We start from the raw sequence: 56,568 nt of genomic DNA, 5'->3' as shown, positions 1-56,568 counted from the left end.
CCTTGTTGCCTGTCATTCCGATAAACATCCCGATGGTTTGGTTACCAACCGGAAAACCTGTCGTTTGGTTGGTTATATTTAAATAAGTGTTAATAGAATTAAACTCGTGCAGGTGTAATGTTGTTCGGGGTACATAGGCTTCGCTCCAACCAAAGCCTATACCTATTTTATTTTTATGGTATAACCATCCATTGCAGTTTCCTGGAGATGAACATTGAATTTGATTTTGGGCTTGCATACAAATAGGCATCAATGCCATATAACTAATTGACAATAAGGCTATTGCCATCCACCATATAAATTCCGTAGGGCTTTACTAATGAAAAATTGGCTAATAAAAAGCATAAGTTGATAAACTAATTTGTTGCAAATATAAAGCATATTTTTTTTATTGTCAAGAAGCAGATTTTTAAACTACGTTGTTATTGTGTAGATGGTTGGTTTGAATTTACAAATGGTAGTTGTTATTGTATAGTTGGTAAAATTGGTATTCAAAAATCAATATCGTTTACAATCTCAACTCTCCGGATCCTTCGCGGATAATCTTAAACTCACCCGAAGTACAATCGACAATTGTAGAAGGCACTAAATTGCCATAGCCTCCGTCAATTACCAAATCAACTTTGTCTTTATATTTTTCGTGAATCAATTCTGGGTCGGTCATATATTCAATAATATCATCGTCTTCTATAACTGATGTTGTAAGTATAGGGTTTCCAAGCTCGTTTACTATTTGACGAGCAATATTATTGTTAGGAATACGAATTCCAATCGTTTTTTTCTTATTTAGTTTTAATATCTTAGGAACATTTGAGTTAGCTTCTAAAATAAATGTAAATGGACCAGGTAAATTGTGTTTCAACAATTTAAATGTCTCATTACTAAGTGGATTAGTATAAGTGCTAATCTGGCTCAAATCATAAAAAATAAAACTAAAATGAGATTTTTGAGGGTCAAGATTTTTTAACATGGCTATGCGTTCCAATGCTTTAGTTGAAAAAATATTACATCCAAAAGCATAAACCGAGTCGGTTGGGTAAATAATTACTCCATCGTTCTTTAATACATCTACAACCTTTTTTAAATCTTTTGGATTAGGATTCTCTTCGTATAATTTAATTAACATAGTTTTTGTGCAAATTTACAAATAAAATCTTACAACTCACCGTTTTCAATTCTGGTAACAATTTCTTCGATGTATTTATCTTCACCCTTAGCATCGTATTCATCTTTAAGATTTTCGCCAAACAACCGAGCTACTTGTTGATATAAAAATGCGCTAAAAGAACCTTTTAATTGCCTTATAAGTTCGTACGAAGTTTTACCGGTTTCTCTATCAATAAGTTTTATTAAAATTCGACCTTCCGACATGGTCATATTTTTAATTTCATCTTCAAAATCGGCTCTAAGTTTTTTTTCAGCAATTTTTAAAAACTCTTTGCGTCCTTCTTCGGTTGGAATTTTTTTTAGTTCTAGCTCTATCAACATAATTTTGAGTTTTGCTAGCTTAGCATAAGGCAGCACTTTTTTTATTTTTCGTACTAACTTAGTATAGCGAATAGCTTCACGTTTACTAGTAAAAACTCTGGGTGGAAAAATAGTAATCTCACGCAAATAAATAATAGGCAAAGTATCACCATTTATTACTTTTGTATAAACTAAAAAACCTGGAGGTCTAGGTGTTTGCACGGTATCGCCTTGAGCTTTGGTTGAAATAGAAAAACATCCCAAAAGCAACATCAATATAATATATTTAAAAAAATTTGGCATGAAGCAAATTTTAACAATTGTAATGCCAAAATTAAGCTAATACAGCCCTAACTGCATCGGCTGCTTCTTGCAAGGTAATCGCCGATAATACTTTTAACCCCGAACGATCAATCATTTCCTTTGCCAACTCAGCATTAGTACCTTGTAAACGTACAACTATGGGAACAGAAATATTACCAATATTTTTGTAAGCTTCAATAATACCCTCTGCCACTCTATCGCAACGAACAATACCTCCAAAAATATTCACTAATATAGCTTTTACCGCTTTATCTTTAAGTATAATTCTAAAACCTGCCTCAACAGTTTTAGCATTAGCGCCACCTCCTACATCCAAGAAATTAGCAGGTTCACCACCCGATAGCTTTATAATATCCATAGTTGCCATTGCTAAACCTGCTCCATTAACCATACATCCAACATTCCCCTCTAATTTTACAAAATTCAAATTATGCTCAGAAGCTTCTACTTCGGCAGGGTCTTCTTCAAAAATATCGCGTAGCTCCAAATATTTAGGGTGCCTATATAAAGCATTGTCGTCTAAAATCATTTTGGCATCGGCAGCAAAAATTTTATTGTCCGATGTTTTCACCAAAGGGTTGATCTCAATCATCGACGCATCGGTATTAACATAGGCATGATATAAAGCTTTAATAAATGGGATGAAATTTTTGTAAGCGATACCCGATAAACCTAAATTAAACGCTATGTTACGTGCGTTAAAATCGCTCAATCCAATATGGGGGTCAATGGGTTCTTTAAATATTTTTTCGGGCGACTTAGCCGATACTTCTTCGATATCCATACCACCTTCAGGCGAATATATAACAACTAATTCACCTGTGTTTCTGTTAAGCAAAATACTTAAATAAAATTCTTTAGTTTCTGATGGTCCTTTGTAATATATGCCTTGTTCTATATAAATTTTTCGAACTAGCTTTCCTTGTGGTCCTGTTTGATGTGTTACTAAATTCATTCCGAGTATTTGATTGGCATATGTAAAAACTTCCTGATCGTTTTTTGCAATCTTAACACCACCACCTTTACCACGCCCTCCAGCATGTATCTGAGCCTTCACTGCTACCACATCACAACCCGTGTCGTTTTTTATTTTTTTAGCTATTTCGATAGCATCATTTGCATTATTGCAAACAAAACCCAAAGGCACGTCAACATTAAACTCTTTTAATAATGCCTTAGCTTGATATTCGTGTAAGTTCATAATACAATTTTTAATTGCGAATTTATATTATTTTATTAACATAAAAGATATCAGACTAAAAAATAACTAATTTTGCCCAAACTTTTAAACAATGAAAAAGCTTTCGCTTGATGAACTTCAACGTATAAGTGTAGAAACATTTAAACAGTCGCCTAAACTCCCTATTAGCATAATACTTGATAATATCCGAAGCCAATTTAATATTGGCTCCATTTTTAGGACATGCGATGCTTTTCGTGTAGAACAACTTTTGCTATGTGGAATTACAGCACAACCACCAAGCCGTGAAATTGAAAAATCGGCTCTTGGCGCTACCCAATCGGTCGATTGGAAATACTATTCAAACACCATAGAAGCAGTTGAATATTGCAAAAAGAATCATTTTAAAATAGTGGCAATTGAACAAACCGACGAAAGCATTGACATACGTAAATTTAAAGTTATAAAAGATCAACCATACGCTTTTATTTTTGGTAATGAAGTTCACGGTGTAGATCAAAAAATAATCGATCTTTGCGATTTTTGTATAGAAATTCCACAATTTGGCACTAAACATTCATTTAATGTAGCAGTTACATCAGCTATTGTAATGTACGATTTCTTTATAAAACAAGAATTTTAACAATCTTTAATATTTTTTTTACAAGAAAGTTATGCATTTGTAATATTTTTTTGTATCTTTGCATTCAGATTGCGGGGTGGAGCAGTGGTAGCTCGTCGGGCTCATAACCCGAAGGTCGTAGGTTCGATCCCTACCCCCGCTACTAAAACTTGAGGCTGTCTGTAAAAGGCAGCTTTTTTTATGAAACAAGAATTCGTCGTATATATTTTATACTCTGTTAAAAACAAAAAAACATACGTCGGAATTACAAATAACCTTATTGAGCGGTTTAAATCGCACAATGAACGCGGACATGGATGGACACAAAAATACAGACCATGGATCGTTGTCTGGGTTGAGTTCTTTCAAGATAAAGAAAAAGCTAGAAAAAAAGAACGGTATTTTAAATCTGGAAGTGGGCATTATGCTAAAATTAAAATCATACATGATTTTTTACAGACGTCGGGCTCATATTCTTCTGATTCATAACGGAATCAGAAGAACGTAGGTTCGATCCCTACCCCCGCTACTAAAACTTGAGGCTGTCTGTAAAAGGCAGCTTTTTTTATGAAACAAGAATTCGTCGTATATATTTTATACTCTGTTAAAAACAAAAAAACATACGTCGGAATTACAAATAACCTTATTGAGCGGTTTAAATCGCACAATGAACGCGGACATGGATGGACACAAAAATACAGACCATGGATCGTTGTCTGGGTTGAGTTCTTTCAAGATAAAGAAAAAGCTAGAAAAAAAGAACGGTATTTTAAATCTGGAAGTGGGCATTATGCTAAAATTAAAATCATACATGATTTTTTACAGACGTCGGGCTCATATTCTTCTGATTCATAACGGAATCAGAAGAACGTGGGTTCGATCCCTACCCCCGCTACTAAAACTTGAGGCTGTCTGTAAAGGGCAGCTTTTTTTATGAAACAAGAATTCGTCGTATATTCCTTTTGCTTCGCTTTACCAAATAAATTTCAAACCAATTTTAAAATTTCTTCCAGGTGCACTAATATTCGAAGCAAAAACTCGATAATTTTGATCTAGTATATTTTCAATAGCAGCATTTACTTGTAGATTAGTATGAATCTGATATAAACCATATACATTAAACGTTATCCATGCAGGCATTCCATAGCTTGTTGCATAAACAAAATTATCTTCGCCATACATGTTATAATCTTTTATAAACTTCCATCCGTTAAACAACATATTAATTTCAGTGCTAAGTCGTTGCTTTTTATATTGAAAGCCAATTTTACCAAAAACGGGTGGAATGTGGTCGAGTGGGTAATCGGTCGAATCGGTCTTAATTCTACCATAAGTATAGCACACATTACCAATGAAGTTTAATGAAGTATTTAATTGTATTAACAAGTTTGACGATATACCATATAAATATGCTTTCGTTTTATTTACATTTAAAATTACTTGACTCATTTGACCATTATATAAAATCGAATCTAATCCATTAAACTTTCCAGGTTCTGTTGTAATAGCATCTTTATATATTGTATAAAAAGCATTGTTGTACCATGAAAAATGACTATTAAACAAGAGCTGATAACCTATATCAAAAGTGTGAGTTTTTTCTGGCTTTAGATTTTCATTGGGCATAATTACATTCCCAGGAACAGATTCAAAAATTTTACTTAAGTCATCAACATTGGGGGTTCTATATCCGCTTGCATAATTCAAATGAAATTTTAAAAAATCAGATGTTTTAAATACCACACCTATACTCCCAGTAATGGCTTGATTTTGCTGCGAAATTTCATTAAAAGGGAAATGATAAAAAGTTGTATCGATAAATTTAGATTCTAACAAAGAAAAATTATACCTTAATCCTTCACTAAAAAAAACTTTATCAAACAAATTCCATTGATGATTAATAAATACTGAATTTCTATTCATAATAGATCCACCATCTGGATAACGAGTATCTAAATTACTAGTAGTATGATCAAGAATATTTTCAGTAAATGCATTTGATCTTATTTTTTCATTCGAAAATTCTAATCCATAAATCCATAGCTGTTCATTGAAATTTTTTCTAAAATCAATATTTAAAGAAAATATATCCACATTCTCTATTCGATGATTGAGATTATTTTTATTAAATTTTCTATCGTGACGACTTTCTTCAATATTTTGATAAGCAGGTACTAGTCTTAAATCATCAAATAACATATTTTTTTTATGATATTCAATTTTTAAATAAGCTAAAAGTCTTCTTTGAGGTCCATAATACCATTCTGCATATTTTGGAAGTGTACCCGACATTTGTGTAAGACGATCATATCGCGAAATATTGGAAGAATTGGAAAATTGCACATTTCCTAATAATTGTAAATTATTATTTACTTTAAACAATACTTTTTGCAATAAATCGTATTGTGAATATCCAGCGCCTATTTGTAAATTTGGATCGTTATTAATAAATACGCTATCTTTATTATTTATTCTTTTTACATAAAACCATCTTTTCCCCCAATCACCATAGAAAGGGTTGCGATTATTACCTTGTCTTAAATCGTCAAAAAAAGCATAACTTATACTCGTTAATGAAGCTATCCGATGATTCGCTATATTAATATCAACATGCCCCATTTTTTCTTTATTAGCCGTTGAAGTTTTTAGCATAACATTTCCCTTCGATGTAAAAACATTTGTATCATTTAATAATGGCTTAATTGTTTCGAGATATATGGTGCCTCCAAGAGCATCACTGCCATACATAACAGAACTCGACCCTTCGAGAATTTCTGCTTTATTTAACGACCATGCATCGACTGTTATTATATTTTGCAAATGCCCTCCCCGATATATGGCATTATTCATTCGAATTCCATCTACTACCAATAATATTTTATTTGCTTCAAAACCTCTTATAATAGGACTACCACCTCCGAGTTGACTTTTTTGCACAAATGCCAAACCAGAATTACTTAATAAATCGGCTGATGTTTGAGCTTGTAAACTGTTAATCAATGCCTTATCAATAATAATGTTCGTTTGAGCAACATTATTTTTATTGCTCTCGAAGCGAGTAGAAGCAATAGTTACCTCATGAAGTAAATTTGTTTTGGGAATAAGAAACAATATATTCTTATTAGAAACAATTTCCTTGTATTCTTTGCTCACAGTTTCATAACTTATATGTTCAAATCGAATCAAATCATTTAGTTCCGCTTTTATTTTAATTTGTCCTTTAATATTAGTATGCCCAATTAATGATTCATTTATAAATACATATACATTTTCAATCGGTTGTAAATTTATTTTATCTTTAATAGTTATTAACTGACAATTACTGAAGTTACTAATAAAATAGAACAATATGATAATGATAAAATTTTTCATAGCACATTTATTTTTTAAATACAACAATAAACAAATAGTAGATAAAAATAAAAAAAGAAATCTAAAATTTTACTTCAGGTGGCTGATCATATTTTTCTATGACAGAATCAATATAAAAAATTAAAGGTATAGAAATATTTTCAAAAATATAAATCTGAAAAAACTTTATCGAAGCTTGATTAATAATAAATATAAAATTTGAAGTATAATTTTTAAACCATGATAATAAGTCTTTTTTATATTTTTGATTAAAATTGTGAATCAACTCGTCTTCTTTTTTATCTTGAATAACATATAACAATGTTTGATTATTTGTATCTGACTTAATAAATAAAACATCGTACATTTTTTTATTAAACGAAAATTCTTTAGCTTCTTCGTACCAAAACACTTTACTTTTAATAGCATTATAATTATAACACTCAATTGCTGATAAAGGCACTTTATTTTTTTGAATTAAACAAATAATCTCTGATTTTATTTGAATTTGAATAATTTTAAAATGAACAAACAAGCCCAATGAATAAAGCTCAAATAATGCTAATAAAATGATTGAGGTAATGTTTTTTTTCATTTTTATGAAAAACTCAGCAGCTAAGGTAGAAAAAAATTTTAATCTTTTTGCGAAAGTTTTACAAACATCTTATAATCTACCATTGCCTCTTTTTCTTTATTTTGAGAATATTTTATTAAAGCACGGTTTTTGTAAGCAATAGCATTATTGGGTTCTAATTTTATTAAGCGGTCTATTACTTCAATAGCTTCGTCGTAACGACCTAAATCCATGTATGCAATAGACAAATAAAACAATGCTTTTGTATGATTAGGTTCTCTTTCTAAGACTTTAAGAAAACAATCGATAGCTTTCTTAAAATTACCTTTTAAGTAATACCTCGAACCATCTTCAAGCAATTTTTCCATTAAAAGAATGTAATTTTTAAGTAAAGATAATAAAAAAATTACTCAATTGTCAATAGCAAATGTATAGATTGCATGTAACAACATGTAGAATGCTGTTGTTATTTTATATTTGGTAATTTTAGCATTTACAATGATGTGACATTAATTCTAAAAATTCTTCACGCTTCTTTCTGGAAACGGGGATAACCGTATCGTCAGACATAATAATTGCGGAGTCTTTATTTAATATAGATTTTACATGGTCTACATTAATTAAGAAACTATTATGTACTCTGAAAAAAGGATAATCGGGCAATAATTCCTGATAATCTTTTATTTTTTTTGAAACAAAATAATTTTCGCCCGAAGAGGTAATAATTCTTACATAGTTTCCTTCACCTTCAAAACGAATAATATCTGATGTCTTTAAATAAATTGTTCGCTCAAAAGTTGTAATTGCAATTTTGTTTTGTTTAGTTATTTCACGAATAAGTTCTTCGATATTATTTTTATTAATTGCTTCAGATTTTTTTCTTTCTACTTTACTTATGGCTTCTTTTAACTCATTTATATTAATTGGTTTTAGTAAATAATCGATAGCATTTCGTTTTAGAGCTTGAATAGCAAATTGGTTGTATGCCGTAACAAATATTATTTCGAAAGTAATTGGTTTTATTCGATCTAACATTTCAAACACACTTCCACCAGGCATATTAATATCAAGCAATAGCAAATCAGGATGTAATGATAAAACAGACTCTTCGGTTTCTTTAACATTTCGAGCTGTAGCTATTATTTCCACGTTAGAACAACATTTTTTTAAGCTATCTTTCAGATAGTTAACAGCATCGTGTTCGTCATCAGCAATAATGGCTTTTATCATGCTTTTTTTTGTGCAATATATAAAATTTTATTTAAAATCTGGATATAAAAAATTTTCAAAAGGATATCTTTTGCGATGAATTTCTTTTACAATATTATAAATTAATGTTTTAAGTGTATCAATATTTTCTTTTTGCGTAGCTGAAATATAAATAATTGTATTGTTTTCATTGTTATTTATTAAAATTTTTGACTCGTTTTGCAATAACATTTTTTGTTCGCTATTTAATAAATCGATTTTATTAAAAATATGAATAATGGGTTTATTTTTTACTCCAATGTCAAAAAGTGTTTGATTAACAACTCTAAAATGATCGTGGTACGAATTATGACTAGCATCAATTACATGTAAAATAATATCAGCTTCAGTGAGTTCATCTAATGTAGATTTAAATGATTCAATTAAATGATGAGGCAATTTTCTTATAAATCCTACCGTATCAGAAAGTAAAAATGGGATATTATCAATTACCACTTTTCGAACAGTAGTATCGAGCGTAGCAAAAAGTTTATTTTCTGCAAATACATCCGATTTGCTTAATAAATTCATGAGTGTTGATTTTCCTACGTTGGTATAACCAACTAAAGCTGCTCGTACCCATTTTTTTCGTTGCTGACGTTGTGTATTCATTTGCCTATCGATCCTTTTTAACTGCTCTTTTAGCAACGATATTCTCTTTTTAATAACACGCTTATCGGTTTCGAGTTCTTTTTCACCAGGTCCTCTCATACCAATACCGCCTTGCTGACGTTCGAGGTGTGTCCACATTCGAGTAAGGCGTGGTAACATATATTCGTATTGTGCTAACTCAACTTGTACTTTAGCATAAGCCGTTTGAGCACGTACAGCAAAAATATCTAAAATTAAATTAGTGCGATCGAGTACTTTACATTTTAATATATTTTCTATATTTCGCAACTGAGTTCCACTTAACTCATCATCAAATATAGCTATGGATATTTGATTTTCTTGAATATAATTCCTGATTTCTAATAACTTACCTTCACCAATAAAAGTTTTAGAATTAGGGCTTTGTATTTTTTGAAAAAATTTTTGCTTGGTTTCTAAATGGGCAGTAAGTGCTAAAAATTCAAGTTCATCAATATATTCATTCGCTTTTTTTTCGTCAATTTCGGGAGTAATAACACCAACCAGTACACACTGCTGTGCATTAGATTTTAGTAAAGTCATAGTTTACTTTATTCGGTATTTATTTTCAAAAAGTAAATCGTTGAATACTTTTTTAAAAACATCTAAAGCACCAGAAATCATTTCTATATCGTTGGGAAAAGGAACTGGGAGTTGACCTAACTTTTTCTTTATATCGTCATCTAAAGCTCTTAAATCGCCATTGGCTATATATACAATATTCTCAAAATAATAATCGCTACCTAAAGGTTTAGTTGTTATTTCTTTTTGGTTATCTACATCAAAATATAAAACTTCGCCATCTACATGACATGCTTTTTGCTGAACAGTCTCAATAAGTTTGCATGAAACTTCAATCATTCGAGGTACACGCACTGGATTACCCAATGAGTCTTTAACAACATTATTGTTATTATCTAACAATACTTCTGTTCCGTCTTGTATCTTTTTTGTTTTAATGCTTTCACGCACAAATACTTTTTCGGGTAATATTTGAATATTTTTTAAATTTAATTTTATTATATAATGATAAGTATCGTTGTTATCAGGATTAGGAAAATATCGAACCCATTTACTATCAAATCGTTCAAATTCCAAATTAAATAAATTATTTTTAATATCGGTAGGTAATTTATAAATAGTACTATTTTCGAATGTTAAAGCTACTTTTGAAATACCTTTTTGCAGCGATTGTTTTAAAAGTGCATCTACATCTTGATATGTTTCGTAATAATATTTAACATTCTTAAAATAATTGTAGGCTTCGCGTGCATCATATCTATTTCCTGTTTGTAATAATTGTTTACCTTTAATATACCAATATTCGGCCGCATTTTGTTTTGCATTTAAAATGTCTTTATCGTAATCGATATAACTAAATGAAATTGTTCTATTGCCTAATTTAAGAGGTAATATAGGCTGTACTATCGACTGACGATATTTTAGATTGCTATATATTGTTAATATTTTTTCCCAATTTTCGGGCCGTCCTTCTGATTTTAAGAATTTTAAATTTTCTTGGTCGTTTAAATTGGCAGCATTGTATGATTTTTCAAGGTATATAATTTCTTTTTCTTTATTGGGATTTTTCTTTAATTTCTTAACTGCCCTTGCTATTGCTCTATCATACTCGCCTCGGATATAATACCTTTTAGTAACATTGCAAGCATAAAGAGTAGTTGCAATAATAGCAAAAATAATTAATTGTTTCATTTTTTATAAGATTAAAAAAGCCCTTATTCAGGGCTTTTATATTAGCTAAGTTTAAAGTTTATAGGTAACTGAAACGAAACTTTTACTGGTTTACCTCTTTGTTTACCAGGTTTCCAAGCTGGCATGTTTTGAATTACTCGAATAGCTTCTTTATCGAGTGATGGGTCTACTCCACGAACAACTTGTACATCGGTTACTCTGCCGTCCTTACCTATAACAAATTGAACAAAAACTTTACCTTGAACTCCGTTTTCTTTTGCTATTTCAGGATATTTAATGGTTTTGCTTATGTATTGAAACATGGCTGCTTCGCCACCGGGGAATTCAGGTTTTTCTTCTATTACGTAAAAGTTAATAACTTCTTCATTTTCTTCTTCTTGTTGTACTTCTACTTTAGCTTCAATTTGTGTATTTGCATCGGCTTCTGTATTTTGAATTTGAACTTCGTTAGTTATTTGTTCATTATTTTCAACTATTTCGAGCACATCGGTAACGGCCGGTGGTGGTGGAGGAGGAGTTTTAATTTCTTCTTGTTTAGTAATAGGAACAATTTCTTCTTCTATTTTGCCTGTATTTTCAGCAACAAAAGTGCTATTTTCTTCTGGCATAATTTTGAGTTCAAATGCAAATAATAATAAGGCTAAAGTTATTAATAAGCCTATTTGAAAAAACAAGCTACGCTTTCTTTCAAGATCTGCCTGAGGATTTTTCTTTAGTTCCATATTTGTTTAATTTTGCGGTAAAGTTAATGATTTTTTTATTTACTTATATGATTGAAAAAAAATTTTATTCTAACTTAAAACTGATGGGAAGTGCAAACTTGGTTGCAACATATTTACCATTTTTAAAACCTGGTTCCCATTTGGGCATTTTTAAAATACTGTCAACTATTATTCGATCTAAATTGGGGTCTATTCCTCGAATAATGGAGACCTCGGCAATACTGCCATCTTTTTCAACTACAAATTGAACACCTACTTTACCTTGAATTCCCATTTCTTTTAATTCTTTCGGATATGGTATATGTTCGCGGAGCCATTGATACAAAGCAGGGTTTCCTCCTATAAATTGAGGCATTTTTTCTATTTCCCAAGAATCGTATATGGTAGTATCCTCGGGTTCAATCGGTGATATCAATATTATTGTAGAATCATTTGCTTCGGTATCGCCCATTTTAAATTCATTTTGTATTTTCATAGAATTATCAATTATTTTCATAATATCTAATTGTGGTGTAGGTACATTTATTTTGGGCTTTTTTATTTCATTTTGTTTAGTAGTTGGAACAATATCTTCGAAAATTATGGTTGTATTTGTATTGCCCATAAAATCATTTTCTTTAGGTTGATATTTCCATTCAAAAGCTGCAAAAACGATAACTAATACAAACATTAAGCCTAATTGAAAGAAAAATATTCTTTTGCGTTCAAGATTTACATTCGATTTTTTTTTCGGTTCCATAATTCAATTGTTTTATGGAACTTTTCAAAAATAGTGCCATAAAAAGAAGAATAATAAATTAATTTTTATCTGGATTGGTTGGCTCTACATGTATATTTACTCTTATATTAGGATTTTTTTCAGCAACGAGTTGTTCTATATTATCGCAAATAGTATGTGCTTCGATTAATGACATCTGAGGAGGCAACTCTAAGTGTACATCAGCAAAAATAATATTACCCGATTTTCGCGTTCTTAAATTGTGAATTCGATAGTGATTATCTTCAAATATTTTTATTATGGTATCTAAATCGGCCTTTTCAACCGATTCATCCATTAATGGGTTAAACGATTTTTTAAATAAAATAACGCCTTCAATAGACATATAAATAGCTACTGCAAAAGCAAATATGGAATCGATAACATACCAATGAAAAAAATACATTAATACAAATCCAAGTATTATAGCTAATGACGAAAACATATCAGCTCTCAAATGAAGTGCATCCCCTTCGAGCGCTACTGATTTTGTTTTTTTAGATACCTTATATAAATAATTAGATAAAAACAAGTTTAAGAGAAACGATAAAAACATTACAACAATACCCAGTATAGGCATCTGAATATTGGAAGGGTAAAAAAAACGAATGATGGATTCGTATAAAATAAAAATGGCTGCAATAATTACAAGTATAGCTTCCACAGAAGCCGTTACATTTTCGATTCGTCCGTGTCCATAGGGATGTTTTTCGTCGGGTGGAGTTTCAGAATACTTTACAGAAAAAAAAGTAATAACAGAAGCAAATAAATCACTTAACGAATGCAATGCCTCTGATAAAATGCTTATTGAACCAGTAAAAAAAGAAATTATAAGTTTTAACAAAATTAAAACTATATTCGATAATATTGATAATAAAGCAGCTTTTTTGTTGGCTTTTTCATTAGATAATATTTCCATATAAATTAAATATGTGTAAGAACAATACTTGTAATTTCTTGAATAGCTAACTCTAAATTGTCGTTAACAACCACATAATCAAATTGAGATTGAAATTTCATTTCATATTCAGCTTTTTCAACTCTTTGTTTTAGACTTTCAATATTTTCAGTTCCTCTTTTTTCAAGTCTTTCTTTAAGCACATCGATGGACGGAGGAGCTATAAAAATGGAAACGGCCTCGTCTTTGAATATTTTTTTTAAATTAATACCACCTAATACATCTACATCGAAAAGTACCACATGATTTTTAGCCCAAATACGCTCAACCTCGGCTTTTAATGTTCCATAAAAACGATTAGGATATACTTCTTGCCATTCTATAAACTCATTGTTTTTAATACGTTGTTTAAATTCTTCGACGGTAAGAAAGAAATAATCTACCCCATCTATTTCGTTTGGGCGTTTAGGACGACTACATGCCGAAACACTAAACTCTAACTGGGGGAAATTCGATAAAAGATGCTTAACCATAGTGGTCTTACCAGCACCCGATGGAGCAGAAATAATAACCACCTTTTTTTTTGCCATACTACAAAATGTTTAATAATTGTTCTTTAATTTTTTCGAGTTCGTCTTTCATTTCCACCACTAATATCTGAATTTGAGTATCTTGAGCTTTTGAACCAAGGGTATTTATTTCTCTACCTATTTCTTGCGATATAAATGCTAATTTACGTCCCGCGTGCTCTTCGTTTTGTATTGTATCAAGAAAATATTTACAATGATTGCGGAGGCGAACCTTTTCTTCGGTTATATCAAGTTTTTCGAGGTAATAAATTAGCTCCTGTTCAAAACGGTTTGCGTCGTATGTTTGTTCTTTAAAAAAATCTTGCAAGCTGTTACTAATACGAAGTCGAATATTTTCAATTCGCTGTTTTTCAAATACTGAAATATCATCTATTTTACTATCGATTAACTTTACTCGATTGGATATATCATTAACCAATGTTTGTGCTTCTTGTGTTCTAAAGTCATTAACTTGTTTAATAACTAGCTCAAAATTTTGAATTACACATTTTTTTTCATCGTCTTCAAGTTTCTGCTGAATAGAGCTCACCACATCGGGCATTCGAATTAGAGTAGAAAACCATTCGGGCTGATAATGATGAAGTTGAAGTTCATTTTTTAACTCAAGCAAAGAATTATAATAGTGTATAAATGCTGTTTTGTTTAATTCACCAGGGATAGGAGGCTCAATCCATTCTACATTAAAACTTATATCAATTTTTCCTCTTAATAATTGTTTTGTTACAATGCTTCTAAGTTCAAATTCAAGTTCCTTATAAAAATTTGGGATTCGCACATTTAAATCTAAAGACTTACTATTCAGGCACTTAACATCAATAGTGATTTGTTTTTTTTGATAAATAAAAGTTAGGTGGCCGAAGCCTGTCATTGATTTTTGCATATATAAGTTGTTCTGTATTATTTATAAAAACGTTCTATTTCTGGAAAGAAGAAAGCTGCTTCGGCGATAGCGGTTTCATCGCTATCTGAACCATGAACTGCATTCCTTTGAACCGACTCAGCAAATAATTTTCTTATGGTTCCTTCTTCGGCTTTTGCTGGGTCGGTGGCACCGATAAGCTTACGATAATCTTCTACGGCATTTTCTTTTTGCAAAATAGCAGCAACAATAGGACCAGACGACATAAATTCAACTAAGCCTTCGTAGAACGGTTTACCTTTGTGTACAGCATAAAATTTAGCAGCACTTTCGCGAGATAATTGCATCATCTTTAATGATACAATATGAAAACCTGCTTTATTTATCATTGCTAATATTTCGCCAATATGCTCATTTTTTACTGCACCTGGCTTAATCATAGTAAATGTAATATTTCCTGCCATAATGTGAAAAATTATTTTCAAAAATAAAAAATAGATACCATCTTTACAATAATAATTTTAATTTATTTATTCATTGTGGAAAAAATTATAAATCAATTACTTGAATACGTAAAAAAATCAAAAAGCATTGTTGTTATTGGACATGAAAATCCGGATGGCGATGCTGTTGGGAGTGTTTTGGGTTTATACATATTGCTAAAACAAATGGGCAAAAACGCATGGGCAGTTTTTCCTAATAATGTCCCCGATTTTTTAAAATGGGTGCCCCATTTTAACGAAGCTATTTTTTATAACAATGATAATCAAATTATTGAGGAAATATTTCAAAAATGTGAAATTATCTTTTGTCTGGACTTTAATGAACGAAAACGGGTTGGTAAAATGCAATATCTGCTTGAAAATTCGAAAGCCACAAAAATTCTAATTGACCACCATCCATACCCTGATTCTTTTTTTGATATTTTAATCTCTGAACAAGAAGTTAGCTCAACGGCTGAACTTGTTTACACTGTTATAGAACTTTGCCAATGGACAACATATATAAATAAAGAGGTAGCCGAAAATTTATTTACAGGTATTATGTCAGACACCATTTCATTTAACGTTAATGCATCAAGACCCAAAACATATGAAATAGCTGCACGTTTATTGCAATATGGTTTAAATAAAGAAAAAATACATCGAAACATTTTTAATAGTTTTACTCAACAAAGAATGCGAATGCTAGGCTATGCATTACATAAAAAAATGAAAATTATTCATGAATACGCAACAGGCTATATATATTTATCGAAAAATGAACTACAAGAATTTTGTTTCCAGAAAGGCGATACTGAAGGTTTTGTAAATTATCCATTAAGTATAAAGGGCATTCGTTTTGCAGCTTTATTTTTAGAACGCGACGAATACATTAAAATCTCATTCCGTTCGGTTGGAAATATACCTGTAAATGAAATAATGGCCAAACATTTTTCAGGAGGTGGACATAAAAATGCCGCCGGGGGCGAAGCTAAAAACGTTTCGTTAGAAGAATGTATAAATCAATTTGAATCGATACTTCCTCTTTATAAAGATATATTATTAAATGAAGAAGATTAACATATTAGGCTTATTTATTCTATTGTTAATTATAGCATGCTCACAAGGACATCGTAAACCTAAATCAGACGAAGAAGTACTAGCTTATAAAGAACCTCTCGTAAAAGTGAATGCCATATTAGTGGATAGGGATTCGTTAAAAATAGCACGCTACTGTAAACGTAATAATTTAAAACTCACTGTTGGGAAAAATGGTTTATGGTATCAAATTCAGCATATTGGCAAAGGCGACTCGGCTCAATACGGGAAGGTTGCAAATATAAAGTATAAAGTTTGGATACTCGAAACGGGTAAAATTTGTTATTGTAGCGATAGTAGCGGAATAAAAAGTTTTCGTGTTGGAAAAGATGATGTTGAATCGGGTTTAGATATAGGGATTCGTATGATGCGTGAAGGCGATAAAGCAATGTTTATTTTACCTCCTAATTTAGCCTATGGTTTACTAGGAGACGAAAAATGTATTCCTGCCCGCAGTATAATAGTTTATGAGGTAGAACTTGTTAAAGTAACTCCCCAATAAAAAACAAATTTAATTTGTTGTATCGCGTTCCATAATGATTTCTGCATTGTTGCTATCAAGACTTTGTTGCATAGTATTCATTATTTGTTGTTCTTCTTGATGAGCATTATTTTCTTGTTTTGAGCTTGAATTACAAGCACAAAAAAGCAGGATAACTAAACTAATAAAAATGATTGTCTTCATCTGTAATTATTTTTTTATTTTTAAATTTATGTCAGAACTGGTCTTATCATAATGATAAGATAGAAAAAGCCATTCGAATAAAGAACAAGGCTTATTTATGAGTGATAATTTCATTTTCGGTTTGTGCAAATGGTTTCTCATGACAATTTCATCTACAAAAAATTTATTTTGAATTAATTTTTCTCATAGTTAGAAGGGTTTAAGGCTTTTGGGGTCCATTGTTTAAGAAAAGTTACAACTTTAGCAGTGTCGTAGTTATTTCCTTTTTCGAGTAAACCTGAATCTTGTGTATGAATTCTTTTCCCCCCGGCGTCAAGAATAACTAACACGGGAAAACCAAAGCGTTGAGGATATTCGAGTTGTTTCAATGCTTCAGTGTTTTTATTTTCTCTACTGTAATTAAGTGGTACGTAAATGTAATTTGCTTTAATGATAGAATCTATTGAAGTCATATTTGTAATAAATTTATGAAACTTTATACACCATGGGCACCAATTGCCACCCACCTGAACTAAAATATGTTTTTGGCTTTTCTGAGCTTCCATTATAGCGTTTGCCAGTTGTTGTTTACCATCAATATTTTCGTTATATAATTGTTGCTCTTGAGCATATAAACCAAAACTAAACATTAAGATAAACCATAAATACATGTACTTTTTCATTTTTTTACTACTTTTAAAGGATTAGAAAAATCAAAAGCAGCATTCTTAAGCATTCTTATAGGACATTCCATAACCTTACCCCATTGATAAATTTCTACTTGTTTTGAATAAATTAAATTTTCATCCAAAAAAATATTTATTGTAGAATTTATAGGCAAACGATACGTAAAATTATTTGTGTTTTGAGCTTTTTTATACTTGAGTAAAGCTTGCGTATAAGACTGATAATAATCGTTATTAACTAGTTTTACTGTAAATTTCTGAGCATTTTTAAGTGGTTGATTCACTAATCCTTTGTTTGGATGAAAATAGCCCAATATAATTTCGTTTTCATTAATATTGTTTGGCAAAATTTCAATATAATAATCGATTGGAATAGCAAATGTTTTTCCCATAAATAGCGATAAATATTCTTGCTCTTCTGCTTTTAAATATTCTAATATAGTTTTTGCTGCCTCTCCTTGAGGAAGGGTTTCCATGTCGCCTGTCATTAAATCAAATAAGCGTGTACGAATTTCGAAAATATGTTGAGCAGCTTCTTTAGCTTTGTCTTCTATTTTTAATGTATCTATCATTTTTTTTGTAACCATAATCTTTACCCAGTTAGTATCTACTTTAACTTGCTTAAAAGTTGTATCTATTCGTTCTTTGATGTAAGGACTTGGTGTCAGCTCTTTAAAAACTACTTGTTCAAAGGTTTTAATTTGATTCAAATTATTAAATACCTGTTTTTCTGCGTAATCCTTATTCGATACATCTTGATTTATAGATAAAATAACACCATCTGTCTGCTGTACAATAGATTTCCAAGGCAATTGATGCTTATACTGCACAACATAAACCTCTTGACTATCGGCAATCGTTCTTTGATCGACTTCTATTTTGCTAATAAAATATTTAACATTATCATTAGTTGGTAAAAGATCGATACCTAAAAATTTGGTTGCAAATTCAGCATAAGGACCTTTTTTATAAAACTGCTTTTCAAATTGTATGTGAACAATAAGTTTTGTTTTGGGTAAAGCATAAACAAAATGGTTTTTATTAAACTTACGAACCTGTGAGACATGCTTAATAGAAACATTACTACATCCAACTAAAAAAGTCATTAATAGGAAAAATAATAGTTTTTTCATGTGTAATTATTTTAAATTAAATTCTTTCATCTTGTCAATCATGACAAACAAGATGAGTTTGTTTTCATAGCTATTGCATGTTTTATTTTGTACAAAATTACAGTATTTTTCTTTATTTTTTAAATTAATAAATCTGTCGCAAATATAAATATGAACATGTTCTTTTTAGGTCGGATGCTTTTCTGTATCTTTACGGCAAAAAAATATGGAACATAAATTTTCTCATATCGATCATGAAGGTAAGGCAAAAATGGTAAATGTGTGTAATAAAGAAATTGTTCACCGCAAAGCCATAGCCGAAGGTATGATAGAACTCCAAAAAAACACTTTAGAAATGATAAAACAACTAGAAATTAAAAAAGGTGACGCCCTCACAGTTGCTCAAATTGCTGGTATTCAGGCTGCAAAACAAACATCATCGTTAATTCCCTTATGTCATCCATTGTTACTAAACCATATTGAAATAAATTTTGAATTTCTTGAAAATGGGATAAAAGCTCAAAGTAATGTAAAATGCGATGGAAAAACAGGTGTAGAAATGGAAGCACTCACTGCAGTTACAGTAGCATTGCTAACCATTTACGATATGTGCAAAGCTGTTGACAAAACAATGATAATTAAAGATATTCGTTTAATAGAAAAAAATAAAACTTCAATAAAATGAAAGAAATTAAAATATTATCAATAAATATTTCAACCCAAAAAGGAACCATAAAAACACCTATTCATCAGGCTTTTTTTAGTAAAAAAGGTATTCAAGAAGATGCCCACTCTGGAAGTTGGCATAGACAAGTAAGCATGTTAGCAATAGAAAGTATTCGCCGATTCGAAAATATTTTAGGGCGTCCTATTAATATGGGCGAATTTGCCGAAAACATTACAACAGAAGGAATGGAATTATATCAATCAAAACCCTTAGACAAATTTGTTGGGTGCTACACCGAATTTGAAGTAACTCAGATAGGTAAACACTGCCATGGTGACGGCTGTGCCATCTTTTCTGCTGTTGGAAAGTGTGTTATGCCCAAGGAGGGTATTTTTGTTAGAGTTTTACGCGAAGGTAACTTAAAAGAAGGTGATACGCTTTTGTACATTCCTAAAGAATTTCGATGCAAGGTCATAACCCTTAGTGATAGAGCTTCAAACGGAGAATACGAAGATATAAGCGGTAAAGTAATAATTCAAATGTTAGAAGAATTTTTCAAGCAAAAAGAAAGAAAATTTAAAATTAAATATGAACTTTTACCAGATGATAAAAATCAACTAGAAAAATCGATAAAAGAAGAAATAAAAAGTGGCACAGATATTATTATAACTACTGGTGGAACAGGAATTGGCAAACGAGATATTACCATTGAAACTGTAAAACCATTATTAGAAAAAGAAATTCCAGGTATTATGGAATATATTCGCTTAAAATATGGTAATGAAAAACCCAACGCCCTTTTGAGTAGAAGCATAGCAGGTGTTTGTGAAGAATCATTCATTTTTTCATTACCAGGAAGTACCAAGGCAGTTAAAGAATATATGACTGAAATTTTAAAAAGCTTAGAACACATGGTATATATGCTTCATGGTTTAGATTTACATTAAATGGCGGGCAAACAAAAATATTATGTAGTTTGGCAAGGCTTTAAAACAGGGATTTTTGATTCGTGGGAAGAATGTAAAAAGCAAGTTGAAGGATTTACAGGAGCAAAATATAAATCATTTCCTACATATGAACTTGCTTTACAAGCATTTAATCCACAAAATCAAACCATTGTAAAAACTAGTCCATCGCATGGTTTATGCGTTGATGCCGCCTATAGCAAAAGTACTCATATATTAGAATATAGAGGTATTATTATTCCTGAAAAAAAAGTAATTTTTCATCAAGGACCCTTTTACGATGCTACCAATAATATTGGCGAATTTTTGGCCATTGTGCATGCACTTGCTTTATGTAAAAAACAAAATTGGAATTTCGATATTTATTCGGATAGCAAAACAGCCATAGCTTGGGTTCGAAATAAAAAAGCCAATACAAAACTAACTCCTACGCCTCGAAATTCAGTTATCTTTGAATTATTATCAAGAGCTGAAAAATGGCTTCAAGAAAACTATTACAGCAACAATATATACAAATGGGAAACGTCTAAATGGGGCGAAATACCTGCCGATTTTGGCAGAAAATAAAATGCATTAAAAACAATAACAACTACTTTTTAATAATTTTTGAAACAGATCCATTGAAAAACTCTAATTTATAATCGTTATACTCCCACACTTCTTTTACCCCTTCATCAGCATTAATAGACGATTTGCTATTGGGTTTACCTATGCTTTCAAGAGTCATACCAGGAGTCATTCCTTCCCATACTTCATTATTCATAATTCGAATAGCAATATCTTTTCCATATAATTTAACTAATTTTTGGTATTTAGGATCATTTTCGTTGACACTACGAACAACCGTTGTAGATTGAGATTTCGTTTGTGCGTTTGAAGGCTTTCCACTTAAAAAATCATCTATTTCTTGGTTCGCTGCAATAGTAGAATAACTTACATAGCCTTCTTGCCCATTAAAATTAACTTTAAAATACAAATTTTGCTGTTCTTTGTAAACTTTTATATCTGTATTAGCTGGGATATTAACAATTACATTTCCAAGTGATGATGGTTTATCTCTTAAAATAGCTCCCCCACTACCTGTTTTAGCTTGAATGTAATCGCCTGTAACTTCCATCATTAAATTTTTTTTCTGATTAGTCAAATCAGCAATTTCTTTATTAATTTGCTTTAATTGATCCTGATAAGCAGCAATACGCTGTTGAGTCGTTAGTTTTGCTGTTTGTAAACTATCAAGCTTTTTATCAATTTGTTTTAATGTTAACTGTCCAATAGCATTGAAAACAGCTAAAACCATCAATAAGGTAATTATTCCACGTTTCATCATTTTTTCAATTTAAAAAAAATAACACATTTTTCTGTCTTGTATTTTTGTACAAAAATATTGAATTTTTCAAAAAGTTTTTTAATCTATTAAATTGATTAAAATTAATTAACATCTATTACTTTTGCTTTTTTTTGAAAAAGAAGTAACAACCAATTTGGCATAAAAAAGATGAATACTATTATTAACCATACTATAAGTTATGTTCAAACAGAGCTAAAAAATGCTGAAGGAGGTCACGATTGGTGGCATAGTTATAGAGTTTGGCAATTAGCTAAAAAACTTGCAGCATACGAAAATTCAAATATTTTAGTAGTAGAATTAGCAGCTTTATTGCACGATATAGCCGATTCAAAATTTTACTCTGGTGATGAGACTATTGGACCTAAAAAAGCAAAAGCATTTTTAGAAAAATTAGAGATTGATATCGATATTGTCCATCATGTAATTTTCATCATCGAAAATATTTCATTTAAGAATATTAACAATCAAATTGAAAAAAGTATTGAATTTAAAATTGTTCAAGATGCGGATCGATTGGATGCTATTGGAGCTATCGGTATTGCTAGAACATTTAATTATGGAGGATTTAAAAATCGAAGCATATATAATCCAGACATAAAGCCGAATTTTGCCATGACAAAAGATGAATATAAAAGAAGTGATGCTCCTACGCTAAACCATTTTTATGAAAAACTTCTATTACTAAAAGATTTAATGAATACCCCAAAAGCAAAAGAAATAGCCAATAAAAGACATCGTTTTATGGAACAATTTCTCAATCAATTTTATACAGAATGGGAACAATTAGATTTTGAATAAAATATTTACCTTTGCATAACTGTAGGTACCATGGAAGATAATTTAATATATAAAGGATTACGAAAAAAATTGGTTGAAACCTTAAAACAAAAAGGAATTCATTCAGAGCCTGTTTTAGCAGCAATCGAAAAAGTACCACGACATTTATTTGTAAATAAAGGATTAGAAAAATTAGCATACGAAGATCAGGCATTGCCTATTAGTGAAGGACAAACTATATCTCAGCCTTATACAGTAGCTTTTCAAACTCAACTTTTACAAATAGAAAAAGGCGACAAAGTGCTTGAAATTGGGACTGGTAGCGGTTATCAAGCAGCAATTTTAGCTGAAATGGGAGCACGAGTTTTTACTATTGAACGCATCCATCAATTATTTTTAGATTCACAAGCAAGACTAAATTTTCTGGGCTATAAAGTTCATCAATTTTATGGCGATGGATATTTAGGCAAAGCTGCTTATGCTCCGTTTAATAAAATAATTGTAACAGCAGGGGCAAAAGAAATTCCTCAAATGTTAGTTGAACAATTAGCTGCTGGAGGCCGAATGGTTATACCAGTTGGAGACCATACACATGAAATGACGTTAATTGAAAAGAACGAAAATAATCAAATTACAATAACTAAACACGGTCAATTTATTTTTGTACCGTTTGTAAAAGGTAAATAGTTATGTTACAATTAAAATGCTTTTCTTTTAATCCTTTAATGGTAAACTGCTACGTAATATGGAACACCGATGGCAGTGCCGCTATAATAGACCCATCGTGCTACAGTGAAAATGAGCAATCTACACTTACACATTTTATAAAAGAACATCAATTAACCGTTAAACATATTATTATTACACACTTTCATTTCGATCATGTAATGGGTGCACATTTTGTTTCATCATTTTTCAATACTCCACTTTCTATTCATAAAGATTATATATTTTTAGCAGGAAATTTTGATATTCCTATACAAACCCAGTATTTTGGTTTCAACATGCAAAATCCCCCTAAACCCAAAATACTTTTAAACGATAACGATAAAATTCAAATAGGCGATGATTTTTTAAAAGTTATTCATGTTCCTGGACATAGTCCTTGTGGTATTGCTTTATACTCTCAAACATCAAATTTTTTAATTTCAGGCGATATTTTATTTGAAGGCGGTATTGGAAGAACTGATTTAGCCCTAGGTAATATGGAACAACTTTTAAACGGAATAAAACAAAAACTACTTACTTTACCCGAAAATACCATTGTTTACCCTGGCCACGGTAGCGAAACAACTATTGCCAATGAAAAGAATTTCAATACCTTTATTGGATGATTAAGAGCAACAAATATCTCATTAAACTCCAAAATCCTGTTGTTGCATTACAATTTATTCAACTTGCACGGTTTAGTACTTTATTCTTAATAAGTATTGCTTTTGCTAAAAGTAATTACACCGTTAAGGATATTGGTTTATATGAAAAATTTATATACTTTGCAGGAGCATTAAGCTTTTTCTGGACAAATGGTCTTATTCAATCACTCTTAGGACAATATCATAAAATAAAATCTAAAAACGAACAAGCAACTTATTTATTTAATAATGTAATTCTAGCATCTGTTTTTAGTATCGTTGTTTTTATTATTGTATTCTGTTTTGAAAAGCCATTAAGTCTTTTTTTTATCAACAACACATTCATTCCGTATAAGTTTATTTTTCTTAGCTATTTACTACTTTCTCCCTTAACTTATTTCATTGAATATATATACCTATTAAATAATAACCTTAAATTAATTTATTTATACGGCATATTTAGTTACCTTATTCAGCTCCTTATCATTATCATCCCTGCTTTTATTTTTAATGATTTAGTATATTCGCTATGGGGGCTAGTTTTTATTACTTTTTTGCGACTATTATGGCTTATTAAAACTTTATATAAATACTGTATTTTTAAAATATCAATACACCAAATTAAAATTGCATTATTGCTTTCTCGTCCTTTAATTCTTGGAGCATTTATAGCAGGATCTATTCCTTACGTAGATGGCATTTTAGTGTCTATGCATTTTGACGATAGCATTTTTGCTATTTATAGATATGGAGCTCGCGAACTTCCTATATCTGTTTTATTGGCAAGTGCTTTTAGCAATGCTATGATTCCTATTTTAAACAATTCTACTAGTATTATTCCAGGCATAAAACAATTAAAACGACAAGCATTACAACTCATGCATGTTTTATTTCCCTTAAGTATCGTTTTGATGATAACTAGCTTTTACCTGTTTAAATATATTTTTAATCCTATATTTATTGATAGTGCTCCCATTTTTAATATTATGCTCTTGCTGGTAATACCTCGAATGGTATTTCCTCAAACTATACTCATGGCCAAAGGACAAAATAAATATTTATTATGGGCATCTATTATTGAATTTTTTACCAAACTTGCTTTCAGCTTTATATTACTTTCAAATTTTTCGATAAAAGGAATTGCCTTAGCCACAGTTATTGCTTTTAGCATAGAAAAAATAATTTTAATGTTCTTCGTTTACAAAAAAAATCAATTATTACCCCATCATTATACACACATGACATGGTTTATCTTTTATTCAATTTTAACAATCACTACTTATATTTGTATAGAACAATTATTCCCTATTAATTCGTTTTAACATGTGTGGGATATTAGGCATAAAGTCAACACAAAAACTCATCGAACGCAAAACTGCTAACTCAATGCTTTTAACTATGCAACATCGCGGCAAAGATAACCAATCCATTCATATACTTAATAACCAAACAGTAGCAATTGGCCATGCACGACTCTCGCTTATTGACTTATCCTTATCAGGGAATCAACCCATGTGCAACGAAAATCAAACCATATGGCTCTCTTTTAATGGCGAAATTTACAATTTCAAAGAACTGAAAGTTCAATTAGAACAATTAGGACACGTATTTAAAAGCCAAAGCGATGCTGAAGTTATTATACATGGTTACGAAGAATGGGGAAATTCTGTTTTGCAAAAGCTAAATGGGATGTTTGCATTCGTAATATACGACGAAAACAAACAACATTTTTTTTGTGCACGCGACAGAATCGGTATAAAGCCCTTGTATTATGCACAATTCGACTCATTTTTTATAGTAGCATCCGAAATAAAAGCTTTAATAAAACATCCCGAATTCAACAAAGAAATAAATTTTGAATCATTTATAAAATATTTTACATATCGATACATCCCCTCTCCTAATACTATTTACAAAAATATATATAAACTTCCACCTGCTTCATATTTGATAGCCGATAAAAACAATCGTATAGAGATTCATGAATATTGGCAACTTGTTCCAAGCGATAAAAAATATAATAGCAATATAGACAATGAAGTATATCAACGTTTGAAATTATCAGTTAAACAACACTTACAAAGCGACGTTCCCCTTGGTATATTTTTAAGTAGTGGCCTCGACTCGTCAACTATAGCCATGTTAACCCAAGAAAATAATTACAACCCTTATGCTTTTACCATTGGTTTTGACAATTGGGAAAAAAGCGAACACAAACAAGCATTTATCATTGCTCAACAATTAAACATTCGAGAATATTACGAAAAAATACTACCCAATAATACAATAGAAAATATTTATCAATCGGTTTATAATTATGATGAACCTATTGCCGACATTTCTATTGTTCCAACATATGAAATTTGTCGTTTTGCTGCGTCAAAAGTTCGTACAGTATTATCGGGCGAAGGTGGCGATGAATTATTTGCTGGATATCATTGGCATAAAACTTATATGTCTCACCTATGGTTCTATAAAGGCCTTTCGCTATTCAAAAACGATTCACTTGTAGAATACTATGCACAATCTATGGCCATGGGACTATTTAACCACTCTGAACTAACAAAGCTTTTACCTTTTAATCTTTATAAGTACATTCCCGACGATGTCTTCTATTTCTACCGCAAGCATTACATAAAAGACATACACCCACTTAAAGCACTTCAATATCTCGACTTAAAAACATTTTTGCCAGAACTTGTACTGACCAAAGTAGATCGCGCCAGTATGGCTCATACACTCGAAGTTAGAGTACCTTTCCTTGATAAATCACTGGTAGAATTCATGTTTTCGCTACATCCTCAGCATTATTTTAATAAACAACAACAAAAATATCTACTACAAAATATTTTAAAATCGAAAATACCTCAAAATATATTAAACAAACCCAAACAAGGATTTGTAGGTCCCGATTCATTTTATAGTCATAAATTATTCTATTTTCAGCACTTAAAAAAATCAAACCTTGCAAAAAATGGCTTAATACGCCAAGAAACGATCGACCATTATTTACAAAACGGTGAAATTTGGAAACTTTGGAAAATTTTAATCATGGAAAACTGGTTTAATTATTGGATTTTGGGACAATTAAACAGTAAAGAAAATTTTTTGATAAAAAATTTAACATAACTTGTTTTAAATAAGAAAAAAATATGTATCTTTGCAGTCCGTATTTTAAGGGTAACTAAAAGATTAAAAAAGTGGACACATTAAGCTACAAAACAATTTCTTTGAATAAAGAAACAGTTGAAAAGAACTGGTTGCTTATCGATGCAACAAACGTACCGGTTGGTCGTCTTTCGTCAACAATTGCAATTATTTTACGTGGAAAGCACAAAGCAGGATTTACTCCTCATGTTGACTGTGGAGACAATGTAATTGTAATAAATGCCGATAAAGTTGTATTTACCGGCGATAAAATGGAAAAGAAAATATATTTAAGTCACACAGGATACCCTGGTGGCCAACGCATTGAAAATCCTGCAAAATGGATGCGTACCGACCCTCGCAAAGTTGTTGAACATGCAGTAAAAGGCATGCTTCCACGCAATCGACTTTCACGTCGTTTAATACATAATTTATATGTATATGTTGGATCTAATCATCCACATGAAGCTCAAAAACCAACCTTAATTACAATAGATAAAATTAAATAATCGATATGGAAAAAATAAACACTGTTGGCAGAAGAAAAGCAGCCGTTTCACGTATTTATCTTAGCGAAGGTGATGGAAAAATATTAGTTAATAATCGCGATTATAAAGAATATTTTCCTAGCGAAATTCTCCAAAACGTAGTACTTCAACCTCTTAGAATATTAGAATTAGAAAACAAATTCGATATAAAAGCCAACATTAGCGGTGGTGGCGTTAGAGGTCAAGCCGAAGCATTACGTCATGCCATTTCACGTGCTTTAGTTGAACTCGACGAAAATAATCGCTCACCTTTAAAATCTAAAGGTTTATTAACCCGCGACCCCCGCGAAGTTGAACGTAAAAAAGCAGGTCAAAAGAAAGCACGTAAACGTTTCCAATTCAGCAAACGTTAATGTACAAAATATTATCCGAAATTTTCAAATTGGCAAGACTTCTTCTTCACGAAGAACTACTTGCCAATTGTATTAATAACTAAAAATAAATTTTTATGTCAAAAGTTACATTCGAACAATTATTAGAAGCAGGTGTTCATTTTGGACACTTAAGACGAAAATGGAATCCCGCTATGGCTCCTTACATTTTTATGGAAAAAAATGGGATTCATATTATTGACCTTCATAAAACATTGGCTAAACTCGAAGAAGCAAGCAGTGTTGCTAAACAAATAGCCAAATCGGGTCGAAAAATATTATTTGTGGCTACCAAAAAACAAGCAAAAGAAATAGTAGCCGAAAAAGTATCAAATATCAATATGCCATATGTTACAGAACGTTGGCCAGGTGGTCTTTTAACAAACTTCCCTACCATTCGTAAAGCTGTTAAAAAGATGACCAGCATTGACCAAATGCTCAACGACGGCACATTCGATAATTTATCAAAACGCGAACGCTTACAAATCAATCGTCAACGTGCAAAACTAGAAAAAAACTTAGGCAGCATTTCCGATTTGAATCGATTACCTGCAGCACTTTTTATTGTTGATATTTCTAAAGAACACATTGCAGTTCGCGAAGCACGCCGTTTAGGCATTCCTATTATCGCTATGGTAGATACTAATTCAGACCCCAATTTAGTTGACTTCCCAATCCCAGCCAACGACGACGCTTCGAATAGTATAGCTTTAATATTAGACACCATAATAGATGCTATTAAAGAAGGTTTTGAAGAAAGAAAAGTAGAAAAAGAAAACACTCCTGCCGAAGATAAATCTTCCGAAGCTTCAAAAGAAGAAAATACTGATAAAGAAGCTAAAACAATAGCTCGTAAAAAAAGTTCGGCTCGTAAACCAAAATCAAAAGAATAAATAAACCCTAAAAAAAGAAATTTATGGCTCAAATAACTACAGCAGATATTACTAAATTAAGAAAAGTAACTGGTGCAGGCTTAATGGACTGCAAAAATGCTCTCAACGAAGCAGATGGAAATATTGATAAAGCAATAGAAATTATCCGTAAACGCGGACAAGCTATAGCCATGAAACGCTCCGATAGAGAAACTACTGAAGGATGCGTTGTTGCACGTACATCAAGTGATAAACGTTTTGTTGTAATGACCGCTCTCAGTTGCGAAACCGATTTCGTTGCCAAAAACGAAGGCTTTGTTAAAGTTGCTGAAACCATTGCCGATGCAGCATTAAAAAATCGCCCTAAAAACATCGACGAACTAAAACAAATCAAAGTTGATGGAGTTACCATTAACGATATGATTATGGAAAAAGTTGCTGCCATTGGCGAACGCATGGACATTGCTTGCTATGAATATATCGAAGCTGAATACGTTTATTCATATATTCATTTTGGAAGCAAAATTGGAAGTATCGTAGGATTTAACAAAATACTTTCAGACGAACAAATAGCTAAAGAAATTGCGATGCAAATTGCTGCTCAAAGCCCTGTTGCTATTGACAAAGACGATGTACCACAAGAAATAATCGAAAAAGAACTTGAAATTGGTAGAGATCAAGCTCGCAAAGAAGGTAAACCCGAAAACATGATTGATAAAATTGCCGAAGGTAAACTCAATAAATTCTACAAAGAAAGCACACTCCTTAATCAAGAATATCTTGGCGATAGTAAAAAAACTGTTCGTCAATACCTCGAAAGTATTGACAAAGATTTAAAAGTAGTAGCTTTTAAACGCTTTTCTTTAGTAATTTAATGAATTGATGAAAAAATAAAAAAGAGGCTGTCATTTTTGACAGCCTCTTTTTTTCCCCTAAACCATCACTAAATCTTAATCAATTTTACAAAACTAACTAAACCCTTATCATCAATATATTCTAAAATATATTGACCTTTATTTAAGTTGCTAAAATCAATCCAATGTTCGTTTTCGTCGTTTAATTTAAAAGTGCTAATTTCCTGTCCTAAGACGTTGTAGATATGGCATACACCTGAAAAATTTTGATTGAATTTTACAATTGCATATGAACTTGCAGGCATTGGATATATAGAAGCAACAGCGTTTATGTTCGTGGCATTGATTTCAGCAAGCTGAGAACAAGTTGTTTGAAATTCACCAACCGAAGTTGGTTTTAATAATGGTTGAGTAAAGTTAGCATATGCTACGCCATTGGCATAAAATTGCGAAAGTAAAAACGAACAAATATAATGACGTATCGATGCAGTAGCTGGTTCCCTTCCAATAGAACCAACAGGTTGATCGGGATTGTTGTAATTGCCAAAACCTCCGTGACCAATACCATTAAATAAAACCCAGGTCTTACATGATGCCGCCGTAAACCTATTTTGAAAAGCATTGCTGGCAACATCATTCGTCGATCCAACTAAAGGTGCAGAAGTATTATCTTCGCTACCGCACATTAACATAACTTTGCCATTATAACTTCCAACATTTTGAGCACCTAAACCAAAAATACCAGGATTGGGATAAGAAGCCATATAAATAATAGCTTGTATTTCATTAGGTCTGTTAATAATGATATCGGTTGCATTCATGCCACCATTTGAGTGTCCGGCAACTATAAATCTGCTCAAATCGACATAAGAGTGCATCCAATTAGAAGAATTAGCAACTTTAGTTTTTATGTAATCGTGTGTTTGCGTAAATAATGTAGAGTTTGGACCACCGGATGTGTTGTTTATAATGATTACCACAAATCCGTATGAAGCTAAATGTTGCCAATAAATATCGTAACTATGCTTGTTGATGTAACTTGTACCAGTTCCATTAGCGCCGGGTTGAAATAATATGGTAGGAAATGGACCACCTGTAGAATTAGAAGGTCTAAAAAACAATAAATCGTTGGGTGTAGCAGTCATATCTGAATCCATGACCACCGAATACGGACCATTTTGATAATAAGGCGATAATAAAGGATCTATTTGGTTAAATGCAGTAATAGATAAAACTACAAAGCTAAAAAGAATGAAAATCTTTCTCATAATTTATTTTTTTAGTTATTTTTTGAATATATTCGTCCGAAAGTTATATTTTTTTACTCATTTTTCCAAATATTCAACTTTTTTTAACTAGAATTTTAAACATAGGCTAAATTTTTTTTAATAATCATAATAAACGTGAATAATGTAAGTATATAAAATCTACTTTTGCAATAAATATCAGAGATATGGAATTATTGTTAATTATTTGTCTTTCTGTATTGTTTTTTGCAATGTCCCGGAAAAAACTACCCGTTTACAATCTTATATTGACTTTTTTATTTTTAGCTGTGAGTTCGTTTTATGCTATTAAAACATTATTTTTATCGCAACCATATGCTTGTCTCATTCCTTTTCATTTTTGGGGGAATGACATTTTGCTTACGATGGATAAGCTGTCGGCATTTTTTGTTTTGGTTATTAATATTACAACTCTTGTTTCGTCTATATACAGCATACAATATATGTCGATGTATCATACTAAAAGCCGACAGGAATTAGTTTTACATTATTTTTCGTTTTTCACACTTTACTGGTCAATGATTGTTTTAACGATGTTGCAAAATACCATAGCTTTTTTGGTAGTATGGGAAATTATGTCATTAAGTTCGTTTTTGTTGGTGATGTTTGAAGCAGAAAAATCGTTAACGCAAAAAGCCGGTATCAATTATTTTATTCAAATGCACTTTGCTGCTTTATTTTTATTATTAGGTATCATTATTTTACATTATTTTACCGATTCGTGGTCATGGTCGGCATTGCAGCAATATTTTGCGAATTACTCTAATGTCGGTTTATTTTTGGTGTTTTTTGCGGGTTTTGGTTTTAAAGCTGGTTTTGTACCTTTCCACACGTGGCTTCCTCATGCACACCCTGCTGCTCCTTCGCATGTTTCGGCATTAATGTCGGGAGTGATGATAAAATTGGGTATTTATGGTATTTTGCGCATAGTGTTCGCCCTACAAAACGATTTAATGCTCATTGGTTTACTTGTTTTATTTGTTTCGCTTATATCTGGTATTACAGGTGTGGGTGTTGCCATTGTTCAACATAATTTAAAACGATTACTAGCATATCATAGCATCGAAAATATTGGCATTATAGGTATTGGTATAGGTGTTGGCATTATTGGATTGGCTATTCAAAATCAGACACTTGCTATGTTGGGGTTTGCCGGTGGTATTTTGCATGTGCTCAATCACTCGTTATTTAAATCGCTGTTGTTTTTCAGTGCAGGTTCTGTTTATCATCAAACGCATACCATGAACATTGACAACATGGGAGGATTGATAAAACGTATGCCTGTAACAGCTTTTATTTTTCTTATTGCTTCGTTATCCATTTGTGGATTACCTCCTTTTAATGGTTTTATTTCTGAATTTTTAATCTATAATGGTTTTGTAAATGGTATTATTCACGCAGATGTGATTGTAAAATTAGTTATGTTGTTCGCTTTACTTGGTTTAGCTGCTATTGGAGGATTAGCTATTTTTTGTTTTACCAAAGCTTTTGGGATAGTATTTCTAGGAACCGAACGCAGCTCGCATATGCATCATGCCCATGAAATGTCATGGTGGTCGTTAGCCCCTCAGTTTATAAGTCTGGCGTTAATTTTACTCATTGGTTTTGTCCCATCGATTGTTTTAAACCCTGTGCTAAGAATTGTTCAGCAAAATGTCTCAACGTGTAGTACCGTATTGTTGCCTAATACTGATGCACTTCAAAGCATAAGTCTTGCTGCCGGAGTATTTGTGTTAATTGTATTAGCTGTTTGGTTAATAAAAAAATGGGCATTCACGACTAAAAAAGTGCAATCTTCGGTTACATGGGGATGTGCATATCACGGGAATGCTCCACGCACTCAATATACAGCTTCTTCGTATGCTGAAAATTATATACATGGCATGGAACATTCATTAAATGTTACTACTCATTTTAAACCCATCGCGACAACAGAATATTTCCCAGAACATCGCCATTACAAAACTCATCAGGAAAGCACTTACGAAAAACATATTTTTAAGCCCATTGCAAAAATATTTGAACGCTTTTTCGATAAATTTGCTTTTATCCAAAGCGGACAGACGCAACATTATATCTTATACCCCTTTGTTCTTATAATAGTATTAATAATTTTAACTTTAACAAACTTGATATAATATGGTATTGGCTGCAATTATTTTGCTTAGTTTAGTATTTCCGGGCATTATCGTGAAGGTAAAGAGCAAAACATCGGGACGAAAAGGTCCATCTGTTTGGCAACCTGTATATGATTTGGTGAAGTTATTCAGAAAAGAAGCTGTTTACAGCAAAACTACTTCGTGGATATTTGCATGGGCTCCGGTTATGTATTTTGCTTCGGTTATTATGGCAGCGTTGATGTTACCATTGGGCAAGCATGGAGCAGTCATTTCATTTCAGGGCGATTTTATCTTTTTTATTTATTTACTTGGTTTAGGTAAATTTTTTATGATTGTTGCAGCCCTTGATACAGGTAGTGCTTTCGAGGGAATGGGAGCAAGTCGCGAAGCCCTATATTCTATGCTAGTTGAACCAGCTTTTTTTATTTTGTTAGCTTCGCTCGCTCTTTTGAGCGGAACAACCTCGTTCGAAACTTTTTTTCACTCACTTACCTTTAATAGTTCTATAGCTATTTTTATTGGTGTGTTAGCCACTTATTTAATTTTTCATGTTGCACTGCTCGAAAACAGCCGTATGCCATACGATGACCCTAAAACACATCTTGAATTGACCATGATTCATGAAGTGATGGTACTCGATTATTGTGGTTTTGACTTAGCTTTGATTCAATGGGCAGGGCACTTAAAATTCGTTTTATATAGCCTTTTAGTTACCAATCTTTTCATAGCTCCTTCATTTCCGACTTGGCTTACTTTACTTGTTTTTGTAACAATTACCCTTCTATTTGCTGTAGCAGTTGGTTTTGTTGAGTCGTTTAGAGCACGTCATAAGCTAAGAAACAATAATAAAGCTATTGTTATATTAATTCCAATAGCTATCCTTATTTTCTTTGGTAGTATGTTGATTATGAATAAATTGTTTTAATTATGGGAATGCTTTTTATTTTATTGTTTTTCGTTTCACTGTTTTATATTGCCATTTCCGGACGTTTGTTTACTGTCCTTAATCTATTGATATTACAGGGATTGCTATTGTTTGGAGTTGCTATTATAGAGTTAAACGAAATTAATATTGTTAATTTACTTATTGTTTTACTCGAAACGTTGATATTTAAAGCGTGGTTTATGCCTAATTATCTAAAAAAAGTAGTGAACAGAAATAATATTAAACGACAAGTAAATCCTTACATTTCTGGATTTAATTCGCTAATTATTATTTCGGTAATAATTATTGGTAATCTTATCTTTGCCTATTACATTCAAAATACCTTTTTAAAACCAGCTTACATTGCGGCAGCATTTTCTGGAATTTTAACTGGTTTATTCTTAATTATATCGAGAAAGGAAATTTTGATGCATTTGGTGGGATATGTGGTGTTAGAAAATGGAATTGTATTGCTTTCGTTTTCTGTAGGGAAAGAAATGCCATTTGCCGTAAATGCTGGTATATTGCTCGACATCTTAATTTCTGTATTGATTTTTGGTTTATTCATTAATAAAATCGGCAAAATGTTCGAAGATATGGATATAACCAAACTAACTTCATTAAGCGATTAACTATGGAATTGATAATTTATTTTTCAGGTGTGGTATTTTGGGCACTTTTAGCTTTTCTAATTCGTAACAGAAAAGGACAAATCCCGGTAGCAGCATTATTTGTATTGTGGCAACTATCTTTTAGTGGTTATTTATTTACAAAACTCAATACCAACTGGACTTCGTATTTTAAAAACGATGCTTTATCGGTTATTTTTATTAGTGTACTTTCAATAACGGCAATTTTTACAATGGTCAATTCGTTTATTTATTTTCAACATCGCAACGAAAAGCCGCTTATTCGAAGTATCTACTTATTGGCATTAATGCTTTTCTTTGGCTGTATGACGGGTGTTTTTCTGTCAAACAATGCAGGTTTGCTTTGGATTCTGACAGAAGCTACTACATTGGCTATTGCGGTCTTAATTTACCATGAACGAACCATTGAGTCGTTAGAGGCTACGTGGAAGTATGTTTTTGTTTCGACTATTGGACTTTCGTTTTCGTTTATTGGTATTATTTTGCTCGATTTATCGCTCAAAGGTTCAGGAGGTGTAGATTTGTTTTTTAGTTCTATTAATCATTCACTTTTAATAAACAATGCTATACTTTTTCAAAGTGCATTTTTGCTTATCGTAATTGGGTTTAGTATAAAAATGGAAGTATTTCCATTGCATACGGTTTGTGTTGATGCAAACTCAATTGCTCCAAGTCCCATTTCGGCATTATTTTCGACTTCATTAGCAAATGTTGGATTTGTAGCCATTTTTCGCTTTTTTAAAATTACTACTTATACTCCCATGCATGCTTGGGCTAGTCATGTTTTGTATATCATCGGAGCCTTATCTATTTTGTATGCAGCAATATATATGATTCGTGTAAAAAATTATAAACGATTGGTTGCTTATTCAAGTATTGAACACATGGGCTTAGTTGCATTAGGTATAGCAACCGGTGGTTTAGCATGGTTTGCCGTTATATTGCACCTGATTTATCACTCTTTTACAAAATCGAGTTTGTTTTTCCAATTATCGCAATTAATTCAAATGTACAAAACAAAGAAGTTAATGGGAGTGGGTCGTTACTTTAAGCTCAATCCACTTGGAGGCATGGTATTTTTGCTCGCATTTATTTTGATATTGGGAATTCCGCCTTCGGGTATGTTTTTTACAGAACTTATGTTGTTTAAAACGATGATAGAACAAGGATTACTTTGGTTAGTGATAGTTATTGTTCTTTTACTTACCATTATTATTTGGATTTTCACCAAACAACTTTTCCGCATATTGTTTAAAAATTTGGGACAACAACAATTATCAACCATACAACCTAGCCCTTGGTACGAAAGTATTCCACAACTTGTGCTTTTGTTGTTTACTTTTTATTTAAGTATTCAACCACCCGACTTTTTAATTTTGTTGATTCAACAAGCTGTTTTACCCTAAATGACTATTTTATGAACTATACTAGTATAAAAAACAGTGAAGCTATACCGGTTGAAAAAGTTCCGGTGCTCAATTACGACGAATTTTTTTCAACATTTAACTTGCTAAATGATGATAGCAATCATTGTGTTAACTACTTTGCTATGAACGAAGGGAACGGCATGCGTCTGTGGGCTATGATTGCCAACGATGTTGAACATAGCATTTATGTTTTTAGTTGCAAAGTAGCTAAAGGAGCAAAGTTAAAATCGCTAACCCATCTATATCCTGGCATGCATGCATACGAGCGTGAAATAGCTGAAGTATTCGATTTACATTTTATAGATTCCAATTGGAATAAGCCCTTACGTTTTCCATTCAATCGAAAGAATAGCGATATAACTATTAACAAATACCCATTTTATAGCATTGATAGCTATGAACTACACGAAGTAGGCGTAGGTCCTATTCATGCTGGTATTATTGAGCCCGGACACTTTCGTTTTATATGCAACGGCGAAAAAGTATTGCATCTCGAAATACAACTTGGTTATCAACATCGTGGAGTAGAATCTTTAATGGTTCAAAACCAAGATGTGGTATATCAAACTAAATTGGCTGAAAGCATCGCCGGTGATACGCTTGTCGGGAACACCTTAGCCTATGCTTACCTCATCGAATCGCTTAATGGGAAAGTCATGCCCGAATCGGCTGAGATTGAACGAGCCATTGCCCTTGAATTGGAACGCATTGCCATTCATACCGGCGATTTAAGCGCCCTATGTACCGACGTTGCATATCAATTTGGAACAGTTGTTTTTCAAGATTTACGAACCATAATTATCAATACTTTTTTGGCTTGGTGTGGCAATCGCTTTGCCCGCAAACTCATATTTCCAATGAAAAACAAATATCCACTCACACCTGAGCTTAAAGAAAAAATTGCTAAAAATTTAGCCGAATACGAATCGCGTTTCCACGAAATGGCTCAATTAATGTTCGATATACCAAGTGTATTAGCACGTTTTGAAAATGTGGGAGTGGTTACCCCTCAGCAAGCTCGCGACATGATGTTTGTAGGTATGGCTGCACGTACCTGTGGAATAGAGCGTGATGTTCGTAAATCGCATCCCATAGGGTATTTTAAAACAAAAAGCATTGTTCCGATAGTATTAAAAAATGGTGATGTAATGGCAAGGGCTAAACTAAGGCATTTTGAAATTGTAGCCTCACTTCAGCATATCAAAGAATTGCTCCAATTGCATCAATCAAGTCAGAAAACAACCGATGCAAACTATCAACTTATGCCTAACACGCTTTCGGTATCGCTTATTGAGGGGTGGAGAGGCGAATTATGTCATGTTGCTATAACCGATGCTCAAGGTAAGTTGTCGCACTATAAAGTAAAAGACCCTTCGTTGCATAATTGGTTTGCGTTAGCATTGGCTGTTCGCAATAATGATATCAGCGATTTTCCAATTTGCAATAAAAGTTTCGATTTGTCGTATTGTGGTTTCGACCTATAAAATTAAAGCCTATGTTTGATGGTTTAAAAGCATTTATTCATCACGGAAATCGGTATATACCCGATCCCACTAAGGTAAAATTACCAGAAAATTTTAGTGGTTTACCCGTTATTTCAACAAACCCATGTAAACAAGATTGTCAATTATGTGTACAAGCATGTCCTACTAAGGCAATCAGAAAATCGCCACTTACGCTATCGCTCGATTCATGCATTTTTTGTTTAGAATGTCAAGAAATTTGTCCTGAGCACAAAATACAGTTTTCGAATGAATATAAAATGGGTACAAACATATATGAGCGTTTGCAAATAAAAGAAGGTTATTCTAATTCAATCTCCATTGAGCCATCCATAGTACGCAGTGAAATTATACGCATTTTGGGTCGCTCATTAAAACTGCGATTAGTATCAGCAGGTAGTTGCAATGGTTGCGAATTAGAACTTAACGCAGCCGGAAACGTGAATTTTGATATGGGACGTTATGGTATTGAGTTTGTGGCTTCCCCACGCCACGCCGATGGCTTAGTAATAACGGGACCCATTGCCGAAAATAGCCTTGCCTCTGTTCGTTTGACCTACGAAGCAATACCCGAACCTAAAATCGTCGTTTTAGTTGGAGCGTGTGCATTGTCTGGTGGGCTTTTTAAGCAAAGTCCGGCACTCCGCCGCGAAATTATTAATGAGCTTAAACCTGATTTATTAGTACCCGGTTGCCCTCCACACCCGTTAACATTTATCAATGCTGTTCTCGATTTGCTTAGAGCCAAAGAAAACAAATAAACGATAACACAAATTCAACGTTGTAATTGAATTTGTTGAATTACGGTTACGAATAACTCTTGGGACTAAAAAAATATCGGATTATTCCGGTTAAAATATAAAGCCAAATTATAAAAGGGACACTGTACAATTTAAGAAAAATTACCAAAAGCACAACTAAGCCCATAAAGATATAGCGAATTTGATTCCCTTTCCATTTAAGCGATTTTATTTTTAAAGAAAAAAGTGGAAAAGGCGAAACCAAAAGCAACGAATGTAGAATGGTAACAATTATCAACGACTTTATATTAAGAATAATAAAAAATGAAGTTAAATCGTAGCTGCTTAAAAGTATAGGAAGCCATGCAAAAAAAATAGCATTGGCAGGTGTGGGCATGCCGATAAATTCAGTCGTCTGCCTTTCGTCAATGTTAAACTTAGCAAGACGAAGCGCTGAAAATAAAGCAATCAAAAAAGGGCTTGCTAAAATTAGCATGTTGGTCAAGGTAAAGTCATCATGTTCGATATGATTAATAAGTAAAACCGATTTTAAAAATCCAAAGACTATAAACGATGGTGCTAAGCCAAAGCTGATTAAATCGGCAAGAGAATCGAGTTCTTTGCCAATAGACGAAGTTGCCTTGAGCAATCGAGCTGCAAAACCATCGAAAAAATCGAAACCTGAAGCAATAAAAATAAATATTCCTGCCCAAACAGGATAGCCTTCGACGGTTGCAACAATAGAGAGGCATCCCGAGAATAAATTCATCAAAGTGAGAAAATTTGGAATGCTATTTTTAATGCTGATGAATAATTTCATTCTATTACAATATTTTTGGCAAATTTATGTTATTAGTTGATACGTTTTATTAAATGAAGTAAAATAATTAACTTTGAACAAGTTTTTTTTATGATTGCTCGATTTTCGCTACTAATTATAAGTGTTTTCGTTAGTTGTTCGTTTTTGTATGCCCAAAAATATAGCAACGAATTTTTACAATTGGGCATTGGAGGCAAAGCTTTATCGATGGGCAATGCTGTGGTTGCTTCGGTTTCGGATGTCCATGCCGGATATTGGAATCCTTCGTCGTTGGTTGAGCTTCAGCAAAATGCAAATATTGGCGTTATGCATGCTTCGTATTTCGGTGGATTAGCAAAATACGATTATGGTTCGTTTGCTATTCGAAATTCCGATTCTTCGGCTTTTGGCATAAGCATTATCCGCTTTGGCGTGGACGATATCCCTAATACGCTCGATTTAGTTGATGCCAATGGCAATTTCGATTACAGCAAACTCTCTTCTTTTTCTATTGCCGATTATGCAGCCCTACTTTCTTATGCTCGAAAGTTGAAACAAATACCTTCGCTTAATGTAGGTGGCAATGTTAAAATAATACGAAGAATCGTTGGTGATTTTGCTTCTGCTTGGGGGTTTGGTTTCGATTTATCGGCAAATTATTCGCTCAACAATTGGAGGTTTGGCGCTGTGCTTAGAGATGCTACCTCTACGTTCAATGCTTGGAGGTACAATACCGAAACATTTGAAGATGCATTTATTAAAACGGGCAACGAAATCCCTACCAATGGTTTAGAAATAACCATCCCACGTTTATTATTAGGTGCATCTAAAACTTTTACTTTTAAAGAAAAATATAGCCTATTAGCCGAATTAGATGCCGATTTTACTTTCGATAAAAAGAGAAATACGCTGGTTAAATCTTCTTTTGCAAGCATTGACCCACATCTTGGGATTGAGCTTTCTTATATGAAAATGATTTTTTTGAGAGCCGGTGTTTATAATATTCAACAAATAAGCGATTTTGCCGGGAATAAATCATATAACCTGCAACCTTCGATAGGAGTAGGCGTTTTTTATAAAAATTTCGGCTTCGACTATGCCTTTACCGATATTGGCAATGCATCTGCTGCTTTATATTCGCATGTTATTGGCTTGAAATATTGTTTCGACCGTAAATAATTTACAATGTTAACGTCTGATCATGCTGCTTTTGTGTTTGTTGTTTGTGGAGCAAAAGTACATATCGACACCTTACATTTTTCACTTGAGCAATTAAAAAAACATAGTCAATATCCTATTTATGTAGTTACCGATTCCACACGTAACGAAATTCCTATACATCATGATAATGTTATAGATATTGAAACGCCATCCTCTTACGATCATCATCAGGCAAGCATTTGGCTCAAAACATCGTTACATAAAATATTACCAAACAATAAGACATATTGCTACCTCGATAGCGATGTAATTGCTTTAAATGCTGAATGCAACAACATATTTAAATATTATCAGTCACCAATAACTTTTGCTAAAGATCACAGCACACTATCGTACTTTAGCCCTTATGCCGTTCATTGCAGTTGTAAAGCAAAATTTGAAAAAACCGATTCTTTATTTCAACAATCTATAGCAGCAATTATTAAAAATCCTCATTATCCACCTGATTATAGCAAAAAAGAAATCAGAAAGCTTATTGCTTTGCAAAATAAAATAAACACAAACTTATGGGAGTTATTCCATTTTTACCTTAAATTTATCATCAGTTATATAATTGGAAAAACAAAGATATCAGATGATATAACAATTAATGCTCGTAAAAAACAATTAGAAGTATCAAATTATTTTTATTATCCAATTCTATTGCTTTATAGAAAAACTATCAAAGAAAAAACCGGTTATACATTTAATTTCATAAAACGACAATGGACTAAGAATGGCAAGCTTGCCGTTACGCCCAATCGATGCAACCATATACAACAAGCATTAAAAGAAACCTTCAACGTAGATGTACCAATTGATTGGCAACACTGGAATGGTGGTGTTTTTGTTTTTGACCATCAATCGCATGCCTTTATGGAACAATGGCATCAAAATACATTAACTCTCTTTAAAAATTCATTTTGGAGGGTTCGCGATCAAGGGACTTTAATAGCAACCGTTTTTCAATATAACTTACAAAATCATCCTCTGCTCCCCGAAAAATTTAATTTTATTGCCGATTTTTATAAACCCGAAATTACAGTGGACAAGAGCAAATCCTTATTATTAAAGGGCAATAAAATTATTCAACCTGCAATGATACATATCTATCATCATTGGGGAGACGAACAATGGGATGTATGGCAATTTGTAAAAACCCAAGCCGAAAAAAAATAATATCAATTATCACAATATTTGAATGACAAAGGTCATTGCAATTTGACAAATAAAGGTAAAACTTTGCATGTTAAAATTCAATACTTATGATAAAAGTAGAAAAACACCCCATTTTAGAAGTTCCCAAAACGGACATTATTACATTTATATACGAAGGGGAAGAAATAAAAGCTCAAAAAGGCTTTACCATAGCTGCAGCATTACATCAAGCAGGTTATCCTGTTCATAGTCATAGTCTCGATAATCGTAACAGAAGCTTAGAATGTGGTATAGGCAAATGCGGAGCATGCGAAATGTTGGTTGACGGTGTTATTCGTAGAATTTGCATCACCAAAGTTGACGGAGTTAAGGAAGTTCGTGAAATACCGAAGAATTATTCGCCCAACGAAGTGCCAATAAAAACAAATGAACCTATAAAAGTATATAAAACCCAAGTTGCTATTATTGGAGCAGGTCCTGCCGGTTTAGCTGCTCGCGAAACCCTTAATATGCATGGGATAGACAATATTGTAGTGGATAATAATGCCAAAATTGGAGGTCAGTTTTTAATGCAAACGCACCAGTTTTTCTTTTTTGAGAAAGAAAAGAAATTTGGTGGTATGCGTGGATTTGACATTGCCAAAACCTTAGCTGGTGATGATCATTCAGGCATTTTTTTGAATTCGACTGTTTGGGATATTTTAGAAGGCAAACGTTTGGCTATAAAAAACATCGAAACAGAAGAAATATATTACATTGATGCCGATGCTCTTATTGTAGCAACAGGAGCCGTTCCATTTATGCCAACGTTTGAAAACGATGATGTACCAGGCGTTTACACAGCTGCCGTTGTTCAAAAAATGATGAATAATGAGTTTACACTGCTAGGTAAAAATATATTAACGGTAGGTGCCGGTAATATTGGTTATCTTACATCATACCAATTAATGCAAGCCGGTGCCAATGTAAAAGCCATTATCGAGGCTCAAGATAAAGAAGGTGGTTTCCCTGTTCAGGCTAATCGTGTTCGTCGTTTAGGGATTCCAATATTAACCTCACATATTTTACTTAAGGCGATCCCAAATAAAGATTATACAGGAATTACCGGTGCTGTCATAGCCGAATGCAAGAACTTTAAACCCATTCCCGGAACTGAAAAAGTAATTGACGGAATAGATGCTATCAATATATGTACAGGCTTAGTTCCTGACGACCAATTGCTTATAAAAGGCAATGAAGTATTTGGACGTTTGTGCTATGGCGTAGGCGATGCTATAAGAATTGGTGAAGGCACAAGTGCCGTTTTACGCGGTAAACAAGCTGCTTTTGAAGTTTTAGAAGCATTAGGAAAACGATATAACTATAACGATTATCTTGAAATATCAAAAGAATATATCGACTCACAACAACATCCGGTTCGAGTTATCGAAAAACCTTATTATCCTAAACAAGATCGATTAGAAAAACCCTTTGTACTCATCGATTGTCTTTATGGCTTTGCTTGCAATCCGTGTTCATTTGCCTGCCCTCATGGAGCTATCACCAAATCATCAACCAGCACAGTACCTCAAATCGATTTCAACAAGTGCGTAGGTTGTATGGATTGTGTTTACCAATGCCCCGGATTAGCCATTTTTGGTTACAATCTTAAAAAAGATTGTTTGTTCTTACCTATCGAATATTTTGCAGAAGAAGGTAAAGAGGTTTATTTAGTAAACAATCAAGGGCAAAAATTAGGCGAAGGAATTATTGAAAAAATATTATTAAAACCTAATAAAACTAATGTTGCTCGCGTAAAATCAATAACCTTAAAAGGCGAAGCTTTGACCGAAGTTCGCGGTTTTATTTTAAAAGAAAAATACCCAGAATCCGTTCAGTTAAAAAAATACGAAGGCCCCATTGAAAGTAAAACTTATGTTTGCCATTGCGACGATGTTACTATGGATGAAATTTTAAATGAAATTGGCGACCGAAAATATATATCCATTGACGAAATAAAACACACAACTCGCCTTGGTATGGGTGCTTGCCGAGGGAAACGTTGTATTAAACGACTTAAACAAGCCATCGCTGATAAAAACATACAAGTAATTGGCGATGCTACTCCACGTGGTCCATTATCTAATCAACTAACCATGGGTGAATTATATCCCAAATCAATAAAAGAAAAAATTATAATCCATCACCAAAAAGACAAGATAAAACAAGTAAAAACATCGGTTTTAATTGCTGGTGGTGGAATAGCAGGAAGTGCTTTGTATCGCTATTTTGCCGAAGCCGGCTATAAACCTATTTTGATTAATTATGACCGTGGTGCTTCATGGCGCAATATAGCCGGTGGACGTCCAGCTTTTACAGTGCCCGAAATATCTGATATAGCTACACACAATCTGGAAATATTTAAAGAATTACAAAAGCTCAGAAATATCAACTTTAAACAAACACGATATGTTACGTTTGCACACGACGATGCTACTTACAAAGCACTGGAAAAATCAATCGAATGGAGCGATGCTTATTTAATTGAACCCAAAGATTTTGTTAAAGAAATTTCACCTAATTTTAATCCTAACCTAAAAACGTATAACGCTGCTCTCATTACTCACAATTGTTGGCAAGCTACTCCCGGCATTGTTATCGACACGTTAAGAGCTATTGGAAACGAAAAGGGTGGCGAAATTTGGGAAGATAGCCAATTGATTGATATAGAAAAGAATGGTCAGTACAAAGTGTTGGTTAAGCATCATGATGGAAGTTATTACGAAGTAACCTGCGATCATTTTGTTAATGCTTTGGGTCCTAAGGGAGCAGAGTTTGCTCGTAAGCTTGATATTGAAACCGGCTTATATCCTGTAAAACATCAGGCTTTTATTACTAGACGCCTTCCAATGATGGGAAAAGATGGTCAATCGCTCGACATGTTAATTGATAGACGCAAATACAAAGGATTTTCGGCTGTGTATGGTCAGCAACTTGCCGAAACAGGACAAATTATTGGATGTGCATCGCCAGCTAATGATTATTTAGAAACAGATAAAAATTTAAAAATCAATTCAAAAGATTTTATTGAAATTGTTTCTGAAATCTTTGTTAATTGGATACCTCAATTATCGTCAGTAGGCTTCCAAGCTGTTTGGTCGGGTTATTATGTAGAACCTCGCTATATTATCGACCCCGAATTAGGATTGTTTATTGGCTTACGTGGTCATGGTTTTATGCTCAGTCAATATTTAGCAAAAATGTATGTAGATAAGATTAATGGCAAACCTGTTCCCACTTATTTTGATCGATTAAAGCTTTCGGGAGACGGTTTACCAGAAACAGCATTTAAATAAGCATTCCCAAAAAAGCCTTGGTTATAAAACCAAGGTTTTTTATAATAAACGGCTTGAAACACCTGAACGGAAGGGAATATATCGTGCAGACAATTCAAAACCACCACGTCCTGTACTAACTCGAGTTAGCGACGAAACATTGATATCATAACTAATTCCAAAAGCAAATTGCCCCCATTCCAGTTGAGTCATCACTACAATTGCGTCGCCAAAACGATAATATGTACCTACATTTATCATACGAGCTAAAACATAATCGGTATATTTAGATGACTCCTGAAGTTTATATTTTACTAGAGCACCCGTATAAAACATTTTCGATGGTCCTTGAAATGCAGCTATAAAAGAAGGCGATATTTGCATATTAGAATTTTTTACTCCATATGAAATGGTTGAATGTAAAACAAATCGCATATAAGACTTATCATTGTAATCGAAACTCAAATTTGGCTTATTAATATGATAAACCGCAATTCCTACTTGCGCTCCAATATTATCATTCGAAGATAACGTTGTAGCTCCTTTACCATAGCTCCATTGTAATCCAGCCGATAAATCAATATTATTGGTTCGTTCATTCGATAATTGTTCACCATTAGAAAGACTAGGATTATATACCAACCCATCATATTGTTTATCCCAAGTAAGAGCACTGTAATCGATATGACGTTGCATAAATGCAGTACCAATACCTGCCGAAATATTCTGACTACCTGTTAAAGGAACCTTAGCGGCAATATTAAGCCCCCCCAAAAAAGTATTTAAATGAGCTCCACCTGCCCTGTCGTTCATTATAAATAAGCCAACACCAAAAGACGATGAAGATTTTCCACGTGATGCAATTTTGGCATCACCCGATGCCATAACCGTAGTAAAAGGATCGGTAACGCTTCGCCACTGTTGCCTATAATTTAAATTTGTTCTTAAATCGTATTGAGCTCCTGTATTAGCTGGATTTAAAACTATGGGAGATTCTAACGGTTGAGAAAGCATTACATCTTGAGCATTAGCTCCTATTGTTAACAAGCTTCCCCATATTAAAATGGATATTTTTTTAATCATATGCATAAATTATCGTACTAAAGTTATGTTACCTTTTTGATTTATTATAACACCATTGTAATATTCGGCTTTTAAGACATAAACAAATACTCCGGTATCGAGTTCCTTACCTCTAAATGTACCATCCCAACCATTATCAGGATCATAACTTTCGAAGACTTTTTCGCCCCATCGATTAAAAATGGTAAAATTCATCGATTTTATACATTTACCTCTTACATACAATATATCGTTATTCCCATCTCCATTAGGACTAAAAGCTGATGGCACAAAGGTTTCGCCACATTCTTTATCTACCGTTACAACAACACAAGCAGTGTCAGAACATCCAAAAGTATTAATTCCCTCTACACAATACTCTATTGTTTCTGAAGGACGCGTATTCGGATTATTGCACGAAGTACAAGACAAATAAGTAACGGGGGTCCAAATGTATGTATGGGCTCCACTTACTTGCAAAGGAAGCGACATACCAATAATTATGGTTGTATCGTGTGTTAACGTTAAGGTTGGTTTAGGATCTACATTTAAGGTAAAATATGCGGTATCCGAACAAATGTTTTTTATTGCAATAACAGAATAGGTTGTTGTTTGCATTGGCATAACATCAATACTTGTGGACGTTTCTGCGGTATTCCAAATATATGAATCGCCTCCCGATGCGGTAAGTGTTACCATTTCTTGTTGGCAAATTCGATTTATACCTGTAATATTAGCAACCGGTAGTTCGTAAACAGTTATAGAAAAATCTGCTGTATTTTTGCATTGATTGGTATCGGTACCAAGTACGGTATAATTATCGGTTTGAGTTGGCGAAATGGTAATTTGCTCTCCATTCATATTTACAGGGATCCACTGATAGGAGTATGCCCCATGTGCAGTTAATGTAATACTATCGCCCATACATATAGGATGAACTCCCGTAACACTTACATTGGGCAATGGATATACAACCAGTGTAGCTGAATCGCTATTGACACAACCATTACCATCAATGCCAATCAACGTAATATTGGTAGTAGAATCGGGTGAAACGGTTATAGTTGTATCATGATAACCCCACGGTACCCATGTATAAGTGTTTGCTCCAAATGCCGATATGCTAATGCTATCATAATGGCAAATTGGATGCACGCCAAATATTCTTACCGGTGGCAAAGGATTAACAATAACCTGACTGGTGTCGCTATTAACACAGCCATTAGTATCGGTACCAACTACGATAAAATCGAATGTTTGAGAAGGATTAACATGAATAGAGGCTGTTGTATCCAAAGTATTCCAAACATAATGTTCTGCATTGACAGCAGTAAGATCGATAAAATCGCCGTAGCAAATAGGATGTGCACCAAGAATCTGAACATTGGGCAAAGCATATACAACAACAGTAGCCGTATCGGTATTTTTACACTGATGAAAATCTGTTCCCTCTAAAATGTAGAATGAAGTTGTATCAGGTGAAAATATTTGACTCGGTCCCTGTAATGTATCAGGATACCAAACATAAGTCAAAGCACCAGTAGCAGACAAAGTAATACTATCGCCAAAACAAATGGGATGTTCGCCTACAATTTGAACATTGGGCAACGAATATACTACCACTTCGGCACTATCTATATTTTTACACTGATTAGTATCTGTTCCAAGTAGATAATAATAAGTTGTAGTAAATGGAGCTACTTGAATACTATCTATTGTATAATTTCCCGGTGTCCAAATATAAGTATTCGCACCTTGAGCATACAATTTAATACTATCGCCAAAACAAATGGGATGTTCGCCTACAATTTGAACATTGGGTAAAGGATAAACCACAACCTCAGCACTATCAATATTTTTACAGCCATTAGAATCGGTTCCTAAAATATAAAACGTAGTCGTATTAGAAGGCGAAACTTCTATGCTATCGCCAGCCAAAGCATTAGGTGACCACAAATATGTTTGAGCTCCATTCCCATAAAGTGTAATACTATCTCTAAAACATATAGGATGTTCGCCTGTAATAAATACATTAGGCAAAGGATTAACGATCACCTGTGCAGAATCGATATTTTTACAATTGTTGGTATCGGTTCCTAAAACATAATAAGTAGTTGTATTAAGTGGTGCCACGCTAATTGAATCTGCGGTAACATTTATGGGCGTCCAAATATATGTTTGAGCACCATTGGCATACAATGTAATACTATCGCCTATGCAAATAGGATGTTCTGCCGTAATAGTTACGTTAGGTAGCGGATATACAATTATAGTCGTATCAGCTGAATTACTGCAAGCCATATCATCGGTAATAGTTACTGTATAAGTAGTTGTAACATTAGGGGACACATGAATAGAATCTGTTGTGGCCAGTGTACTCCAATTATATGCTAAAACATCATCGCCATGTCCGTATAACCATGTTGAGTCGAAATTACAAATAGCCGATTGAGAAACAGTAATATTTACATTGGGAATAACACATCTATCAAATTTTGCAATAAATGCATCCCAAGTTCCACCTGCAAATCCGGGTTGAAAATATGCACCATTTCCTAAATCATTGGTTAATAAAGTACCATTGATATAACCAGTAAGATAAACGGCATCATTAGTAACTGCAAGTTTTCTACCCTCACCTGCAGTTCCCGAAAAATAAGTCATCCACTGTCGCTTACCATTTTGTTTAAATTTACCTATAAAAATACTTTTAGCATTACTTTCAAAAAATCCGGATGTTCCATTATTATATAGTGGTAAACCGCTATTAACAACCCTACCCGTAACAAAAACTCCATAATTATCCCCTTTAATATCTCTAATATCATCACGCTGATTACCTCCATAATAAGTACTCCATAAAAGCTGCCCATTTAAATCAAACGATGCAATTATACCATCGTAAGACCCACCTCCGTATGTCGATTGAACATAAGCTCCATTGCCAGGATCAAAAACGGGGAAATTATTTGAATTAGTAGAACCGGCAATCCATAATTTATTATTCGCGACACAGATTCCACGAATATCTTCTGTACCAACACCGCCATAATATGTTGACCATTCAAGAACACCATTTTCCGAAAATTTACAAATCAAGGCATCCGTTAACCCTCCATTATAAGAACTATCACAATAGGCACCATTTAAAGGATTTACAATAGGAGCATCTAAATCTTTTACATTCAATGCCATAAATAAATGGGTGGGACTGCAAGCTATTTGATTCCATCCATTTCCAATACCAACACTTGCAGTACTAAAATATGTTCCCCAAGTTAAGTTATTATCAGAGATATTAAATTTTGCTATGTAAACATTTTCATTATTGTTTGAAATAGATTGTTGCCACGCACCACTACCAGGATCAACTAAAGGCATATCGTTTGAACTTCCGGTCACAAAAGTAAACACAGCATTATTTGTAACAGCTATATTAGGTGTTTCATCAGAATAAACACCTCCAAAATATGTAGCCCATAAAAGGTTACTATTCAAATCGAATTTAATTATAAATCCATCTGCATAAGAAGGATTGCCTAAAGTATCTTTGTAAAATGCACCGTTACCCGGATCGAAAGTTGGCATATTCGTGGACCATGATTGAGCAGAAATATAAATATATTGATTATTGACAATAGTAGGCTTCGCTTTAACATCACTTCCTGTACCACCATAATACGTTACCCATTGCATAACTCCCCCATCAGTGAATTTTGCTATAAACAAATCATTATTACCTGAATTAGAGCCCATAAAATATGCACCTCCACCGGAATTCATAGTTGGAAAATTACTTGAGCCTGTTTGACCAGCAACCACAATCATATTTCCATTGGCAGCAACACCTTCAGAAATATCATCATTGCCGCCACCTAAATAGGTGCTCCACAAAAGGAAAGGATCAATAGTCAATGCTTGATTTCTATTATAATTTCCTATATCAAAGGTTAAGCTATTTTGACCCAGCAATTTCCATTTAATTTCAACTGAATTATTTTGTTGGTACGCATAGGGTGTGTTTTCAGTTATTTCACCTAAATCATTCTTTATCAAAATACTTCCATCATTATTCTCTATTATCGGATTTGAATATTTATATTGAAGTTGAATCTGATTAGGATCAGCATGCGGCGAAACGATAAAATCATATTTTAATTCTCCTTTTTCGTTAAAATAGATTTTAAAATCAATTCCCTTATATATCTCTTTAAATGTAAGCTTTCTATAACCACTTACATTTTTAATTCCCTCAGGACAATGGGCATAAAAGAAATTATATTGCCAAGGTACCATGTCTTCTTCTTCAACTTTCGATAATGCAGCTCCTACATATTCAACATCTACTCTTTGCCAATGAGTCTTTTCAATTTGCGGATAATCATCTTGGTCGTTTTGACGGTAGTCGTTTTTTTGAAACAAATAAGTTAAACCCGTTTTTCGAATGTATAAAATAGCCTGAGGAGTTGAAACATAATATAATACATCGGCAACAGGTTGATTGTTTTCCATTGACGCTATTTGGCCAACATTCTTAATAAAGGTAGCTTTACTTACCTGAGGAATTGAATTATTATTAGCCCAAATAACCTTTGCTGTTGATAAAAAGAATAAAATCAATGCAATATATAATCTCATATAATTTTTTTTAAAAAAGACGTTTTTTTTTGTATTTAAGTTGCGTAAAAATAATGAAATACTATCATTCTTCAAATGGTAAATTCATTGTAAGTAATGATAATAAATCCAATATATCTTTGCATTGCCCTTTCTTATGCCAAAAAAGGTTTTTGCAACCAAAAAATTTTGTTTTTCAGGATTCCAGAAATAGACTTTTAATTTTAACGAATCCAATTTATAGGCAAAATCGGGGAAATATAAAGTTGTGGCAATAGGCACCCAAGTTTTAACAGGAATTATAGAAGTATCGATAATAGCACTTTGCCATACTAAAACCGAATCTTTTTCGATAGTTGCAACTAAATGTGCTTTGCCATTAAAGTCGGATGGTAAATATATCCAAGCACTTATATCAACCCATTGAGCATATGAATTGATTTCATTTTTATTAACAAACTCGTACTGAACACTATATTCAGCAGTAGAATCTATTTTATATACCTTTCCATAGTAACTATCATTGATAAGTTTATTGGAATCAAATGCCCAGTTGTTTTTTTCTTTAAAGGAATTAAAATCTAATAAGGTATAACCCGTATAAAGTACCGAAGAATCTCTCGAAAGTAACCTAATTTCACCCTGATCTAAATAATAATGTAATATCATATGCGTAAAATACTCATGATAAAGAGCAAATAAATAAGGCGATTCGTTGGTTACACTCGACATATATAAGTAATGGTATTTTTTATTTTTCAATAAACTGTATAAATCTTTCTGACTTAATTGATAAGAATAGAAAACATTGTACGGATGCTTTATTTTATACTTTTTTATATAATAATTGCCTATTTCTTGGCTAAAAGAACATAATACTAAGGTCGAATCGTTGTCAACTTGCTTTAATTTTAGAAAAGTTTGACTATATATTGATTTATAGAAATTGTTATAATAATCACGTGTTTCAATTAAAGAATAAACCAAGAGAAAAGACCAAAATATCGTAAAAGCATAAATTAATTGTTTATTCACTTTTGCTAAAAAACTAAAAATGAAAAGAATTAAAAAGGGGGTTGAAAATATTAATACTGAAATTTGAAGAACCGGTGCTCTGTATATAGAATACACGTATCCAATAACTGCCGATGTTATTCCTAAATATAAAGCTATAACATGCTCTTTTCGAAAAACTTGCTTTGTTTTTATATAATAAATAAGCCCGCCCAAAAACATTGCAATCAAAACAAACAAAACAACTATATTAAAATGTGTAAGAAACTTAAAGAAATTTGCAAAAAAATAAAGATTAGGTTTACCTAACCATCCTAAACCCTGTAATTGAAATTGATGTATAAATATATGGATATGTGGTAAAAAAAGAAGTGCAATTATGAAATTTGAAAGAATATACTGCTTAAAATGTTTTTTTGACACATAAAAAAGTCCTAAAAAACCAATCAATACAACCATTAAAAGCGAGAAATAATGATTATACATACAAAGTGTTGCACCTAAAATGTACCCAAGTGCATTTTTGTAAAGTTTTTTTATTGTTTGGTCAGAGTTAAAAACAAAACGATACCAATACAACACCATTATTAATGTAAAAAATACCCCACTAATATAAGGACGTGCTATTTGGCTATACATGATAAAATATTGCATAAAAGCCAGCGAGGCAGTAGTCAACATTGCCACTTGCTCCGAAAACCATTCGCATCCGATTTTCCATATTAACAATAAGGACAAAACTCCCATTACAATAAAGGGTAATTTAACCCACGGTTCAGAAAAGCCAACTATTCTAACCCAATAATATAAAAAGATTTGAACTCCAGCAGGATGCCCATCGGGCATAACACCTTTTTTTATTAACTCATTAAAAGAGTTAAATTGAGTTCTAAACAAAGCACTAAACTCATCGTGTGTAAATGGAATTTCAGAAAAATGCCAAAAACGCAAAAACGAAGCAACAAGAATAATAATCAACAAAAACCAATAATGAGAACGATAAATGTTCTTTGTTTTATGCTTCATTTATACAATATTTACTTCCCTTTCTAATGTTATATCAAATTTTTCTTTTACCGTTTTAATGATAAAATCGGAAAAATCTAAAATCTCTTTTGTAGTGGCATTACCATAATTCACAATTACCAAAGGTTGTTTTTCATAAATTCCTACATTGTTCATTCTAAAACCCTTTAAGCCAGATTGTTCAATCAGCCAAGCAGCAGGAATTTTAATATTGTTTGAATCTGCTTGAAAAGAAGGCACAGACGGAAAAATAGCTTTCAATTCCTCAAACTTAGAAAGAGAGATATAAGGATTTTTAAAAAAACTCCCCGCGTTACCCAACAACTTAACATCGGGTAGTTTAGATGTCCTTTGCTGAATAACCATATCGCGTATAGCTTGAAGAGTAATTTGCCTGTTATTTAAAGCAGATGAAATATTTCCATAATTCAACACAAAACGATGATTGTACTTGGTAAGCTTGTATGTCGTTTCTAAAATAATCCAGTGCCTGTTTTCTTTGTTTTTAAAAAAGCTATTTCGATAAGCGAACCGACATTCTTGATTCGAAAAGTCTTTAACCGTAAAATCATTTAGGTTTATGGCTTTTAGCGACTCTAACGAATCTTTAATTTCCATACCATATGCACCAATATTTTGAACAGGCGCTGCACCTGCTGTTCCAGGTATTAGCGACAAATTTTCTACTCCTCCAAAATTATTTTCTACACAGTATTGAACAAATGCATCCCATTCTTCGCCTGCTTTAACGGTTATCCATACATTCTCTTCGTTTTGTTTTGCTATTTCTATTCCTTTAATGTTAATTTTTAAAACGACTTCCGGAATATTTAAAAACAAAACGTTGCTGCCTCCGCCTAAAACATAAAACGACTTTTGAAATACACCATCATATTTAAGTTGATAAATATCGTCAATGCTATCTATTTCAATCAAACAAGGTGCTTTTAAATCGACCCCAAAAGTATGAAAAGATTTTAGAGAGATGTCGTTATATCGCTTCATTACTTACTAATAATTATGAAAGATGGAAAATGATCTGAGTAACCACCCATAAAGGTAGTTCCAACATAGGTTCTAAACGGATAGCCAGCAAATTGCCCTTCTTTTTGCATCAAATATGATTTATTAAAAACACCTGCTTTAACAAATTTATATCCACCTACCGTTTTACTAATTAATGGGTAAGAAACAATAAATTGGTCAAATAAATTCCATTTATCATTATATGCTAAACTTCCAATACCTTTTTTCTTAAACAACTCATACATTGGATTATAAAGACCATAATTTTTTGTACTTTCTTTTGATTTTTGAGCCCCTAAATGCTTAACAATACTTGCGTTAGTAGGGTCATCGTTTAAGTCGCCCATGATAATTATTTTGGCCGTACTATCCGTTTTATATATTGAGTCAACAATATGACGGCAGAGTTTAGCAGCAGCTTCACGCATGGGGGCACTCCGTTTTTCGCCACCCCTACGCGATGGCCAATGGTTTACAATAAAATGAACGGCTTCACCATCTAAGATACCAGAAACCAATAACTGATCGCGTGTATTAAAATCGGGTTTTTCAGGAATAATCAAAGGATATGCTTTCGAATTAACTACAATAAAACGATCTTTTTGGTATATCAATGCCACATCGACACCACGTTCGTATCGGCAATCATAATGCTCAAAACCATAATTAAAATTTTTAAGATTAGGCGAATGGATTAAATCTTGAATAACTTGTTTGTTTTCGATTTCACACAATCCCATAACAGTAGGGCATTTAAATCCATTGTCTTCACCAATCTCTTTTATTACTTTTGAAATATGATCTAACTTTATATTATATTTCTCGGTATTCCAATGATTTTCAGCATTGGGCAAAAATTCATTATCTTTCGTTTTTGGATCATCTATCGTATCATAAAAATTTTCTATATTATAAAAAGCAATTAAAGCTGTTTTCGTTTTATTTTGGCTTTTTAAAATATAAAAGCTAAAAAACAATAAAATAATAAGACCATAACGTAGTACCATAAAATTTATTTTTTTAATTGAACAAACACACCCAAAGGCAATTTTTTACCATATTTATCTTGCAAATATAATTCACCCGAATCGTATTTTGAAGTATTAAAATTCGATTGTATCAAATTTTCTAAAACTAACACCGATAATCCAAGTGAATATACATTTAGCACCAAAAAGAAATTTTTACTATCGGCTAATTCTGCAACCAATTTCAGCATTTGATTTATATCGCGTTCAAGTTTCCAATCTTCGCCATTGGGACCATGCCCAAAAGCAGGTGGATCGAGAATTATGCCTTGATATTTTTTCCCTCTACGAATTTCTCTTTTTACAAATTTAGTTGCGTCGTCAATAATCCATCGAATAGTAGACAAATCGTTGAGTTGAGCATTGGTCGAAGCCCAATTTACAATTTGCTTAACACTATCGACATGTACCACTTTTGCTTTGGCTTTAGCAGCTACCAAACTTGCTGCACCGGTGTAGGCAAAAAGATTTAATACAGTTGGTTCGTCTATACTATTTTTGCATTGATCATATATAAACTCCCAATTATAAGCTTGTTCAGGAAAAACACCTACATGTTTAAACGAAGTCAATGCCAATCGTAGTATGATGGAAGAATCTTTTATTCCATGAATGGGATATTGAATTTTCCATTGATCAGGCATGGATTTATATTTTTTCCATTGTCCCGAATTAGCCGATGTCGGAACAAATTCTACATGAGCCATTTTTTTCCAAATTTCAATGCTATCGTATGGATCCCAAACAGCTTGTGGCTCTGGCCTGATAGTTATAAAATTACCAAAACGCTCTAATTTTTTAAAATTACCACTATCGATAAGTTCATAATCAGTCCAATATGTAGGAGTTGCTATATTCATCTGTAATTATTTTTTATATGGTCAGATAGAATACGCCTTACGAATAAAGAGCAAGGCTTAATTATCAGTAATAATTTCATTTTTGGTTTGTGTGAATTGGTTCTCATGGCTATTTCATTTATCCTTGAATAAAATCAAAATCCTTTATTTCATTAAATTTTTCAAAATCTCTAATACAAGAAGGATGCATAAGAATCTCAGAAATTGTTACTTCAGGAATTTCATTCTCTAAAATACCATTTCTTACAAATATTAAATTAAAACCCAACTCATTAGCACCTACCAAACGATATCCCTTCTTTTTAGCTAAATTGACCATAGCTTGAGGCGAAGCACCATGATAAATTGGATGCTTTCCAGGGAAAAAATATTCAGGATTGTAAGGAACTACAATATTGTTATATCCAAATACATTATTCGTTTCAATCATAACAACTTGTGGATTAACAACGGTTAATGCATCCCATATCCAATAATCGTTGCCATCAATATCAATCGATAAAAAGCCTATTTCTCCTTCAAATCCAGCTTTTTTTATCAAATCATTAATATTATCTCGAGTAATAAAAGAACATATAAATTTAGGTTTATCACACCAAGGGTGAGGATATTTAGAAAAAAAACGCTCGCCTCTTTTTATATTAGATTTATTAGCATCGATAAATAAACCTGTCCACCCAAAATGAAAATATAGATTTGCCGAATTACTATTAACCCCATCATCAGAACCAAATTCTACAAAAGTTTTGTGTGTCATTCCTATTAAAGAAAAAATGTATAATAATTTGCCATCTTCTTCAAATTGTGAAAAAACTCTAAAACCGGTTTCTGATAATTTTGGAAGATTATTATTTTTCAAACAGTTTCTATAATTTAAATATAATTGTCTTTGAATAATTCCAACCGATGGGCTTAACTGTGGTAATACTTTAAAAT

At 32.6% G+C, this 56,568-nt stretch carries 55 protein-coding genes and 1 tRNA gene; 27 read left to right on the top strand and 29 right to left on the bottom strand.

What is annotated here, in order from left to right; translation table 11 throughout:
* From HPY79_06170 to sucC, 4 genes are all read right to left on the bottom strand, one after another.
* On the bottom strand, positions 1-289 hold a 289-nt coding region (locus HPY79_06170; protein ID NSW45380.1), incomplete at its 3' end, for a hypothetical protein.
* Positions 290-508: 219 nt separating this feature from the next.
* A complete protein-coding gene (locus tag HPY79_06165) occupies positions 509-1,126 on the bottom strand; it encodes a threonylcarbamoyl-AMP synthase (GenBank protein NSW45379.1) in 618 nt (205 codons plus the stop codon).
* Positions 1,127-1,155: 29 nt separating this feature from the next.
* Positions 1,156-1,770: a DUF4294 domain-containing protein gene (locus HPY79_06160; GenBank protein NSW45378.1), complete on the bottom strand. Its 615-nt coding sequence runs from the start codon at positions 1,768-1,770 to the stop codon at positions 1,156-1,158.
* Between the two features lie 31 nt (positions 1,771-1,801).
* Entirely contained in the window at positions 1,802-2,992 is a 1,191-nt protein-coding gene (gene sucC, locus HPY79_06155; protein ID NSW45377.1) for an ADP-forming succinate--CoA ligase subunit beta, read from the bottom strand.
* Positions 2,993-3,083: 91 nt separating this feature from the next.
* On the opposite strand from sucC, the gene HPY79_06150 reads away from it, so the two are divergent.
* The 4 genes from HPY79_06150 to HPY79_06135 all read left to right on the top strand — a co-directional run bounded on the left by HPY79_06150 (position 3,084) and on the right by HPY79_06135 (position 4,448).
* Entirely contained in the window at positions 3,084-3,614 is a 531-nt protein-coding gene (locus tag HPY79_06150; protein NSW45376.1) for an RNA methyltransferase, read from the top strand.
* Between the two features lie 70 nt (positions 3,615-3,684).
* Positions 3,685-3,756: transfer RNA gene (locus tag HPY79_06145), tRNA-Met, on the top strand.
* Positions 3,757-3,794: 38 nt separating this feature from the next.
* Positions 3,795-4,082, top strand: coding sequence for a GIY-YIG nuclease family protein (locus tag HPY79_06140; GenBank protein ID NSW45375.1), 288 nt, complete (start codon positions 3,795-3,797; stop codon positions 4,080-4,082).
* Positions 4,083-4,160: 78 nt separating this feature from the next.
* Positions 4,161-4,448 (top strand): GIY-YIG nuclease family protein, encoded by a 288-nt coding sequence (locus HPY79_06135; GenBank protein ID NSW45374.1) that lies wholly within the window; start codon positions 4,161-4,163, stop codon positions 4,446-4,448.
* Between the two features lie 117 nt (positions 4,449-4,565).
* On the opposite strand, the gene HPY79_06130 is transcribed toward HPY79_06135, so the two are convergent.
* The 12 genes from HPY79_06130 to HPY79_06075 all read right to left on the bottom strand — a co-directional run bounded on the left by HPY79_06130 (position 4,566) and on the right by HPY79_06075 (position 15,399).
* Complete coding sequence (locus HPY79_06130; GenBank protein ID NSW45373.1) at positions 4,566-6,965, bottom strand: TonB-dependent receptor; 2,400 nt, start codon at positions 6,963-6,965, stop codon at positions 4,566-4,568.
* A gap of 61 nt (positions 6,966-7,026) precedes the next feature.
* On the bottom strand, positions 7,027-7,539 hold the full coding sequence (locus tag HPY79_06125) for a hypothetical protein (protein ID NSW45372.1): 513 nt from the start codon (positions 7,537-7,539) through the stop codon (positions 7,027-7,029).
* A gap of 38 nt (positions 7,540-7,577) precedes the next feature.
* Positions 7,578-7,886, bottom strand: a complete 309-nt coding sequence (locus HPY79_06120) for a tetratricopeptide repeat protein (protein ID NSW45371.1) — start codon at positions 7,884-7,886, stop codon at positions 7,578-7,580.
* 118 nt (positions 7,887-8,004) lie between these two features.
* Positions 8,005-8,748 carry a response regulator transcription factor gene (locus HPY79_06115; protein NSW45370.1) on the bottom strand — a complete coding sequence of 248 codons (744 nt, stop codon included), beginning with the start codon at positions 8,746-8,748 and terminating at the stop codon, positions 8,005-8,007.
* A 27-nt stretch (positions 8,749-8,775) separates the two neighbouring features.
* Complete coding sequence (gene hflX, locus HPY79_06110) at positions 8,776-9,939, bottom strand: GTPase HflX (GenBank protein ID NSW45369.1); 1,164 nt, start codon at positions 9,937-9,939, stop codon at positions 8,776-8,778.
* A 3-nt stretch (positions 9,940-9,942) separates the two neighbouring features.
* The gene (locus tag HPY79_06105) at positions 9,943-11,109 is read right to left on the bottom strand and encodes a hypothetical protein (GenBank protein ID NSW45368.1); all 1,167 of its coding nucleotides are present in this window, start codon (positions 11,107-11,109) and stop codon (positions 9,943-9,945) included.
* Positions 11,110-11,150: 41 nt separating this feature from the next.
* On the bottom strand, positions 11,151-11,831 hold the full coding sequence (locus HPY79_06100; protein ID NSW45367.1) for an energy transducer TonB: 681 nt from the start codon (positions 11,829-11,831) through the stop codon (positions 11,151-11,153).
* A gap of 64 nt (positions 11,832-11,895) precedes the next feature.
* Positions 11,896-12,570, bottom strand: a complete 675-nt coding sequence (locus HPY79_06095) for an energy transducer TonB (protein ID NSW45366.1) — start codon at positions 12,568-12,570, stop codon at positions 11,896-11,898.
* A 58-nt stretch (positions 12,571-12,628) separates the two neighbouring features.
* Entirely contained in the window at positions 12,629-13,507 is an 879-nt protein-coding gene (locus tag HPY79_06090; protein NSW45365.1) for a cation transporter, read from the bottom strand.
* Between the two features lie 5 nt (positions 13,508-13,512).
* The gene (gmk, locus tag HPY79_06085) at positions 13,513-14,076 is read right to left on the bottom strand and encodes a guanylate kinase (protein NSW45364.1); all 564 of its coding nucleotides are present in this window, start codon (positions 14,074-14,076) and stop codon (positions 13,513-13,515) included.
* A gap of 1 nt (position 14,077) precedes the next feature.
* The gene (locus tag HPY79_06080) at positions 14,078-14,944 is read right to left on the bottom strand and encodes a YicC family protein (protein NSW45363.1); all 867 of its coding nucleotides are present in this window, start codon (positions 14,942-14,944) and stop codon (positions 14,078-14,080) included.
* Positions 14,945-14,973: 29 nt separating this feature from the next.
* On the bottom strand, positions 14,974-15,399 hold the full coding sequence (locus HPY79_06075; GenBank protein ID NSW45362.1) for a nucleoside-diphosphate kinase: 426 nt from the start codon (positions 15,397-15,399) through the stop codon (positions 14,974-14,976).
* Positions 15,400-15,474: 75 nt separating this feature from the next.
* Between HPY79_06075 and HPY79_06070 the strand changes: the two genes are divergently transcribed.
* Both HPY79_06070 and HPY79_06065 read left to right on the top strand, forming a co-directional pair.
* Positions 15,475-16,497, top strand: a complete 1,023-nt coding sequence (locus tag HPY79_06070) for a bifunctional oligoribonuclease/PAP phosphatase NrnA (GenBank protein ID NSW45361.1) — start codon at positions 15,475-15,477, stop codon at positions 16,495-16,497.
* Positions 16,484-17,017, top strand: a complete 534-nt coding sequence (locus tag HPY79_06065; protein ID NSW45360.1) for an FKBP-type peptidyl-prolyl cis-trans isomerase — start codon at positions 16,484-16,486, stop codon at positions 17,015-17,017. The genes HPY79_06070 and HPY79_06065 overlap by 14 nt, the downstream gene beginning before the upstream one ends.
* A 9-nt stretch (positions 17,018-17,026) precedes the next feature.
* On the opposite strand, the gene HPY79_06060 is transcribed toward HPY79_06065, so the two are convergent.
* From HPY79_06060 to HPY79_06050, 3 genes are all read right to left on the bottom strand, one after another.
* The gene (locus HPY79_06060; protein NSW45359.1) at positions 17,027-17,200 is read right to left on the bottom strand and encodes a hypothetical protein; all 174 of its coding nucleotides are present in this window, start codon (positions 17,198-17,200) and stop codon (positions 17,027-17,029) included.
* A gap of 173 nt (positions 17,201-17,373) precedes the next feature.
* Positions 17,374-17,862, bottom strand: coding sequence for a thioredoxin family protein (locus tag HPY79_06055; protein ID NSW45358.1), 489 nt, complete (start codon positions 17,860-17,862; stop codon positions 17,374-17,376).
* Positions 17,859-18,998: a DUF4831 family protein gene (locus tag HPY79_06050; protein NSW45357.1), complete on the bottom strand. Its 1,140-nt coding sequence runs from the start codon at positions 18,996-18,998 to the stop codon at positions 17,859-17,861. Before HPY79_06050 ends, HPY79_06055 begins: the two co-directional genes overlap by 4 nt.
* Before the next feature lie 205 nt (positions 18,999-19,203).
* On the opposite strand from HPY79_06050, the gene moaC reads away from it, so the two are divergent.
* Genes moaC through HPY79_06035 form a run of 3 tightly spaced genes read left to right on the top strand, consistent with a single transcriptional unit; the run spans position 19,204 to position 21,176 of the window.
* Positions 19,204-19,662, top strand: coding sequence for a cyclic pyranopterin monophosphate synthase MoaC (moaC, locus tag HPY79_06045; protein ID NSW45356.1), 459 nt, complete (start codon positions 19,204-19,206; stop codon positions 19,660-19,662).
* Positions 19,659-20,591 carry a molybdenum cofactor synthesis protein gene (locus HPY79_06040; GenBank protein ID NSW45355.1) on the top strand — a complete coding sequence of 311 codons (933 nt, stop codon included), beginning with the start codon at positions 19,659-19,661 and terminating at the stop codon, positions 20,589-20,591. The genes moaC and HPY79_06040 overlap by 4 nt, the downstream gene beginning before the upstream one ends.
* Entirely contained in the window at positions 20,592-21,176 is a 585-nt protein-coding gene (locus HPY79_06035; GenBank protein NSW45354.1) for a viroplasmin family protein, read from the top strand.
* A 22-nt stretch (positions 21,177-21,198) separates the two neighbouring features.
* On the opposite strand, the gene HPY79_06030 is transcribed toward HPY79_06035, so the two are convergent.
* Entirely contained in the window at positions 21,199-21,933 is a 735-nt protein-coding gene (locus HPY79_06030; protein NSW45353.1) for an SH3 domain-containing protein, read from the bottom strand.
* 171 nt (positions 21,934-22,104) lie between these two features.
* Between HPY79_06030 and HPY79_06025 the strand changes: the two genes are divergently transcribed.
* From HPY79_06025 to HPY79_05985, 9 genes are all read left to right on the top strand, one after another.
* Positions 22,105-22,755, top strand: coding sequence for an HD domain-containing protein (locus HPY79_06025; protein NSW45352.1), 651 nt, complete (start codon positions 22,105-22,107; stop codon positions 22,753-22,755).
* Positions 22,756-22,785: 30 nt separating this feature from the next.
* Positions 22,786-23,421, top strand: coding sequence for a protein-L-isoaspartate(D-aspartate) O-methyltransferase (locus tag HPY79_06020; GenBank protein ID NSW45351.1), 636 nt, complete (start codon positions 22,786-22,788; stop codon positions 23,419-23,421).
* 2 nt (positions 23,422-23,423) lie between these two features.
* Positions 23,424-24,068: an MBL fold metallo-hydrolase gene (locus tag HPY79_06015; GenBank protein ID NSW45350.1), complete on the top strand. Its 645-nt coding sequence runs from the start codon at positions 23,424-23,426 to the stop codon at positions 24,066-24,068.
* Positions 24,065-25,408 carry an oligosaccharide flippase family protein gene (locus HPY79_06010; protein NSW45349.1) on the top strand — a complete coding sequence of 448 codons (1,344 nt, stop codon included), beginning with the start codon at positions 24,065-24,067 and terminating at the stop codon, positions 25,406-25,408. Before HPY79_06015 ends, HPY79_06010 begins: the two co-directional genes overlap by 4 nt.
* A 1-nt stretch (position 25,409) precedes the next feature.
* Positions 25,410-27,215 carry an asparagine synthase (glutamine-hydrolyzing) gene (gene asnB / locus HPY79_06005; GenBank protein NSW45348.1) on the top strand — a complete coding sequence of 602 codons (1,806 nt, stop codon included), beginning with the start codon at positions 25,410-25,412 and terminating at the stop codon, positions 27,213-27,215.
* A gap of 71 nt (positions 27,216-27,286) precedes the next feature.
* A complete protein-coding gene (gene rplM, locus HPY79_06000; GenBank protein NSW45347.1) occupies positions 27,287-27,742 on the top strand; it encodes a 50S ribosomal protein L13 in 456 nt (151 codons plus the stop codon).
* Between the two features lie 5 nt (positions 27,743-27,747).
* A complete protein-coding gene (gene rpsI / locus HPY79_05995) occupies positions 27,748-28,134 on the top strand; it encodes a 30S ribosomal protein S9 (GenBank protein ID NSW45346.1) in 387 nt (128 codons plus the stop codon).
* 95 nt (positions 28,135-28,229) lie between these two features.
* On the top strand, positions 28,230-29,045 hold the full coding sequence (gene rpsB, locus HPY79_05990; protein ID NSW45345.1) for a 30S ribosomal protein S2: 816 nt from the start codon (positions 28,230-28,232) through the stop codon (positions 29,043-29,045).
* 23 nt (positions 29,046-29,068) lie between these two features.
* Positions 29,069-29,899, top strand: coding sequence for an elongation factor Ts (locus HPY79_05985; GenBank protein NSW45344.1), 831 nt, complete (start codon positions 29,069-29,071; stop codon positions 29,897-29,899).
* 68 nt (positions 29,900-29,967) lie between these two features.
* Here the strand turns inward: HPY79_05985 and HPY79_05980 are convergent, their stop codons facing one another.
* Positions 29,968-31,146 (bottom strand): T9SS type A sorting domain-containing protein, encoded by a 1,179-nt coding sequence (locus tag HPY79_05980; GenBank protein ID NSW45343.1) that lies wholly within the window; start codon positions 31,144-31,146, stop codon positions 29,968-29,970.
* Positions 31,147-31,331: 185 nt separating this feature from the next.
* Between HPY79_05980 and HPY79_05975 the strand changes: the two genes are divergently transcribed.
* The 6 genes from HPY79_05975 to HPY79_05950 are packed head-to-tail and all read left to right on the top strand — an operon-like array spanning position 31,332 to position 38,549.
* Positions 31,332-33,302 (top strand): hydrogenase, encoded by a 1,971-nt coding sequence (locus tag HPY79_05975; GenBank protein ID NSW45342.1) that lies wholly within the window; start codon positions 31,332-31,334, stop codon positions 33,300-33,302.
* Position 33,303: 1 nt separating this feature from the next.
* Positions 33,304-34,209 carry an NADH-quinone oxidoreductase subunit H gene (locus HPY79_05970; protein NSW45341.1) on the top strand — a complete coding sequence of 302 codons (906 nt, stop codon included), beginning with the start codon at positions 33,304-33,306 and terminating at the stop codon, positions 34,207-34,209.
* Positions 34,210-34,211: 2 nt separating this feature from the next.
* Positions 34,212-34,841 carry a hypothetical protein gene (locus HPY79_05965; protein NSW45340.1) on the top strand — a complete coding sequence of 210 codons (630 nt, stop codon included), beginning with the start codon at positions 34,212-34,214 and terminating at the stop codon, positions 34,839-34,841.
* Between the two features lie 2 nt (positions 34,842-34,843).
* The gene (locus tag HPY79_05960; protein NSW45339.1) at positions 34,844-36,265 is read left to right on the top strand and encodes a hypothetical protein; all 1,422 of its coding nucleotides are present in this window, start codon (positions 34,844-34,846) and stop codon (positions 36,263-36,265) included.
* 11 nt (positions 36,266-36,276) lie between these two features.
* Positions 36,277-37,770 carry an NADH-quinone oxidoreductase subunit C gene (locus HPY79_05955; GenBank protein ID NSW45338.1) on the top strand — a complete coding sequence of 498 codons (1,494 nt, stop codon included), beginning with the start codon at positions 36,277-36,279 and terminating at the stop codon, positions 37,768-37,770.
* Positions 37,771-37,781: 11 nt separating this feature from the next.
* On the top strand, positions 37,782-38,549 hold the full coding sequence (locus HPY79_05950) for an NADH:ubiquinone oxidoreductase (GenBank protein NSW45337.1): 768 nt from the start codon (positions 37,782-37,784) through the stop codon (positions 38,547-38,549).
* A 46-nt stretch (positions 38,550-38,595) separates the two neighbouring features.
* On the opposite strand, the gene HPY79_05945 is transcribed toward HPY79_05950, so the two are convergent.
* Positions 38,596-39,348: a CDP-alcohol phosphatidyltransferase family protein gene (locus tag HPY79_05945; protein ID NSW45336.1), complete on the bottom strand. Its 753-nt coding sequence runs from the start codon at positions 39,346-39,348 to the stop codon at positions 38,596-38,598.
* Between the two features lie 90 nt (positions 39,349-39,438).
* On the opposite strand from HPY79_05945, the gene HPY79_05940 reads away from it, so the two are divergent.
* The 3 genes from HPY79_05940 (at position 39,439) to HPY79_05930 (ending at position 45,020) form a co-directional block, all read left to right on the top strand.
* Positions 39,439-40,506 carry a PorV/PorQ family protein gene (locus HPY79_05940; GenBank protein ID NSW45335.1) on the top strand — a complete coding sequence of 356 codons (1,068 nt, stop codon included), beginning with the start codon at positions 39,439-39,441 and terminating at the stop codon, positions 40,504-40,506.
* Between the two features lie 6 nt (positions 40,507-40,512).
* Positions 40,513-41,706, top strand: a complete 1,194-nt coding sequence (locus tag HPY79_05935) for a hypothetical protein (GenBank protein ID NSW45334.1) — start codon at positions 40,513-40,515, stop codon at positions 41,704-41,706.
* A gap of 86 nt (positions 41,707-41,792) precedes the next feature.
* On the top strand, positions 41,793-45,020 hold the full coding sequence (locus HPY79_05930) for an FAD-dependent oxidoreductase (protein ID NSW45333.1): 3,228 nt from the start codon (positions 41,793-41,795) through the stop codon (positions 45,018-45,020).
* A 39-nt stretch (positions 45,021-45,059) separates the two neighbouring features.
* On the opposite strand, the gene HPY79_05925 is transcribed toward HPY79_05930, so the two are convergent.
* From HPY79_05925 to HPY79_05895, 7 genes are all read right to left on the bottom strand, one after another.
* Complete coding sequence (locus HPY79_05925; protein NSW45332.1) at positions 45,060-46,082, bottom strand: PorP/SprF family type IX secretion system membrane protein; 1,023 nt, start codon at positions 46,080-46,082, stop codon at positions 45,060-45,062.
* A 9-nt stretch (positions 46,083-46,091) separates the two neighbouring features.
* Positions 46,092-50,699, bottom strand: a complete 4,608-nt coding sequence (locus HPY79_05920) for a gliding motility-associated C-terminal domain-containing protein (protein ID NSW45331.1) — start codon at positions 50,697-50,699, stop codon at positions 46,092-46,094.
* A gap of 84 nt (positions 50,700-50,783) precedes the next feature.
* Entirely contained in the window at positions 50,784-52,718 is a 1,935-nt protein-coding gene (locus tag HPY79_05915) for a glycosyltransferase family 39 protein (GenBank protein ID NSW45330.1), read from the bottom strand.
* Positions 52,719-53,723, bottom strand: a complete 1,005-nt coding sequence (gene murB, locus HPY79_05910) for a UDP-N-acetylmuramate dehydrogenase (protein NSW45329.1) — start codon at positions 53,721-53,723, stop codon at positions 52,719-52,721. It lies immediately after the preceding gene.
* Positions 53,723-54,751: an endonuclease/exonuclease/phosphatase family protein gene (locus HPY79_05905; GenBank protein ID NSW45328.1), complete on the bottom strand. Its 1,029-nt coding sequence runs from the start codon at positions 54,749-54,751 to the stop codon at positions 53,723-53,725. The genes murB and HPY79_05905 overlap by 1 nt, the downstream gene beginning before the upstream one ends.
* A gap of 5 nt (positions 54,752-54,756) precedes the next feature.
* Positions 54,757-55,632 carry a class I SAM-dependent methyltransferase gene (locus HPY79_05900; GenBank protein ID NSW45327.1) on the bottom strand — a complete coding sequence of 292 codons (876 nt, stop codon included), beginning with the start codon at positions 55,630-55,632 and terminating at the stop codon, positions 54,757-54,759.
* A 118-nt stretch (positions 55,633-55,750) separates the two neighbouring features.
* Positions 55,751-56,568, bottom strand: an 818-nt coding sequence (locus HPY79_05895) for a hypothetical protein (GenBank protein ID NSW45326.1), incomplete at its 5' end; no start/stop codon positions are given.

It is taken from the genome of Bacteroidales bacterium, assembly GCA_013314715.1.
Lineage (GTDB): Bacteria > Bacteroidota > Bacteroidia > Bacteroidales > GWA2-32-17 > Ch61.
This window is presented reverse-complemented; position numbering and strand designations above follow the sequence as displayed.

What these genes read in the sequence shown, in the direction of transcription:
- HPY79_06035 (NSW45354.1), top strand. Translation starts at nt 20,592, where the DNA reads ATGGCGGGCAAACAAAAATATTATGTAGTTTGGCAAGGCTTTAAAACA.
- HPY79_06080 (NSW45363.1), bottom strand. Translation starts at nt 14,944, where the DNA reads ATGACAGGCTTCGGCCACCTAACTTTTATTTATCAAAAAAAACAAATC.
- HPY79_06165 (NSW45379.1), bottom strand. Translation starts at nt 1,126, where the DNA reads ATGTTAATTAAATTATACGAAGAGAATCCTAATCCAAAAGATTTAAAA.
- HPY79_06140 (NSW45375.1), top strand. Translation starts at nt 3,795, where the DNA reads ATGAAACAAGAATTCGTCGTATATATTTTATACTCTGTTAAAAACAAA.
- HPY79_06055 (NSW45358.1), bottom strand. Translation starts at nt 17,862, where the DNA reads ATGAAAAAGTACATGTATTTATGGTTTATCTTAATGTTTAGTTTTGGT.
- HPY79_05915 (NSW45330.1), bottom strand. Translation starts at nt 52,718, where the DNA reads ATGAAGCATAAAACAAAGAACATTTATCGTTCTCATTATTGGTTTTTG.
- HPY79_06105 (NSW45368.1), bottom strand. Translation starts at nt 11,109, where the DNA reads ATGAAACAATTAATTATTTTTGCTATTATTGCAACTACTCTTTATGCT.
- HPY79_05965 (NSW45340.1), top strand. Translation starts at nt 34,212, where the DNA reads ATGGGAATGCTTTTTATTTTATTGTTTTTCGTTTCACTGTTTTATATT.
- HPY79_06095 (NSW45366.1), bottom strand. Translation starts at nt 12,570, where the DNA reads ATGGAACCGAAAAAAAAATCGAATGTAAATCTTGAACGCAAAAGAATA.
- HPY79_06160 (NSW45378.1), bottom strand. Translation starts at nt 1,770, where the DNA reads ATGCCAAATTTTTTTAAATATATTATATTGATGTTGCTTTTGGGATGT.
- HPY79_06025 (NSW45352.1), top strand. Translation starts at nt 22,105, where the DNA reads ATGAATACTATTATTAACCATACTATAAGTTATGTTCAAACAGAGCTA.
- HPY79_06015 (NSW45350.1), top strand. Translation starts at nt 23,424, where the DNA reads ATGTTACAATTAAAATGCTTTTCTTTTAATCCTTTAATGGTAAACTGC.
- HPY79_05985 (NSW45344.1), top strand. Translation starts at nt 29,069, where the DNA reads ATGGCTCAAATAACTACAGCAGATATTACTAAATTAAGAAAAGTAACT.
- HPY79_05935 (NSW45334.1), top strand. Translation starts at nt 40,513, where the DNA reads ATGTTAACGTCTGATCATGCTGCTTTTGTGTTTGTTGTTTGTGGAGCA.
- HPY79_06030 (NSW45353.1), bottom strand. Translation starts at nt 21,933, where the DNA reads ATGAAACGTGGAATAATTACCTTATTGATGGTTTTAGCTGTTTTCAAT.
- HPY79_06060 (NSW45359.1), bottom strand. Translation starts at nt 17,200, where the DNA reads ATGAAGACAATCATTTTTATTAGTTTAGTTATCCTGCTTTTTTGTGCT.
- moaC (NSW45356.1), top strand. Translation starts at nt 19,204, where the DNA reads ATGGAACATAAATTTTCTCATATCGATCATGAAGGTAAGGCAAAAATG.
- sucC (NSW45377.1), bottom strand. Translation starts at nt 2,992, where the DNA reads ATGAACTTACACGAATATCAAGCTAAGGCATTATTAAAAGAGTTTAAT.
- gmk (NSW45364.1), bottom strand. Translation starts at nt 14,076, where the DNA reads ATGGCAAAAAAAAAGGTGGTTATTATTTCTGCTCCATCGGGTGCTGGT.
- HPY79_05975 (NSW45342.1), top strand. Translation starts at nt 31,332, where the DNA reads ATGGAATTATTGTTAATTATTTGTCTTTCTGTATTGTTTTTTGCAATG.
- HPY79_05980 (NSW45343.1), bottom strand. Translation starts at nt 31,146, where the DNA reads ATGAGAAAGATTTTCATTCTTTTTAGCTTTGTAGTTTTATCTATTACT.
- HPY79_06065 (NSW45360.1), top strand. Translation starts at nt 16,484, where the DNA reads ATGAAGAAGATTAACATATTAGGCTTATTTATTCTATTGTTAATTATA.
- HPY79_06075 (NSW45362.1), bottom strand. Translation starts at nt 15,399, where the DNA reads ATGGCAGGAAATATTACATTTACTATGATTAAGCCAGGTGCAGTAAAA.
- HPY79_05950 (NSW45337.1), top strand. Translation starts at nt 37,782, where the DNA reads ATGTTTGATGGTTTAAAAGCATTTATTCATCACGGAAATCGGTATATA.
- rpsI (NSW45346.1), top strand. Translation starts at nt 27,748, where the DNA reads ATGGAAAAAATAAACACTGTTGGCAGAAGAAAAGCAGCCGTTTCACGT.
- HPY79_05900 (NSW45327.1), bottom strand. Translation starts at nt 55,632, where the DNA reads ATGAATATAGCAACTCCTACATATTGGACTGATTATGAACTTATCGAT.
- HPY79_06115 (NSW45370.1), bottom strand. Translation starts at nt 8,748, where the DNA reads ATGATAAAAGCCATTATTGCTGATGACGAACACGATGCTGTTAACTAT.
- HPY79_06135 (NSW45374.1), top strand. Translation starts at nt 4,161, where the DNA reads ATGAAACAAGAATTCGTCGTATATATTTTATACTCTGTTAAAAACAAA.
- HPY79_05940 (NSW45335.1), top strand. Translation starts at nt 39,439, where the DNA reads ATGATTGCTCGATTTTCGCTACTAATTATAAGTGTTTTCGTTAGTTGT.
- HPY79_06050 (NSW45357.1), bottom strand. Translation starts at nt 18,998, where the DNA reads ATGAAAAAACTATTATTTTTCCTATTAATGACTTTTTTAGTTGGATGT.
- HPY79_06010 (NSW45349.1), top strand. Translation starts at nt 24,065, where the DNA reads ATGATTAAGAGCAACAAATATCTCATTAAACTCCAAAATCCTGTTGTT.
- rpsB (NSW45345.1), top strand. Translation starts at nt 28,230, where the DNA reads ATGTCAAAAGTTACATTCGAACAATTATTAGAAGCAGGTGTTCATTTT.
- HPY79_05945 (NSW45336.1), bottom strand. Translation starts at nt 39,348, where the DNA reads ATGAAATTATTCATCAGCATTAAAAATAGCATTCCAAATTTTCTCACT.
- HPY79_06020 (NSW45351.1), top strand. Translation starts at nt 22,786, where the DNA reads ATGGAAGATAATTTAATATATAAAGGATTACGAAAAAAATTGGTTGAA.
- HPY79_05960 (NSW45339.1), top strand. Translation starts at nt 34,844, where the DNA reads ATGGAATTGATAATTTATTTTTCAGGTGTGGTATTTTGGGCACTTTTA.
- HPY79_05905 (NSW45328.1), bottom strand. Translation starts at nt 54,751, where the DNA reads ATGGTACTACGTTATGGTCTTATTATTTTATTGTTTTTTAGCTTTTAT.
- HPY79_05955 (NSW45338.1), top strand. Translation starts at nt 36,277, where the DNA reads ATGAACTATACTAGTATAAAAAACAGTGAAGCTATACCGGTTGAAAAA.
- asnB (NSW45348.1), top strand. Translation starts at nt 25,410, where the DNA reads ATGTGTGGGATATTAGGCATAAAGTCAACACAAAAACTCATCGAACGC.
- HPY79_06090 (NSW45365.1), bottom strand. Translation starts at nt 13,507, where the DNA reads ATGGAAATATTATCTAATGAAAAAGCCAACAAAAAAGCTGCTTTATTA.
- HPY79_06150 (NSW45376.1), top strand. Translation starts at nt 3,084, where the DNA reads ATGAAAAAGCTTTCGCTTGATGAACTTCAACGTATAAGTGTAGAAACA.
- HPY79_06040 (NSW45355.1), top strand. Translation starts at nt 19,659, where the DNA reads ATGAAAGAAATTAAAATATTATCAATAAATATTTCAACCCAAAAAGGA.
- HPY79_05920 (NSW45331.1), bottom strand. Translation starts at nt 50,699, where the DNA reads ATGAGATTATATATTGCATTGATTTTATTCTTTTTATCAACAGCAAAG.
- HPY79_05970 (NSW45341.1), top strand. Translation starts at nt 33,304, where the DNA reads ATGGTATTGGCTGCAATTATTTTGCTTAGTTTAGTATTTCCGGGCATT.
- HPY79_05930 (NSW45333.1), top strand. Translation starts at nt 41,793, where the DNA reads ATGATAAAAGTAGAAAAACACCCCATTTTAGAAGTTCCCAAAACGGAC.
- hflX (NSW45369.1), bottom strand. Translation starts at nt 9,939, where the DNA reads ATGACTTTACTAAAATCTAATGCACAGCAGTGTGTACTGGTTGGTGTT.
- HPY79_06100 (NSW45367.1), bottom strand. Translation starts at nt 11,831, where the DNA reads ATGGAACTAAAGAAAAATCCTCAGGCAGATCTTGAAAGAAAGCGTAGC.
- HPY79_05925 (NSW45332.1), bottom strand. Translation starts at nt 46,082, where the DNA reads ATGATTAAAAAAATATCCATTTTAATATGGGGAAGCTTGTTAACAATA.
- HPY79_06125 (NSW45372.1), bottom strand. Translation starts at nt 7,539, where the DNA reads ATGAAAAAAAACATTACCTCAATCATTTTATTAGCATTATTTGAGCTT.
- HPY79_06120 (NSW45371.1), bottom strand. Translation starts at nt 7,886, where the DNA reads ATGGAAAAATTGCTTGAAGATGGTTCGAGGTATTACTTAAAAGGTAAT.
- HPY79_06130 (NSW45373.1), bottom strand. Translation starts at nt 6,965, where the DNA reads ATGAAAAATTTTATCATTATCATATTGTTCTATTTTATTAGTAACTTC.
- murB (NSW45329.1), bottom strand. Translation starts at nt 53,723, where the DNA reads ATGAAGCGATATAACGACATCTCTCTAAAATCTTTTCATACTTTTGGG.